We start from the raw sequence: 57671 nt of genomic DNA, 5'->3' as shown, positions 1-57671 counted from the left end.
GCAGAAGGATTGTCTGAAAACGGCACTATCGACACGATTGATATTAACGAAGAATTGGTTGTTATACAGAATAAATATTTTGAGCGTTCAGGATTTCGAGATAAAATACACCAGCATTTAGGCGAAGCCACAGAGATTATCCCGATGTTGGGTAAGCAATTTGATTTGGTTTTTATTGATGCCGACAAACCGAACTATGCAACTTATTTTGATTTGGTTTTGCCTAAAATGAGTCCGGGAGGTGTGATTTTGTCCGACAATGTATTATGGTCAGGTAAAGTGTTGGAAGAAGTGAAACCCAACGATAAATCTGCAGTGGCTATCAAAGCTTATAACAAAAAAATCAACAACGATTCACGAGTAGAAACAGTTTTGCTCCCCATCAGAGATGGTTTGACGATTACGCGAGTGAAAAGGTAATTGGTTGATTTAAGATAATTACCTTCACAAAATGAGTAAGTTGAAACTATACTGGAAAAATTATCTGGCTGCCTATCAAGGTTTGTCAAATGCCACCTGGTTGTTGGCTTTGGTTATGTTTATCAACCAAAGTGGCTCGATGGTTTTACCTTTTTTGGGTGTTTATATGACCACTGTTCTGGACTTTTCACTCAAAAATGCTGGTATTGTTCTAAGTGCTTTTGGTGTGGGGTCTATTCTTGGCTCGCTTGTGGGAGGCTGGTTGACAGATAAATTAGGCTCTTATAAAGTACAGACATTCAGCTTGTTTTTCAGTATTCCTTTTTATGTTATCATTCCGATTTTTCAGAGTTTTGAATCATTGTGTCTGGCGATTTTTTTTCTGAGTTTTATCAAAGAATTGTTTCGTCCGGCAAACAGTGCTTCGGTTTCTTACTATGCCAATCCAAAAAATATTACCCGGGCTTTTTCGCTCAACCGAATGGCGTTGAATCTTGGGTACTCTATAGGTCCGGCAATCGGCGGATTTCTGGCGGCGGTTTCCTATAATTTTTTGTTTTATACCAACGCGGTTATGTCATTTTTGGCGGGCTTATTATTTTTCTTTTACTTCCGAAATAAAAAAGGTAATGAGCCTAAACAAGTTGTTTCCGAAAAAGCACAACAGATGAATTCCAAAAGTGCCTACACCGACGGAAAATTTGTCTTATTCAGTATTTTTATAGCGATTTACGCATTTTGTTTTTTTCAAATACTAAATACTTTGCCTCTTTTTTATAAAAATGTAGCGATGATGAGCGAAAAAGAAGTTGGTCTGCTGATGGGATTTAACGGTATAGTTGTATTTATTCTGGAAATGGCATTGGTGCATTATGCCGAGAAAAAATTCACGCTTTCCCGTACTATGATTATCGGAAGTTTATTTTGTGGGTTGTCCTTTTTTATATTAATCCCGACGCATACAGTCTGGATTTTGTATATGTCCATTTTTCTTATTTCCATTTCAGAAATCCTGATTATGCCGTTTGCCTCGACGGTTGCTGTTAATCGTTCTAATATATTTAATCGGGGTTCGTATATGGGACTGAACGGAATTTCGTTTTCGATTGCTTTCATTACCTCGCCTCTTTTGGGAACAATGATTGCGGAAAATTTAGGATATACGGAACTTTGGATTTTTAATTGCGTGATGATTTTATTGGCAACAGCAGGGTTTTACTTTATCATGAAAAAGATGTGATGATTTTTAAATCACCGTTTTTTTTAATCCTTCCATGATACAATTCCAGAAATAATTCCAGAAAGATTTGGTAGGGTCTCGTTCTACTTTTTCTACTTCAACATCATTTTCTCTGGCTTTGTTTTCGCTTTTTACAAACAGGTTTGCGACAAAAGTAACCAGTTTATTCACGCTTTTCTCGTTATCGTTTTTTAAAACCTTAATTTTCAGGTCGTCATACACCATTTTAAAATTACCGTTTGCGGTGTATCGATTGCCGGAAAAGTTGAAATATAAATCTTTGATTCCGGTTCCTTCTGCTTGCATATTGAATGCCGGTTGGAGGAATTTATTGATAAATTCAGGCGGAATGTGATGGCTTTCGCCTGTGATACGAAATGTATCATCGGGATTGTTGATATGAAAAGACCATTCCACAGACAAAGGAGAAGCTCCCATAAATTGCGTTTGAATCTGAGCAATGGTTTTAGGGAAATCTTCCCTGTTCATATTTCGGTTGGTAATATCGGAAATAGTCGCTTCCATATTTTTGAAAAACACCAAACCGGTTTCGCCTGTTTTTTCCTGTACTTCCTCATAACTCAGGTTTACTTTTGACAGTTGCAAGGTGTCGATTTGCAAATCAAAGGGTAAATCTCTCAACATTTGGCTGTACATTTTCTTTTTGCTCAAATCATCACGAACCACTTTGTTGCGGTATATCTCAGCATTTACTGAGTCTATTTTCATATTCTTCGAAGAAAAAAACATTCGTTCTTGTGAATCAATTCGGTAATCGGATAGAGTAATTCGTTTAAAATTCACGTCCATCAAATCCATTTCGTACGGAATAAATTTAACATAATCCTTCCGGGAATATTTGGGTTTGACGGCGAGCTCATGAATATTTATGTCGTTTTTATCAATAATCAAACTGTCCAACTCCAGCGTTTGTATATTGCTCAACGAACAACTTAGTTTTCCGCCGTTTACGACGAGCGATGTATGATTAAACGGAATTTGATTTTTAATACTCGTCGTATCAACCGTAATACCTTGAATGTTAATATCATAGTTTTTCAATGCAATCATTTGCAGAGAATCGGTCTGATAGGTCAATCCGGCTTTTTGAATGGTTATTTGTCCTATCCGGATAGATTGTTCCAAATCATTATTTGCGGGAGGAACGGAATCTTTTTTCGTTTTAATTAAAGTAAGTTGAGGCTGACTGATGATAATTTCGTCAACAGACAATGTGTTCCGAAAGAGATAATCGGTATATTTTAAACCAGTTACAGTAATTTGGTTCACGGAAATATGATTGTTTCCTTTCCGGAAAACTACTGAATCTATACGAAATGAAGGGTTAATCCAATTATGAGAAAATCGCTGATAGGTCAGATTTCCTTTCTCGGTTTGGTCGTTTAATAGTGATTTTACTCGATATGAAACAAAAACATTCAGCCCTATGTAGCCCACGGTTAATATAATAACCAAAACAAAGAATATTTTTAAAAATTTCTTCATAGTACACTGTCTTTGTTTTCATTTCAACATGAAATTTAAAACTACTTCCGAGGATTAAAGCACATCTCTGATATCTTCCACCTTGTCAAACACACTTTTTGCGAACGGACATAGAGGAATAATTTTCAGGTTGTTTTCCCGTGCATATTCTACTGCAGCCAATACCATTTTTTTTCCGACCCCTTTTCCGCTAAACTCAGGGTTTACATCTGTATGGTCAATAATAAAGCGGTTTTCTCCAGCCCAAGAATAAGTCATGTTCCCGGCTTCTTTACCGTCTTCAATAGCTTTAAAAGCTCCTTTCGTTTCGTTGTTTATGTGTTGTATTTCCATTTTTTTTAAGATTAATTTTTCATTTTGGTAATGATTTCTATTCCTTTACTCAGCAATTTATGTACCGGACAGGCATTTGCAATAGTAAGTAAGCGTGATTTTTGTTGTTCATCTAAATTAGCTTTTATTTCGATAATACGCATCAAAATGGGATTGTTTTTATCCTCGTCATTCAAAGTTACCTTTACACTAATTTCCTCTACATTCCATTCTTTTCTGTCAGCATACATTCTTAAGGTAATTGAAGTGCATGAACCTAACGAAGCTGTCAGTAATTGACTAGGGTCGAACCCTAAATCTTTACCGTTCAAGTCAATCGGTTCGTCTGCGACAATTTCGTTGGTTGCCGAACGAATAATTGTTTTGTGTTTTTCTCGTCCTGTAATTGCTGTTGTTTCTTTCATTTCTTTTTTTGAGTAAATTTTCCAACCTTCAGACTTAATTATCTTTTGGGAAGTGAATAATCGGGTAGGGGTACGAACTCTGTTTCATTAGGAACTTTCGGAAACTTTTGTTCCAGCCAATCATATTTTGCTTTTTCTATCATTTCTTTATCTGAGCTTACAAAATTCCAATGAATATAGCGTTGCTCAGGGAAAGCCTCTCCTCCAAAAATATAGATTGTTGTGTTTTCTGCGAGTTCCATGGTACATAACTTTGTGTCTTTTGCAACGAGTATCTGCTTTGGTGTATATTCGTGACCATCATTTTTGATAGAACCTTCGAGAATGTATAGTGCACTTTCTCCGAAAAGATGTTCCCCGATATTAATTGAAACAGCATTTTTGCTCTTGATTTCAAGAAAATACAACGGACTGTGAACAGGAACGGGCGATTTTTTTCCAAATGCTTTCCCTGCAATTAATTTTATCTGAACGCCATCTTGTTCCCATTGTGGAATATCTTTTGCTTCAGTGTGATGAAAAGTAGGTTCTGTCTGTTCCAAATGCTTAGGTAATGCAACCCAAATCTGTAATCCGTGAAGACTTTTCTCAGAAGTTCGGAGGTATTCAGGAGTTCTTTCTGAATGAACCACACCTTTTCCGGCTGTCATCCAATTAACTGCACCTGGTTGAATTTCCATCTCTGTACCCAGACTATCTCTGTGAAAAATTGCTCCTTCAAACAGATACGTCAAGGTTGATAAACCAATATGAGGATGTGGGGGTACGTCCAGATTTTGGTAATTTTTTAATTGAGCAGGTCCCATATGGTCTATAAATACGAATGGTCCCACCGAACGTTTTTCCCGAAATGGGAGTAAGCGACCCACAAGGAAATTTCCGATGTCGGCAGCTCGCTCCTCTATAATTAATTGAATGTTTGACACTTCTTGAATATTTTTGTTAAATATAATAAATTGTGATTAATCTTCCAAATGACCAAACTTCCCCTGATTAAAATCGTTAAAGGCATCGATTAGTTCCTGTTGTGTGTTCATTACAAAAGGTCCGTGGGCAGCAATTGGTTCATTGATAGGTTCTCCGCTCAATACCAACACAATTGTATCTTCATCTGCTGTAATTGAGAATGTTTCTCCTTGGTTTTCAAACAAAACCAAATGGTCTGTTGGTACCTTTTCGGATTCATTGACTGTTATACTTCCCTCGATGACCAATAATAAAGTATTGTAATCTGCAGGAAAGGTGAAATCAGAAGTTGCTCCGGCTTTTAATTTTGCATTGAACATGTGTACGGGTGTAAATGTTGATGCGGCTCCCTTTATGCCCTTGTAGTCTCCTGCAATGATTTCGATTTCTCCATTATTGTTTTCAAGTTGATATCTCGGTATTTCCGCATTTTTTATTGCCTGATATTTTGGAGTACTCATTTTGTCTTTTGCAGGTAGGTTAACCCACAATTGTACCATCTGGAAAATTCCGCCTTCTTTGCTAAACGTTTCTTCGTGGTATTCTTTGTGTAATACTCCTGAAGCTGCCGTCATCCACTGCACATCTCCTTCTCCGATAATGCCACCGCCTCCGCTACTGTCGTGGTGTGCTACTCTGCCATGGTAAGCGATTGTAACCGTTTCAAAACCTTTGTGTGGGTGTACGCCTACTCCTTTTGGGTGGTCGCTTGGAGGGAAATGAAATTTGGCGTTATAATCTAACATAATAAACGGAGTCATTCGCTGCATATCCAATCGATAAGCACTTGGAATAAAGTTATGTACACGGAATCCGTCTCCTACGAAATGGGGCTCTCTTGGAGGAACCACTATCTCTATATTTTTTGTTGCCATCATATCTAATGTATTGATTAATAATACAAAATTAAGAAATTCGCCGGCAGTTATTATTGATGTAGGTTAAGAACGCAAGAATTAGTTTTTAGGGTAGAACTTTCGGTTTGCCATATCTTTTCTTACTCGACTGAGGCTTTCCGGAGTAATTCCTAAATAAGAAGCAATCATCCACTGCGGAACTCTTTGTGTCAAATCGGGATAAGTAGAAATGAAATCCATATATCGCTCTTCGGCAGTAGCAGAAAGCAATAAATGGATTCTCCTTTGTAATTGATGAATGTGTTTTTGTAAAATTTGCTCATTATAGGCTACAAATTCGGGATTGATAGCCAATAGTTTTGCAGAAAACAATGATTCATCAATCAGTGCCACTCTGCTTGGTTCGATAGCTTGGATGTAAAAAGTTGACGGTTGATTGAAACAAACGCCATTGCGGTCGCCTACAAACCAATTCTCAGGAGCAAATTGCAAAATATGTTCTTTGGCATTTTGATCGACAGAAAAATACCTGAGCAGCCCTTTTTCTACAAAAAATGTATGTGTACTGGTTTGCTCAGGTTGTATTAAATAGTCGCCTTTTTCTATATTGAGATAGTCTATGTATTCTCTGATTTTTTGCCAATCGGCAGCAGACAAATGCACTTTGTCGCTCAGGTATTGTTCGAGTGTAGAGAGATTAGACATTGGTTAATTTATTCGGATACAATGAATTCGTACGCTATTTCATCTGTTTTTAATAAATAATATACTTTTGAATCACTCTGTACAATCAAAGTATCGTTAGTTTCTCCAAATTTGTATGGCAAAAAAGCTTCATGAGCTTGACTGTGTGAGCCAGATGATGAATTGTCGCTTACCAATGTTTTGATAAACTTGTCGGTATTGTACCAGTACTGTTGATAGAATTTATTTGTATAGTATGCTGGTTCGTTTGATGAATCTTTTTTTAGTAGATAAAGATAATTGTTGTCCAGCAATAAAATTTCTCCTACCTCTATGGTTTCATTGTTAACCAATAAATCTTCGTCAGTAATATCATAACTAATCTTATATCCACCTTTATGTTCCCAGAAACCTATAAGTTCATCTGATTTATGTCCGTTGATATAATCCTGTTTGAGGTTGTCGATTTCGTCTTCATTACAACCAATGAGCAAAAACACAGGTAATAAAAGTAACCAAAATTTTTTCATATCTATTAATCAATTCGTTCTATTTTAGCCCCCAGTTGTCGCAATCGGATATCTACATTTTCATATCCACGATCTATCTGTTCGATATTTTGGATAGTACTTGTTCCTTTAGCAGATAAGGCGGCAATAAGCAAGGACATTCCTGCTCTGATATCTGGCGAAGTCATCTGTGTCGCTTTGAGTTGTGATTTGAATCCGTGTCCGATAATCACTGCCCGGTGAGGGTCACATAAAATGATTTTTGCTCCCATATCAATCAGTTTATCTACGAAGAACAAACGGCTTTCAAACATTTTTTGATGAATCAAAACCTCTCCTCTGGCTTGTGTGGCAACGACTAATAATACACTCAGTAAATCCGGGGTAAGTCCTGGCCATGGTGCATCTGCCAATGTGAGAATCGAACCATCGATATAATTTTGTATTTCATAACCGTCGGTCTGAACAGGAATGTGAATATCATCGCCACGGCGTTCGAGCTGAATTCCCAGTTTGGAAAAAGTCGTCGGGATAATTCCTAATTCGTCCCATGCTGCATCTTTGATAGTTATTTCGCTGCGGGTCATTGCTGCTAAGCCTATCCACGAACCGATTTCAATCATATCCGGTAAGATGCGGTGCTTGCAGCCTTTGAGTTCTTCAACGCCTTCAATTGTCAACAAATTAGAACCGATTCCGGTTATTTTTGCTCCCATGGCGTTGAGCATCTTGCAAAGTTGCTGGATATAAGGTTCGCAAGCAGCGTTATAGATAGTGGTCGTTCCTTTTGCCAATACCGCTGCCATAACAATGTTTGCCGTACCGGTAACAGAGGCTTCATCGAGCAGCATATACGTTCCGGTCAACCCGTTGGGTGCTTCCACACCGTAGAAATATTCTTCCCGGTTATAACGAAAATCTGCTCCGAGATTAATAAATCCTTCAAAATGGGTGTCTAATCGTCGTCGTCCAATCTTATCACCACCGGGTTTCGGGATATATCCTTTGCCAAACCGACCTAATAGCGGACCGACAATCATGATTGACCCTCGCAAAGCCCGTCCGGTTTGCCGGAAATCATCAGATTCGAGATAAGATAAATTTACTTCATCTGCCTGAAAAGTATAGCTGTTTTTGTTGAGTTTTTCTGTTTTTACCCCTAACTTTCCGAGCAATTCGATGAGTTTATTCACATCAAGAATATCCGGAATGTTGTTAATGGTAACTTTTTCGGAAGTAAGCAATACGGCACAAAGCACCTGCAATGCTTCGTTTTTGGCTCCCTGCGGAATCACATCGCCTTTCAGCTGATGACCTCCTTCAATTTTGAAAATACTCATAGTCAGGCTTTATTTTCGGTTTTTATTTTTGTGATGACGTGGCTTGTTGTTATTGTTATTTTGCGGATTTTTGTTTTGACTGAAACGATTGGTTTGTTTCTTGTTAATTCGCAACAGGTCAGAGCTGGTACTCAGTTCTTCATCTTTTTTCAGTAAATTGATTTTTCCGTCTGAGAGCTCTAATAAATGTTGGAAAATTACTTCATCAGTCACGGTTTCTTTGTTCCAGCTGAGGTAACTTTTTTTCATGTGGTTGGCGATAACTACAATCAGAGCGTCTTTCTTTTCGCCTTCTTCCCAGTTCATCGCCTCCTCAATCATTCGGGTAATGTTATTGCCATAAAAACGGTATTTCGGGAATCGCTGCGGATAAGCTAGTTTGACCGGCTGTATATATGCGGTTTCCTTTGTCGGAATAGGGTAGGGCGAATCAACATCTAAATCGAAATCGGCCATAAAAAACAGTTGATCCCAGAGCATATGCTGAAAATCAGGTACATCTCTCAGGTGCGGATTCATTTCGCCCATGATTTTAATAACCTGTTTGGTGGCTTTGTTGCGTTCGTCCCGGTTTTCAATAGCCTTCACATTGTTGATGAGTTTGTGAATATGTCGTCCGTATTCCGGAATTTTCAGATGAGTTCGTTCAGTATTGTACTCCAGTTCAAAAATGGCTGAATGTGTGTTTGCCTGCATAATTATAATGAGATAATGCCTTCAACAGAAGACACTTGTTTGTATTTGTCAATGATACTGTCAGCGTCGGGCATCATCACTCTGATAGATACGCTGATAAAATTTCCTTTGCCCGATTGCTTGGTAGTAAACTTCGCATCAGAACCGGCAAAAGCAGATTCTATTTGCTGAATTTTGTTTTCATCGTTCGGAACGATAAATTTATACAAGTAGTCCAAAGGCCACGATTCAGTAGATTTGTCTAATTCTTCCTTTAGTCTTTCGAAAAAATCTTCTTGTTGTTGATTCATAATATTATTTCTGTCATACAAAGATAATCTATTTTTTTAGAATGTTGGTTGTTTGATGTAGGAAGAAATCTGCTTGATGTAGGAAGAAATTTGCGGGGTTTGTATGCGTTGTGCTAACCCTATAGGTTTCATTTTGTTTCAGGTTTTGATAGCTGTGAAGAAGTAACATTGTAACGAAACGATGCCCACTGTGACTGACAACTAATCGCTAATAACCAAAAAAAACTCTTAGCTTTTGGCTATTAGCTAATCGCTAACAACCAAAAAAATAGTAAGTTTGCGAATAAAAAAAATCAGGCAAAACAAGTGGCACAAGAAATCGTTTTACTCATTGGCGGACCCGGTAGCGGGAAAACCACTTTGCTGAATCATCTGGCAACCTTGGGATATACTTGCTATGCGGAAATATCCAGGCAGGTTACGCTCGAAGCTCAGAAACAGGGTATTGAACAGTTTTTTCTGAAAGACCCGTTGCTCTTTAGTCAAAAATTGCTCGAAGGAAGGATTGAGCAACACATCAGCGCCCAAAAAGATTCTTCCAAAGTAGTGATTATAGACAGAGGCATTCCGGACGTGCTGGCGTATATGGATTTTATTGGCGACAATTACCCCGATTCATTTACCGAAGCCTGCCTGGTTCACAGATACACCAAAGTTTTTGCTTTGCCGGTTTGGGACGAAATTTATCAGAGTGATAACGAACGTTATGAAGATTTGCAGACGGCTCATCGCATTCAGGAACATCTTATCGCGTCCTATACCAAATACGGTTATCAACCCATATATGTGCCGAAAATGACCATAGGCGAACGGGCAGATTTTGTGATTAACCATTTGTGAAAATCACGGAATCGCATTATCTTTACACATAATTTGCTATTTTGTTTGAAGCTGAATATATCCTGAAAAAATATTGGGGATTCGATTCTTTCCGACCACCTCAGGAAGAAATCGTAAAATCTGTCGTTTCCGGGCAAGATGTATTGGCGGTTTTGCCGACCGGTGCCGGTAAAAGTGTCTGTTATCAGGTTCCGGCTATGATGAACGATGGAATAACTTTGGTTATTTCCCCGTTGGTTGCCCTTATTGAGGACCAGGTTGAAAGTCTAAAACAAAAAGGAATCAAAGCGGTCGGGCTAACTGGTGGATTGTCACAACAAGATGTTTTCCGGATTGTTGATAACTGTCAGTATGGGCATTATAAATTCTTGTATCTTTCCCCCGAACGGCTCAAACAACCCTTTTTTTTGGACAAATTAGCTCAACTTCCGGTTAATCTGGTGGCAGTTGATGAGGCTCATTGCGTGTCGCAGTGGGGGCATGATTTTCGACCGGCTTTTCTGGATATTATCCAGCTCAGGAATGTGTTACCCAATATTCCGTTTATTGCTTTGACGGGTTCTGCCAACGACCGTGTTCAGCAAGATATTAAGCAATTACTTGGATTGCATGAGCCGGAAATTTTTCTCAAAAGTTTTTACAGACCAGAAATCATTTTCAGCCTACACATTTTAGATAATGTGGAAGAAACATTAATCAAAATTTTGAACAAACACCCGCAACCGGCAATTGTGTACACCCGAAGCCGAAAATATACCGTTCAAATTGCTCAAAGACTGCAAAGTATGGGGTTTGCCTGTGATTATTTTCACGGAGGACTGACCAATGACGACAAAAAAAAGCGTTTGCAGGATTGGCTCAGCGAGAAAAAACCGATTATGGTGGCGACCAATGCTTTTGGAATGGGCATCGACAAACCGAACGTGAAAAATGTGGTGCATATACAAATTCCGGAAAGTATCGAAAACTACTATCAGGAAGCCGGACGAGCCGGACGAAACGGGCAATCATCGTTTGCGACAATGTTGATACACCCGGCTGAAATCGCTCATTTTGACAATCGGTTTGCACGAAATATATTGAGTAAAGAGGATTTGCTTACCGTTTATAAAAAGTTTGTCAATGACCAGCAAATTGCCTACGGAGAAGGGTTGGAGGGATTTTATTACCTCAATCTGACGACTTTTTGTGATAAATATGCACTGAATGCCACCCACACTTATCAAGCATTCAAATTTCTGGATAAAGAAAGTGTGCTGACGCTTTATGAACAAAATAACAGAAATACAACCATCAAATTTGTGCTTTCTACCGAAGAAACGCTCAATCATTTCAAAAATCGTCCGAAAGAAGAATTGTTGTTTGAACAAATTGTTCATCGATATGCCGGAACTTCCGTGATAGACACCAAAATTAATATAGGTACACTCGGCAAAGGAACAAATCTTGACAAACTGACGATTGTGAATATACTCAAACAATGGCATCAGGCAGGAATATGTGTGTTTAACGACGGTGATTTTGATTTGATGATTACCCTGAACGAACCGCGTGACGATGAACGAACCATCAATCGGGTGGCGAAAGATTTGAAAGTGCAAAATCAGATTAAGAAAGAGCAGCACCAGGCAATGTCTGGTTATATTGACAATTCAGACGAATGTTTGTACAGGAAAATACTGGATTATTTCGACGAAAAAAAAACCGAACGTTGCGGGAAATGTTCTGCGTGCAGAAGACAAGCTCAAAAAGATTACAGTAAAAATCACAGTAACGAAATTACTGAAAATATTTATGCTTTCCTGGCTGAAAACCGTTCGTTAGAAGAAATATCGGCTTATTGTCAGTTAGAAAAAGAGTTGATTATCGACTTGTTATCAAAAATGCTGGAAGAAGATAAAATAGTTTTTAACCCTCCATATTATCATCAAAAATGACAGAAAAACTGAACATAGTATTCATGGGAACCCCCGATTTTGCGGTGGGAATTTTAGACCATCTGGTAGAAAACGGAATGCATATCGTCGGTGTAGTTACCGCTCCGGACAAACCTGCAGGCAGAGGACGAAAAATCCATACTTCGGCTGTGAAAGATTACGCTTTGCAAAAAGGCTTAACGATTTTACAACCTGCCAATCTGAAATCGGAAGAATTTCTTCAGGAATTGCAATCTTTGCAGGCAGATTTGCAAATTGTAGTAGCATTCAGAATGCTGCCAAAAGTAGTTTGGGATATGCCGAAATACGGCACTTTCAATCTGCACGCCTCTTTGTTGCCTGAGTACAGAGGTGCCGCACCAATAAATTGGGCAATCATCAACGGCGAAAAAGAAACAGGTGTAACCACTTTTTTCCTCGACGACCAGATTGATACAGGAAAAATGATTTTGCAGAAGAAGACGAATATCGGCACCAATGAAACTGCGGGAGAATTACACGACAGATTGATGAATCTTGGGAAAGAAACCGTGTTGGAAACTGTCAGGTTAATTGCTGAAAACAAAGTTGATTTACAAACCCAGCCGAATGGTAACCATAAAACAGCTCACAAGCTCAATAAAGAAAACTGTCAGATTAACTGGAAACTTCCTGCCGGTGAAATCCATAATCATATTCGCGGATTGTCGCCCTATCCGGCTGCGTGGGCAACCTTAGTAAATGACGAGCAGGAAATTCCGGTAAAAATATATCAGTCTGCTTTTGAAAAAACGCACCATGATTATAATGTCGGAAAAGTTATCACAGATAATAAAAAGCATATTTCGGTAGCCGTTTCGGACGGATTTTTACATATTCTGGAATTGCAGTTTCCTGGTAAAAAAAGAATGGAAACAGTGGCGTTGCTCAATGGTGTGAAGCTCACTGAACAGGCATATTTTAAGTGATTTTACCCTTGAAAAAGCCTTTAAAACGGGCTGTTGGGCAAAAAAACGGGCTTTTTTTGAATTTTTTTATTCAAAAAACTTGCATTATAAAGGAATTCTTCTAAATTTGTGGTAGTTAATTGATTAACCTAAATAAAAAAATTATGAACAAAACACAATTAATTGATGCTATCGCAGCAGATGCGGGTATCACAAAAGCAGCTGCTAAATTAGCACTAGAATCATTTTTAGGAAACGTTTCAGGGTCTTTGAAAAAAGGAGATAAAGTTTCTTTAGTAGGATTTGGTTCATGGTCTGTTAGCGAAAGAGCTGCACGTGAAGGTAGAAATCCACAAACTGGAAAAACTATCAAAATCGCTGCTAAGAATGTTGTAAAATTCAAACCGGGTTCTGAATTAGACGAGTCTGTAAACAGCAAAAAGAAGAAAAAGTAATCATTGATTACGTATAGAAAAACCGACTTTTTGAGTCGGTTTTTTGTTTTATTGCCTGTTTGAATTTATATTGTAAAAATAACCTATAAACAAATTATTAGATAAATTTTAAACAGGCTCTTATAGTCCAAACCTGATTTTTGCATTTAATCTGCCCAGCAGTTGTGTGGAAATATTGGTTTGGAATTCTTTTTTCCGGTATTTCGTTATCGGTTGTATGCCCTGGATAGTATTTGTCAGAAATAATTCATCAGCTTTTTGCAGCTCAAAAGGTGAAATACTTCGTTCCTCGAATGTCAGGTTGTCCGATTTTTCAATAAGCTGGATAATTTGCTTCCGCATGATTCCGTTCAGGCAGCCGTCTTCTGATTTTGGTGTGGCTACCGTGTTTCCTTTTACCAAAAATATATTGGATTGCGTAGCTTCTACAATATTTTTGTCGTCGTTAATCAGCAAGCAGTTTTGATAACCGTTTTCTTCGGCAAAGATACCTGCTGTGATTGAAACCAGTTTATTGGTGGTTTTTAATGTAGAAAGCAAATGTTTGCTGATGTGAAAATCTTTGAAAATTTCTACTTCATAATGCCCATTGTTGATTGCATAAGCAGCGTTTGGTAAAGGTTCTGCTGTGATGATATAATCAATTCCTCTGTTTTCGGGCGTATATTTTCCGCCACTTTGCCGATAACACGTTATTCTGATACGGTAGGAAGAATGGTTTTCCTCAAAAGTATCAAGCAAAGAACTGATTTGCTGTTCGAGATATTCCTGCGTGAAAAATACCGGAATTTCCATTCTGAGAATTCTCATCGACGACATCAGCCGGAAATAGTGGTCTTCTGCAAAAAGCACCTTTCCGTCTAACGTTTTTAAAGTTTCAAACACGGCATCTCCGTAGAGAAAAGCCCGGTTTTGCTCAATAGAAATATTGGTTTGCGAGGTAATTTTTCCGTTATGATTAACCATAAAAAAGCCCTGTTTTTAATTAACAGGGCAAATATACAGTTTTAATTGGGGTTAATTAGAGCCCAATATTGTTTTCAAATCATGAATTTGACTTTCCCAAAGCAGTTTTTGGTCTTCCACCTCGTCTTCATCGGCAAAGTCAGTAACAACAAGGATTACGTCTTTAGTAATTTCGTCCCGGACAATTTTGAGTTCAAAGTAATTTTCAGATTCGTTTCCTTCCTCGTCAATCCATCTGAAACGAACTTTTTCGTCAGATTTTTTATTAGTTAATTTTGCTTTTTCTTCGGAATCTTCCCAAATAAAAGTATAAATCTCTCCTCTTGAATTTACATTATCGGCAAACCATTCCGAGAGTCCGGAAGGGCTTGATATATATTGAAAAAGTAATTGCGGTGACGAGTTAATCGGGAACTCAATTTCAAATTTTGTTTTCATACTCTGTTTTTTCGGGCAATATAGGGAAAAATATAGCATAAAAAAAGAAAGAAGAAATTATTTTGTTAAATAAAATTTAATAAGTTGTTAATCAGTAGGTTGTTGTGTTTTTGAATTATTTTGTAAAAATATTTTTGTGATAAATTGATTAATAGCTATATTTGCACTCGCAAAACCATTTGGCGAGGTAGCTCAGTTGGTTAGAGCGCAGGATTCATAACCCTGAGGTCACGGGTTCAACTCCCGTCTTCGCTACAAAAGCCCGATTTATTCGGGCTTTTTTTTATGGCTGAAATTGATTCCGGATAAAATAAAATAACTTTTTATCTTTGCGGTTATGAAACACATTTACATCATACTACTACTGTTATTGAGTTGCAACATTTACGCTCAGGAAAAAGAACTTGATTTGCAAAAACTGGCGGAGTTGGTCAATTCTGACGAAGAATTTAATCAGTATTTTGAAGATTTGGGTTGAGTGCAGTCAACAGATTCGCTTAATATATATTTTGAAACCGTTACGAGTAACGAATCAACCGTTTATGCTATAAAAAACATAGGAAACCCAAGTGTGTTTTTATTGACCAATAAATCTAAGGTGGCATCGCGTTGGGAAAAACAAATTAAAAAATTTGCTAAGTTTTCTATGACAGATGTTTCGCCCGGCAAACAGATTCACCAATATAAGTTTAACAATGCAACTTATGGCTGGATTTCAGAAAAAGATGCCGAAACCGGGTTGTATAGTATGTTTGTGATGAAACCTCAGCAACCTTCGGCAGTTCAAACACAAAATGCTTTTGCTTATCCTAAAGGTGGGATGGAAACTTTTCGCAGAAATTTTTCCCGTCGTTTTAGACTTGATAAAAAATTCGGAGGTTATAATGGGGAAATAAAATTTACAGTTACATCCGAAGGAGAAATCACTAATGTAGCTACTTTACCATACAATAAGTCTGTGCATGAACAAGCAAAGGAAATATTGAAGGATTCAGAATGGACTCCGGCTATTGAAAATGGAAAACCCGTAAAGTCTCAATATAGCTGGAAGATACAGATTCAACATATGAATAATTGAGGTAATATTTCCCGACTGAAAAATTCAATTTTAACATAATTTCAATTTAGCTTTTATATTTTTGCCATTATTGTATAAAACAACAAACAGCTTATGAGGAAATTAGCATTGCATTGGCAGATATTGATAGGAATGGTGTTAGGAGTGGTTTTCGCACTCGTTTTGAGTAACTTTTCTTGGGGCAGTCAGTTTATCAGAGATTGGGTCAAACCATTCGGGAATATATTTATCAATGTGCTGAAACTCATTGCTGTTCCTTTGATTTTAGCATCGCTCATCAAAGGAGTTTCCGACTTAAAAGATATTTCCAAACTTTCCAAAATGGGGCTACGAACTATCAGCCTATATATTGGAACAACTATCGTGGCGGTAAGTATCGGTTTGTTGATTGTGAATGTCATAAAACCGGGCGATTCTATCACCGACGAAACCCGTACAGAATTGGTGCAGAATTATAGTGCCGAAGCAGAATCCGCCCAAACTGAAGCCGAAAAACAAAAACAAACCGGACCCTTGCAAATGCTGGAAGATATCGTTCCTTCCAATATTATAGGTGCGGCAAGTGATAACGGTAATATGTTGCAAGTCATATTTTTTGCTGTCTTTTTCGGAATTGGACTAATCTTAATTCCTGCAGAAAAGGCCAAACCGGTCAAAGATTTTTTCGACGGATTTAATGAAGTAATTCTGAAACTCATTGACCTGATTATGTTGGCGGCTCCATACGGCGTTTTTGCTTTGCTGGCAGCCTTGGTCGTGGAAGCTCCAAGTGCAGATTTATTCAAAGCATTAGGCATGTATGCGATTACAGTAATCATTGGTTTACTGTTAGTGATAATGTTTTATCTGCTTATTGTCTGGGTGATTACCAAAAGAAAACCACGTTTTTTTATTAACGGAATTTCGCCCGCACAGCTATTAGCATTTTCAACCAGTTCGAGTGCGGCAACTTTGCCTGTTACAATGGAGCGGGTTGAAGAACATTTGGGGGTGGAAGAAGAAGTGTCCAGTTTTGTATTGCCGATTGGAGCAACGATTAATATGGACGGAACCAGCTTGTATCAGGCTGTAGCTGCAGTATTTATCGCCCAGGCATTCGGTATGGATTTGTCTTTTGCTGCACAAATAGGTATTATAGTTACGGCTACTTTAGCGTCGATTGGTTCGGCGGCAGTTCCGGGAGCAGGAATGGTTATGCTGGTTATCGTTCTTGCTCAGGCGGGAATTCCCGAAGCCGGATTAGCTTTGATTTTTGCTATCGACAGGCCGTTGGATATGTGCAGAACGACCGTAAATATTACTGGTGATGCAGCAGTATCTATGATCGTTGCAAAGTCTGTCGGAAAACTCAAAGATGAACCTGTCGAGAAAAATTGGGACGATGATTATCCTTCGTCCGAAAAGAAATAACCGTAAGGTATGCAGTTTTTTCTTCCGATTGATACACAGAAAATTTCTAATTCGATTGATTATTCTTCCGATATTCTTTTGGTCGGAAGTTGTTTTGCTGAAAATATGGCAGATAAACTGTCGTACTTTCAATTTCGGAATACACTCAATCCGTGGGGAATATTATTTCACCCATTGGCGATAGAAAAAATGTTTTACTCGGTAGTTAATCAAGTGCCTTTTTTAGAAAATGATGTTTTTTGTCATCAGGAAGTCTGGAGTTGTTTTGATGTACATTCGTCTTTAAATACCTTGACTAAAGAAGAATTACTTCATGCAATTCAGCAAAAAAATCAACACTTATATCAACGATTGCCAAAGTTCAGCCATGTTGTAATTACTTTGGGGACAGCTTGGGTATATCAACATAAATTTACCGGAAAATATGTGGCTAATTGCCATAAAATCCCACAAAAAGAATTCTCCAAAGAGTTGTTGACTGCCGAACAAATCGTACAATCATTACATAATATTGTCGATTTGGTAAGTAAAGTCAATCACGATTGTCAGTTTATTTTTACGGTTTCGCCGGTCAGACATATCAAAGATGGAGTGGTTGAAAATCAACGGAGTAAAGCTCATTTGATTTCAGCATTACATGAGTTTATACAACATGCTGATTCGGATAAACTGTATTATTTTCCGTCTTATGAAATCATGATGGACGAACTTCGCGATTATCGTTTTTATGCGGAAGATATGTTGCACCCGAATGAAACTGCCGTTGCATACATCTGGGAAAAATTTGTTGAGGTCTGCGTTGACAAAACTACTTCGGAAGATATGAAAAAAGTTGAAGAAATTCGAAAATCTTTGAATCACAGACCGTTTAATTCCAACACTTCAGCACATCAAAAATTTCTGGATAATCTGAACCAGAAAATAAATGCATTGCAACAAAAATTTCCTTTTATGGATTTTGATAAAAAATAAACCGTCTCAATTTGTAATACTGAGACGGCTTCCTTTGTTTTACACCGGTTGAAAATCTTTTTCGATTAATTCCAGACCGAAAGTGATAAGATGAGCAATTTCCGGTCTTTTTCGCTGTACTTTATCTAAATGGTCAAACACTTCATTTTTCAAATTGTCAGATTGTTCTTTTGTTGCCAGTTCAGCAATTTCTACACTTAACAACCAATCATTCGGATAGTCATTTTGTAACGTATGTAAAATCTGTGATAAATCAACCGCCGGATTTTTGCCCTCGCGATAATCTCTTACTTGCTGGTACATTTGTTCCAGTTTTTCTCGTCCGGGTGTTTTTTCTGCTTTAATCGTTTGGGTAGTCGGAATATTTGCCGATAGATTAAAACTATGAATATCAGCGGGTCCTGAAAATGCCGAAACAATTTTTTTCCCGACTGCCATATCATAAATTCCCCATTCCGGTGCAAACAGAACCTGGTCTTGATAAGTAACGGTACAGTTTTTAAAGCTAATCAGGATAATCTCGCCTTTCAGATTGCGTTTACCGGTAATGATTTCGCCCGAAACTTTTACACCGCCTTCAAACTCCAGATTGACGATTTCTCCTTCATATATATTGTATGCTTTCAAATCTCTCGGCGACATTTCTTCAATGGACAAATTGATTCCTTTTAACTTACCAACAGGACTTCCGAATCCTTCACTGTGATAATCAGTACCATGCCCGACCAATTCTTTTTCCCGATATGCCAAAGCTGTTTTTCCTGTCGATTGGATATATATTGGTTTACCTTCGTGTTCAATCACATTGGTAAAAACGCCTGAAACTTGTAATCCGGTTGAATATTCGACAGTACCGATAGCTTTTGACTCAATGAGTTTTTTTACGCTTTCCAGTCCGCCTTTGCGAAGTGCCATTTTGTTAGCAAACTCTTCCAAAACCAAACTCAAATGAGCAAAATCTGGTGTGACATATAGCTGAGGCTGAGGTTTAGTAATATCAAAACCTTGGTAAGCGGCTTCAATCGTATAAGGTAATTTTTTTACTTTGTCGGTCATGCACCATTCACTTTCGCCGATAGACGACAATAATCCTGCTCCGTAAATTTTTGGGTTTTCCGGTGTACCAATTAAACCATATTCGACTGTCCACCAATGCAAATTTCTGATTAACGCCATTTCTGAAGGCTCTACGCTCTTTTCCTGCAAATCATCTACACGTTGTCGGGCTTTGGTCAAAACGTCAGCGGGCGTGCCTTCTGCCTCTTCCAAAATAGACAATTCGCGAATAGCCTCATAGATTTCATAATCATGTGCTGAAGAAATTGCCTTGCAACCGATTTCGCCAAAACGTCTGAGATATTCTGAATATTCAGGGTTGGCAATAATGGGAGCATGACCAGCACCTTCGTGAATAATATCCGGAGCCGGTGTGTATTCAATATTTTCCAACTGTCGGATATCCGAAGCAATAACCAAAACATTATATGCCTGAAATTCCATAAAAGCATTCGGCGGAATAAAACCATCAACGGCAACGGCAGCCCAACCGATTTCTTTCAGAATGCGATTCATGCCGTACATACTCGGGATACTGTCCACAGAAATTCCGGTTTGTTTTAGACCGTTTGTATAGGATTCGTGGGCAACTCTTCCGAGGTAATCTACATTTTTTCGCATTACATACCGCCACACTGCCTGGTTAACAGATGTGTAATCGTCATAATTCTGCGGTTTGATAAATTGCTTCAGGTGCTGAGGTAATCGGTCAATCAGATGATTAGATTCATAAGTTTGGCTCATGACAGTTATGTTTTGATATCAGTCAAATATAGGTAATATTTCCCGTATTATCAAACAAGAAAAAAATAGATAATAGTGTTAATTTTTTTTGTGGGAAAAAAAATAGTTCTATATTAGCGGTCTAACTAATATTAAATTTAAATATCAATTATTATGAAAAAAGTATTTTTGTCGTTGGCAGCATTGGCGTTTGTTGCAACAGGAACAGTATCATGTAGTAGCGATGATGGAGGATCTAACAATGGTGGAGGAACAAATGACGATGTAGTTAATGATGATACTCCAGGAGGAGATGATACTCCAGGGGGAGAAACAGATAGTTTTGTTAACTTTCAAGATGTTTCCACTGATTTGACTGGTTCATTCTATGAAATTGAAGTTGCAGATGAGGAAGGTAATGTAAGTATTCTTCAGTTACAAAATAGAGAAGGGTATTATGTTAGATATTACACTACTTTTTGGGCTGGAGATATTGAAAATGCACAGCAAGTGTCTGATTTAGATGCATATGGTTATTTCGGTTATTTTATTGAATTACAAGATGTAGAACTTAATGAGGAAGGTCAAATAGTAGACTTTACTTTTGTTTACCCTAATGAAGGAGAAGCTTTGTTGGGTGGTGGTTCTCTATATGCTAATGGGGTTCAAGCTACAGGTTTATCAGCTGGAGGTTTTCAAGTAAATACTTTTGTGGTTGATCAAGGTGTTGGTACATCGAGCTATGTGGGGGCTTTGACTTTTGCTGAAGGAGAAGCTGAAGTTGAGTATGATGGAGATGTTGAATTCTTTACTTATCTTCCAGAGGAAACGACATCATCAAATTCAGTATTTACTGAGTTACGTAATGATCTTAACGAAAACCTTAATTCACAGTTTGGTGTAGAGAAAGTTGGCTCTTTGAAAGCAACAGATTTGCAGTTGAAACAATCAGTTAGATAATAAACTAGATCAAGAAAAAAAAGCTGTCATTTCTTTTTTGAAATGACAGCTTTTTTAATAAAATTATTAAGGCGCATATTTTTTACTTACCTAATGCCTCGTTAAGCTTTTTGTTTGAACTCTTAGCTTTGTTTTCTACTTTTGTTGCTTCTTGTATAACCTCTTCTCCTGTCTTTTTACTCGCTTTTTCAACTTCTTTCATCTTTTCCTCCGCTTTTTTAGCAGTTTCTTTGGCTTTGTTAGCGGCATTATTTGCAGCTTTAGTAGCCTCTTCCTTTACTTCATTAGCGGTTGAGATAGCCTCGCCTTTTAAGGTAGCCAAAGCAGCTTTCGCTTCGTTGAGTTTTTTGGTAGCCGCTTGTTTAGCATCAACTGTTTCAGCTTTTGCTAATTCTTCCTGAGCTTCTTTGATTTTAGCTTCCAGGCTTTCGATGCTGTCTTCTGCTTGCTCTTTTAATTCATCTAATTGCTCTTCAACTTGATCCTGAGCGTTTTCGATTTCGTCAGAAACTTCTTGTTTAGTTTCATTTTTACAAGCTGTAAATGCGATGGCAGATACTACTGCTGCCGACAATAAAATTTTTTTCATGATTTCTATTTTTTAAATTCAGTTTAGACTACAAAATTATACTTTTTATCGGATTATAGGAAGTTTTCGTCATAACTTTATGACTTTTTGCCTTTTAAACTTTCTGACTACGGTCTGTAACTAAAATTTCTTCCTTATTTTTGCCTGTGTAAAACATAATATAATGAACAATCCGAAAAGATATACAATTACGGCAGCTTTACCTTATACCAACGGACCTATTCATATCGGTCACATGGCGGGAGTATATATTCCTGCCGATATTTATACGAGATATTTAAGACAAAAAAATAAAGACGTAGTTTTTGTTTGTGGCAGTGACGAACACGGTGTGGCTATCTCTATGAAAGCAAAAAAAGAAGGTATTACACCACAGCAGGTTATTGATAAATATGATGCCATTATCCGACAGTCGTTTGACAGTTTCGGAATTTCTTTTGATAACTATTCGAGAACTTCCCGTGAAATTCATCATAATACAGCTTCTGATTTTTTTCGGAAATTGTATGATGAAGGAAAATTTATCGAGGAAGTAACCGAGCAGTTATACGACGAGAAGGCTCAGCAGTTTTTGGCAGACAGATATGTAACCGGAACCTGCCCGAAATGTGGCAATGAAGATGCATACGGCGACCAATGTGAAAAATGTGGTACTTCGTTGAATGCTACCGATTTAATCAATCCTGTTTCGACAATAACCGGAACCAAACCTGTATTGAAAGAAACCAAACATTGGTTTTTACCACTGAATGAATATGATGCTTTTTTGAGAGAATGGATTTTGGTCGGACATCAAAAAGATTGGAAATCAAATGTGTACGGACAAGTAAAATCATGGTTAGATGACGGATTGAAACCCCGTGCCGTTACTCGCGATTTGGATTGGGGGATTGATGTACCGGTTGAAGGTGCCGAGGGTAAAAAGTTATACGTTTGGTTCGATGCACCGATTGGTTATATTTCGTCCACCAAAGAATGGGCAGAAAAAACAGGCAAAGACTGGCAACCGTATTGGAAAGATAAAGATACCAAACTAGTCCATTTTATCGGTAAAGACAATATCGTTTTCCACTGTGTGATTTTCCCTGCGATGCTGAAAGCGGAAGGAAGTTACATTCTGCCAGACAACGTTCCTGCTAACGAATTTCTTAATCTGGAAGGACAAAAACTATCCACTTCCAAGAACTGGGCAGTATGGCTCAATGAATATCTCGAAGATTTTCCCGGACAGCAGGACGTGTTACGTTATGTATTGACCGCTAATGCACCGGAAACTAAAGATAACGATTTTACTTGGAAAGATTTTCAAGCAAAAAACAACAATGAGCTGGTGGCTGTTTTCGGAAATTTCATCAATCGTGTGGTTGTATTGACCAATAAATATTACGAAGGAATTGTACCTCAGTTAAATACATTGACTGATGTAGATGAAAAAACACTTACGGAACTCAAAACCTACCCAAGCGTTATCGAAAGTTCGTTGGCAAGATACCGTTTCCGGGAAGCTCTGAGCGAACTGATGAATGTTGCCCGCTTAGGAAATAAATATCTGGCAGATGAGGAACCTTGGAAATTAATTAAAACCGATCCGGATAGAGTCCAAACTCAAATGTATGTAGCATTGCAAATTGCGTCTTCTCTGGCGGTGTTGTCTGAGCCGTTTTTACCGCACACATCGGCTAAATTAAAAAAAATGTTGGCGATAAACGACGAACTTACTTGGGATAAATTGCCAGCAACTTATGATTATCTGTCAGCAGGACACCAAATTGGTCAGGCACAGCATTTGTTTGCAAAAATCGAAGACGAACAAATTCAAAAGCAAATAGATAAATTAGAAGCATCGAAAAAAATGAATAAGGCAGAAAAAAGTAGCGTTGAATCGCAAAAAGAGATTTGTCAGTTTGATGATTTTACCAAAATTGACCTTAGAGTAGGTACGATTGTCGAGGCTGAAAAAATGCCGAAAGCAGACAGATTGCTTATTCTGAAAGTGGATACAGGAATTGACGTCAGAACAATCGTTTCCGGGATTGCAGAGCATTTTACACCCGAAGAAGTTATCGGGAAAAGAGTTACCGTCTTGACAAATCTCGCACCGAGAAAACTTCGTGGAGTGGAAAGTGAGGGAATGTTATTACTCACTCAAAATAAAGATGGTAAATTAGTTTTTGTTAATCCTGATGAAGAAAATGTAGAAAACGGTGCTGTTATTGGATAGTAATATAGACACCTTAGGTGAGCTTTAAATCGTCACTTCGAGTAAAATTTCAGTAACGAAGTGGAAGAAATTTGTATCGAGAAGCTTTATGTTCGGTTCTCGATACATTTTTTTATTCCTTTTGTGGAATTACTTTAAATCGTCACTTCGAGTAAAATTTCAGTAACGAAGCGGAAGAAATTTGTATCGAGAAGCTTTATGTTCGGTTCTCGATACATTTTTTATACCTTGTCAAAAGCCAATGATAATTAATCATTTTTAGTTTTATCTAAAAATATAATTTCATTTATTTAAAAAATGTTGTCAAATTATTTTTTTAGATTAAACTAAATATTTATTTTTGCAGAACAAATTTAAATAAATAAAATGATGCGAAAACTTTTACTTATAACAACAACGATGATGTGTTTTTGTGTAAATCAACTCATTGCACAAACAACCTCGGTTGGTGGAACTGTTGCTGACAATGGATTGACAATAGAAAATGCTTCTGTTTATCTGGAAAATACCTCGTTTCATACCCAGTCGGATAGTTTGGGGTATTTTCAGCTTACAAATGTTCCGTTCGGAGAATATCTGTTGGTAATTGAAGCAAATTATTATGATGTTTATACAGAAAAAATATCTCTGAGTGAAGGAGAAAATAAAACCATCAATATTGATTTAAGTCGCACAGAAGATGGTTCAGAACTCGAGGAATTGGTTATTTCCGGAACGATGAAACCGGTTAATCGTCTGGAAAGCCCTGTTCCGGTTGAGGTTTATACACAAGAATTTTTTAAGAAAAATCCTACGCCCACTTTTTTCGACGCATTACAGAATATTAACGGCGTGCGACCGCAGCTGAACTGCAACGTTTGTGACACCGGCGACATTCACATTAACGGTTTGGAAGGTGCTTACACCATGGTTCTGATTGACGGAATGCCGATTGTCAGCTCGCTCGGTTCGGTGTACGGTTTGTCGGGTATTCCGAGCTCTTTGATAGAGCGAATCGAAGTAGTGAAAGGTCCTGCATCTTCGCTGTACGGAAGTGAAGCTGTCGGTGGAGTGATTAACATTATTACCAAAAATCCTAATAATGCACCGTTGTTCAGTGCAGATGTTTTTACCACTTCCTGGTTGGAACATAATGTGGATTTGGGACTTAAATTAAATGCCGGAAAAAAAGCCAGTGTACTGACGGGAATCAATTATTTCAATTATCAGAATAAAGTAGATAACAACAAAGATAATTTTACAGATGTTACTTTGCAAGACCGGTTTTCCGTATTTCAAAAATGGAATTTTTCCCGGAAAGACAACCGTTTGTTTAGCCTAGCCGGACGTTACCTTTATGAAGACAGATGGGGCGGAGATATGCGTTGGAACAAATCTCACCGTGGTGGAGATGAAATATATGGCGAAAGCATTTACACCAGCCGTGCTGAAATTATAGGTAATTATCAATTACCGGTAAGTGAAAAAATGTTTTTTAATTTTTCATTGATAAACCACGACCAGGATAGCCGGTATGGCTATGAATCGTATATCGCCAATCAGAAAATAGCTTTCGGGCAGCTTATATGGGATAAAAAAATCGGACGGCACGATTTGTTGACGGGTGCAGCACTTCGATATACCTATTATGATGACAATACACCGGCAACGGCAGGAATTGACGGCAGTAACGAAGCGGAAAAAACATGGTTGCCGGGCGTGTTTATTCAAGATGAAATTACACTCGAAGAAAAACATAAATTGTTGTTGGGTTTCAGATACGACCACAATAATCATCATGGAAATATTTTCACACCGAGAATGGCGTATAAATGGACACTCAACGATAACAGTATTTTGAGACTCAACGCCGGTACCGGATTTCGTGTAGTGAATCTGTTTACGGAAGACCACGCGGCATTGACCGGAGCGAGAGATGTGATTATTCTGAACGATTTAAAACCGGAAAAATCCTATAATGCCAACCTGAACTATGTGAAGAAATTTTACTTTGATTCCGGTGCTTTTCTCGGGTTTGACGCTACGGCATTTTACACGCATTTTACCAACAAAATCGCCCCTGATTATGAAACCAATTCTAATCAGATTATCTACGACAATCTTGACGGGTATGCTGTAAGTAAGGGAATTAGCCTTAATGTGGATTTAAATTTACCCAACGGATTAAAGTTTATACTTGGCGGAACACTGATGGAAAATACATTAACTGAAAACGGAATAACAGAACAACAGATGCTCACAGAAAAATTTACCGGTACATGGGCTGTTTCCTATAAAATTTTGCCTTGGGATTTAAGCATTGATTACACCGGAAATGTGTACAGTCCGATGCGTTTGCCTTTGTTGGGAGACCTCGACCCCCGACCGGAAAATTCGCCTTGGTGGAGTATTCAGAATATTCAGCTGACTTATGACGGATTTGACAGAATTGAAATTTATGGCGGAGTGAAAAATTTACTGAACTGGACGCCGGGAAAAGGATTGCCGTTCCTTATTGCCCGTTCACACGACCCGTTTGATAAAGATGTGGTTTTTGACGGCGACGGTCAGGCGGTTTCCACGCCAGGAAATCCGTATGCACTAACATTTGACCCTTCCTATGTGTATGCACCCAACCAAGGAATGAGAGGTTTTTTGGGTGTAAGATTTAAATTAGATTAAAAATGGTAATTCTAAGCATAATGTTTAGATGGGCAATAGTTCTGGGAGTTGTTTCAATTCCCGGACTTTGCTTTTCTCAGCCCCAAAGTAATCGACCGGAAGAAATTGTTGCTTTACAGAAGAGTGATGAACGTCCGGTGGTATTTTTTGTACATACAGATTGGTGCGGATATTGCCAAGCTATGAAAAATACAACTTTCAAAAACAAGGAAATAGAAAATATACTCAATCAGGATTTTTATTTTGTCGATTTCAATGCTGAAACCCAAGAGGAAATTTCATTTGCCGGGCAAATTTTCCGGTATAAACCCACCGGAGTTAAAATCGGAGTAAATGAATTAGCCGAATCATTGGCAGCAATAGACGGAAAAATAAGCTATCCGACTTTGGTAATCCTAAACCAAAACTATGAAATTATCTTCCAATATGCCGGTTTTTTATCAGCCAAAAACCTGACGAAAGCATTAAAAGAAATGAAATCATTGTAATTAATACAATATGAATATTTTAAATGAATGGTTTTGACAATTTATCAGTTGGTTATAAATTTTTCTGAAGTATTCTGATCAAACTACGAAAACTGTTTATACAGGCTATACATAAACGCATACCATACCGGAAATGTAGCAAATACTCCGATAAGCAAAAAGAAAATTCCGGCTACGGCAAACACGCTGTGAAACATAACCAAACTCAGTAACATAAAAGGACGTTGGTTAACAAGTTTTATGCTACTCGAGATGGCTTTTCTGATGCTGTATTTTTCAAAAACAATTAGCGGAATGACCAAAATAAAAAGCGTGTATGCCAAAATCATAATAAACCATGAAACTAAAAAGACGCTCAGCGAATCAAACACAAAAGTGATTGCCGACAGCAAAACCTGAAAAATAAAAGCAAAGAAAAATACTTGTATCCCTTGTTTTTGGGTAAAAACCTTAAAAACAACTTCCAGCGTGGGTAGCTGTTGTTTGTCCACACTTTCGCACAAACGCAACAATCCGGCAGAAACTACTCCGAAAAAGCCAAAAATCAATGCCTGAAAAAAACCGATTTGTATTAATTGCCGGTTAGACAAATGGTTGATATTAAACTGTTCTATTTGTTGCTCGGTCGGAAAAGGCGTTTCGAAATAGGAAAACAAACCAATGGCGTAAATCATAAACACAATTATTGCCACCAGAAACAATATCAATCCCGAGACCAACACCGATTTTTTGTAAATCTGTAATGTTTCCTGATAAAGTTTGGGCAAATCCAGTTGGTAACCGTTTTTGATTTTATCTTCGATATTATTCATGAGCCAAAGGTCTTAAAAATTGCCCGAAGATATGATATTTAGCTCATAAATATGTGTGTTTAGATGGGATTAACAGTTATGCAAATCACAATGATTATCCTGTGTTTCAATCTGAACGGTGGAGTGGTCGATATGGTGTTTTTTCATCAAACTGATGATATTGTTCATAATATCCTGCCCGAATTTTGATGTGGAGTTATTGACAACAGCGTGAACAGAACCTACATGATAACTACCGTCCAGACTCCAGACGTGTATATCGTGAATATTGCTAATGCCGTCAATTTGCAGCAATTCGGTTTGCAGCTGACTGATATTCACATTTTCAGGAACAGATTGCAACATCACTTTAATCGTGTTGATGAGGTTTTTTGAAGCGTTGAAACCAATAAACAAGGCAATACCAATGGTTAAAACACCGTCTATCCAATTCCAACCTGTGAAGTAAATGATTACTGCTCCAATGAGCACGGCAGCCCAGCCTAATACGTCCTCCAGCAAATGCAACATAATGGATTGGCTGTTGTGATTATGGCTTCCCTGGCTGTGGCTGTGATGATGTCCGCCACTGTTTTTTATTCTCAGAAAAGCAAAACCATTCACGGCAAGTCCCAGAATTGCCAAGCCCAACATTCCGATACTATGGACCTTTTTCGGGTTAATAAAAGAATTGTAGGCACTGATTATCATCGTTACCGAACCCGCCAGCAGAAATAAAGACAACCCCAACGCTGACAAGAGCGAAAAACGTTTGAAGCCATACGAAAATCTGCTTGTCCGCTTTCTGCCAGATATTTTTTCCATGAGGATAGCCAAACCAATCGCTCCGGCGTCCATGAAATCATGAAAAGCATCGGCGATAATGGCTGTAGAATTGGTTAATATCCCGCCAACGACTTCGATTATCGAAAATAAAAGGTTGAGCCAAAACGCCAGTGACAGAGCATTTTGTTTAGAATGATTGTGTCCGCTGCAATGTGTATGTTCGTGATGATTGTCCATTTTGTTTATTGTTTTGCTACAAAGATAATAGTTACCGTTGTGCAATACTATTGCAAAGTTTCATCAAGACAATTTTCGCAAATACCTTTAGCAAACAGGCGGACTTCATCAATTCTAAAATTCCCTTTGATGTTTTCCTGCAAAACGATATTTTCCCGGCACGTCGTTTGTTTACAGATTTTACAGTAAAAATGCAGATGCCAGTCTTTGTGTGTATGTTCGTTGCATTCGTCGCTGCACAATTTGTATTTGGTAGTTGTGTTTTCCTGAATACTGTGAACAATACCTTTTTCCTCAAAGGTTTTTAATGTACGGTAAATAGTAATTCTGTCCGCATAAGCGAGCTGTTCTTCAATTTCCGATAATGACAATGCCGTCTTTTGGGCGACAAGAAAGTCATAGACCAAAATCCGCATACTTGTCGGTTTGGTGTTTTTTTTTGTCAATCTATTTTCGGTATCCTTTTTCATTTCTACAATTACTTTTAATTCTGACTTCAATTTGTTAATAATTCAGCGAAAGCCCTACACCAAATCCCATATCACTGTCATAATGTGTTCTAATACCGATGTGTCGAGTAAGAATATATCTCAAATCTGCCATATACTCTTTATCGGTATTGACCATAAAACCTGCTCTTAATCGCGGTGAAACAGGAATGTCCTCACGCATCAATGATACTCGGAATATTCCATCGTGATAAACTTCTGCCTGTACATTGACTAACATTGGCAAAGTGTACATCACACCGATACTTACTGCTGCACGGTTGTCCTTTTTATTGACTTGTCCAAACAAGTTTTTTTCCTGTTCGTGCATTCCCATTTTGCGGTATCGCCAATCGAAACCGATAAAAGGCATCAGCCATTGCATTTTACCGATGTAACGCCCTAGATGGGTTTCTACTTCATAACCGTGCATGTCGTTGTAACCCAAACGCCATTCCGTACCCAAGCTGTACCGTGCATTCATCAACATAACTTCTCCGTCAATACCATGGGTAGCGAAATCACTTTGTGCCATAAAATGGGGCATATTATGCTCTCGTTGTAATTTACGATAAGCCTTTTTCTTATTCGGCAGATAAGGATTTTGATAATCATCAACCGCAAATACCCTGTTCATTCCCGCCATCATATGGTATAGGATATGGCAATGGAAAAACCAATCGCCCTCTGTATTGGCTAAAAATTCTATGGTGTTTGTTTCCATTGGCATAATGTCAATGATGTTCTTCATCGGGGCATTATCGCCGTGTTGGTTTAACAACCGGAAATCGAAACCGTGCAGGTGCATCGGGTGTCGCATCATTGAGTTATTGTAAATGGTAATGCGTAGTATTTCGCCTTTTTTTACAGGTATTTTATCCGTTTCGGCAAGTATGCGGTTGTCCATACTCCATACATAACGGTTCATATTCCCTGTTAGAGTAAAATTTAGTTCCTTTACAGGTGCATTTTTTGGCAATGTGGTATTGTGGGGTGATTTGAGCATTCCGTAGTTTAAGGTAACTATATTGCTCAATGCATTGGCATCATAACGATTAGGGTCTTCGTCCATATTCATATCGTGTCCTGCATGATTATCGTGTGTTTCCCTTTTGTCTTTTGTCTTTTCTTCACCTGTGATTTCGGGGTACATTACTATGTTCATATCCATTTGTTGCAGGCTCATATTCATACCCATATCGTCAAGATCGCCGTTCATCTTCATCATATCGTTCATCATTTTCATTCCCTCAAAATATTTTAAGGTAGGAAGCTCGTCCAAATATTGCTTTTCTCCATTACCTATAAAATAGCTTGCGGATTGAGTACGGTCTTCGGTGGTCGCCATAAATTCGAAGGCTTTACCGTCTTCGGGAATGGTAACAACCACATCGTAAGTTTCGGATACGGCTATAATTAACCTGTCCACCTCAACGGGTTCAATATCATTGCCATCACTCGCAACAACGCTCATTTTACCGCCTGCATAGCGAAGCCAAAAATAAGACGATGCTCCACCATTGGAAATGCGTAAACGGACTTTATCGCCTGCTTTGAGTGGTTTGCCGTCAATGCTTTTCAAATCGGTAAAGTGGTTTCCGTTCATCAGCACCCTTTCATAATACACATCGCTCACGTCCATTGCCAACATTCGTTTCCACTCGTTTGTGAGCTTGGTTTTAAAATGCCCACTTCGGATAGCTTCGGCATAGCTTTGCGTTGCTCCCTTTTTAATGGCAAACCAATCATTGGCGTTTGCGAGCATACGGTGTACACTTTCGGGTTTGAGGTTTGTCCATTCGCTTAACACAATGGGAACGGACGGCAAATCGTCTATTCCTTTGCGGAAGGTCTTATCATCAGCTTTTTTGTACATAACGAAATTGCCGTACATACCAATCTGCTCCTGTAATCCTGCGTGTGAATGATACCAATGTGTACCGTTCTGAGTAATAGGAAAGCGATAAGTGAATGTTTCACCAGGCTTAATAGGCATTTGCGTTAAATGTGGTATACCGTCTTCCTTATTAGGCAGGAACAATCCGTGCCAATGGATAGCCGTACTTTCCTTTAACTGATTATACACTACGATTTCTGCCGTATCGCCCTCTGTAAATTCAAGCGTTGGCATAGGTATTTGTCCGTTTGCTGAAATGGCTCTTTTCTCTTTACCCGCAAAGTTTACAAGGGTATCTTTGAGTACCAACTCGTAACGCACTACTTTTTGAGCAAAGGCAAGCGGTGTTGTTGCAAGCAAGACAAAAATTGCAATCAATCTCTTAAAGGAATAATTTCGCATATCCATATTATAATACTATGTTTATTGTGAATTAACAAGGTATTGTCTGCAAGACAATGCCCTTGTTTTTAAATTATTTTTTAGTTTCCGCTACTTTACCACAGGTAAGCATTGACGAACCGTAATAAGGATTTTTGATTTCCTTTTCGTTGCTCAACCAATAAGATTTTTTCATCGGGCAGTATTGATAGTACACTACGTGATTTACCTTGTCAGAATTTTTTACCAATTTCCACATTATAGTAGAAACTTCGTTGAATGCGGCTCTCTGCTTTTCGAGGTCATTACTTGCTTTGGTAAGTTTCTCGGCAGCTTTTTGCAACTGTGCCTTTTGGGTAAAATTATCATCGTTCTTTATAGCTTCATAAAAAGTACTGATAGCTTTTTCTGCTGTTTTGTTATCGCTGTTTACCAATGCCGTTTTTGCGTTGATATAATTGTCGTAGTGCAATTTTGTGTTTTGGGCAAATGTTGAAAATCCAGACAACATTATCCATATAAAAACTAATTTTTTCATCGTTCTGATTTTTTAACTATTAAATAAACAAAGAACCCCGAAGCAGAACCCCGGAGAGTTCTTTAGATTAAGCATTTAAAGGCTCTATTTTGAAGCCTTTGCTTTTGATAATGGCTACTACTTCATCTTCTGTAATCCCCTTTGAATTTACGGTAAGGATTTTGTCCGAACTGTCCGTATCTACATTCCAATGGCAGACACCTTCAGCATTATCCAAATCAGACTGAACTTTTGATACACAACCTCCGCAATTAAGGTTTGTCTTAAATTGAAATTCTTTATTTTCCATTTTTTTAAAATTTAATTGTTATTTGATATTACAAATTTCGAGTAATTGCCCGGAACCTTAGTTATAATATTCCGTGTAAGATTTGTGATATTTACTGATTTACCTCTTCCACTTCAACCGCAAACTGTTGCTTACCACACTCACGCTGCTCAACGCCATTGCTGCACCTGCAATCATCGGGTTGAGCAGGAAACCGTTGATTGGGTAAAGAATACCTGCGGCAACGGGAATGCCAATAAGGTTGTAGATGAACGCCCAAAACAGGTTTTGCTTGATAGTGGCAACGGTCTGTTTCGACAATTTTATGGCTTTCGGGATTTTTGTCAAATCTGATGAAATAATGGTCATTTTCGCCACGTCCATTGCGATGTCTGAACCTTTGCCCATTGCAATACTTACATCGGCAGTTGCCAAAGCTGTACTGTCATTGATGCCGTCCCCAACCATTGCTACCACTTTGCCCTGTGCTTGCAGTTCTTTCACAAAATCGGCTTTGTGCTGTGGCAATACTTCGGCTTTGTAGTGCTTAATAGCTGTCTGCGAGGCAATAGCTTTGGCGGTTGCTTCGTTGTCGCCCGTGAGCATATACAGGTCGATGCCCATATCCTGCATTTCTTTGATAGCCTGTACCGATGTTTCTTTGATTTTATCGGAAATAGCCACTACAGAAAGTGCCTGTTGGCTGTTGGCAAACCAAATCACGGTTTTGGACTGTTTGCCCCATTCATCGGCTTGGTTTTGCAGTTGTTCGGCAATGCTGATGTTATTTTCTGCCAGCAGTTTTATGTTTCCTACAAAATAGGTTTCGTTGTTGTGGTCGGCTTTCGCTCCTTTGCCTGTGATGCTGTCGAAGTTTTCGACTTTGGTAAAGTTCGAAATCTTGCCAAAGTGATTGACAACCGCTTCTGCCAATGGATGTTCGGATTGCTTTTCGATGCTCAATAAAATATCTTTGGTCGTATCGTCATTGTTCAGCCATTCGATACCTGTTACCTGCGGTCTTCCCTCTGTAATCGTTCCTGTTTTGTCCAAAATAATAGCATCCACTTTTTTGGCTAATTCCAAACTTTCGGCATCTTTTATCAAAATACCTTGTTCCGCACCTTTGCCAACGCCAACCATAATCGCCGTAGGTGTAGCCAATCCCAATGCACACGGACAAGCGATAACCAATACCGTAACGGCGGCTAACAATCCCTGCACAACGCCGTTTTCGCCACCTAAAAAGAACCATAAAACGAATGTCAAGACGGCAATTCCCATTACCACAGGAACGAAAATTCCCGCGATTTTATCCACCAATTTCTGAACGGGTGCTTTACTGCCTTGTGCGTCCTGCACCATTTTGATGATTTGAGCAAGCATTGTTTCTTTCCCAACTTTAACGGCTTTGAATTGGAAGCTTCCTTTTTGGTTAATTGTTCCTGCAAACACTTTTTCGTTTTCTTTTTTCAGCACAGGAACAGGTTCGCCACTCAACATACTTTCGTCCACATACGAATTGCCCGAAACAACCATTCCGTCCACTGCGATTTTTTCGCCAGGCTTTACCAAAATAATATCGCCTGCGTTTACGTCTTCAATCGGCTTTTGTCTTTCCGTGCCGTCGGCTTCTATCACGATAACGGTTTTCGGCTGTAAACCCATCAGTTTTTTAATCGCTGATGAAGTATTGCCTTTGGCTCTTTCTTCCAACAATTTACCCAAAAGAATGAATGTGATAATTACGGCAGCTGCTTCAAAATAAACGTGTGCGTGTAAACCTCTTTGATGCCAAAAATCGGCAAATAACATATTGAAAACACTGAACAGATAAGCAATTCCTGTGCTTAACGCTACTAAAGTGTCCATATTGGCGGAACGGTGTTTGGCCTGTTTCCACGCATTGACGAAAAAATCACGACCTAACCAAATAACTACGGGCGTTGAGAACAACCACATTATTTCATTGGCATAAGGCATATTCATAAAAAACATTCCGATAACGACCACAGGTAAGGACAAAAGAACTGCCCAAATGGTTTTGGTTTTCAGCTTTTGGAATTTTTCGGCGTGAATGGTTTCTAATGTTTCCTGTTGCTTGCTTTCGTCTTCAAGTAAAAGGTCGTAACCGGCGGATTGCACGGCTTTTTGCAGTTGGGTTGCATCGGTCATGTCGGGTAAATATTCCACCGTGAGATTGCCCGTTGCGAAGTTCACGGAAGAACTCACTACGCCTTCCTGATGCTTTACAATACTTTCGGCACTGCTCGCACAGGAAGCACAGGTCATTCCCAAAACAGGGAAAGTCTGCGTGATTGTATTTTGATTTTTTGTTGCCATAATGCTGGTGTTTTGTTTTACACTGCAAAATTGGCAAATCTTTTAGCGTAGATTGTTATAGAATTTTGAGAAAGATTTGTAATATTTTGGAGGGAATTAAGTGTAATAACGAACCATTGGACGATTTTTTGAAGTTCGGTCAACGATTTCAAAACCTGCTCTTTCAAAGGATTTGTATAAACCAATCCAAGCAAAAGCGTCAGGCAATTTTTCTTGTGTCGGAATTGTTGGGTATGCTTCAATGATTTTAATTTTCTGAGCTTTGGCATAGTTGATAAGCCCTTTCAGAAGCTCAACGGAAACACCTTGCCGCCTAAAATCTTTTGCGATAAACATGCAGGGAACAGACCAAACCTGTTTGTCGTCAATCGGTTTGTGTACTCTCGATTTTTGAAGTTTAGAAAAATTTTCTCTCGGTGCAAATGCACACCACGCAATCGGAACATCTTCATAAAAGCAGAGCAATCCTAATGGCTCATTATTCCAAACCAATTCTTTCATTGCGTTTTTGTTTCCGTCATTTATTTTGCCCTCGTCAAAATCGGTTTTTGAAAGCCGAAATGACATACACCAGCAATTTCCACAAGCTCCTTTCGTGCCAAAGAGTTGCACAAATTTGTTCCAATTGTTTTTTGTCAGTGGTTCAAATCGCAGTAATGATAAAAATTCTGTTTCTATATGTTCTCTTGTCATATTTTATGCCTGCGGTTTTGTATTATTTACATTCTACAAAATTAAACAAACCTTAACTGATTTGCCGTTGGGTTATCATATGCTGCCCTTTCAGGGCGTTCTTACGTTACTCCTCGTTTTTCCAGAGCGATGCTCTGGGTTAACATATATTTCCCTTTCAGGGAAACCCTGCTTTATTTCGCAAAAGGCTGAAAGCCTTTTATACAATTAGCCCAATGGCAACGCCTTGGGCAACATATTACGTCCACAAATAATTTTCATCAAAATCAATTCCGTATTCGGACAGGAATTGTACATATTCGTCCCGAAACGAAACCTTTTTATGGTGTTCCTTTTGGTTTTCTATGTATTTCTTTACCCGTTCCACCACCGATTGGCTAACCGAATATCCCGCATATCCACCTTGCCACGCAAAATGCTGATATTCCTCGCCTTTGGTTTTTATCCAACGACTGCTGTTGCGTTTGATTTCTTCTACAAATTTTGCCAAAGCAATGTTTTTCGACATTGTTGCCAAAATATGAATATGGTCTTCCGTTCCGTTGATTTTTATCGGGACAGAACCGTTTTCCTTTATTATACCTCCGATATACGCATACAATTCCGCCTCAACTTCGGGTCTGATTAAAGGTTCATTATATTTCGTGTGAAAGATAATGTGTACATGTAATTGTGATAGAGATTGTGACATATTTTTGTTTTATCGACCTTGTAAAGTTAAACAAAAACCTTAGCTATTTTGTTGCTGTGTTATTTCAGGACGTTACATTTTGGGGAATGAAAAAGCCTCGAAAAAATTCGGGGCTAAACTATTTTTAAAACACTTCTTTTGAAGCTCCAACATAATTTAGAAATTCAATTTTTGGGTCGGAAGCAAGGTTTTTATCTCGTTGCTCTTGGAAACGAAGAAAACTCTGTGTGTTTAATAAAATTTGCTGTATCTCTTTGTTTTTGTATTGCGAAATATGGATAAATGTTTTTCCGTCTTCACTTTGAAGAATAGAATACAAAAATTGTGTGCCGTCTAATTTTTTGAAATCTGTTAGAAACGCTTGTATCATTTCTTTGTTCATATTTACATACTCATCGTTTACGGTGTACGTTACTTTTACTACAATCATTTTTTTGAATTTTTAAGTTATAAATTAAACAAAATCTTAACTGTTTTGTTGCAGTGTGGCATTTACACCTCATCTAACGGCTTCCTTTTATCTTCCTTTATTTGTTTGAAATGACTTGGTGTAAGCCCTGTAACTTTTTTGAATTGATTGCTTAAATAGGCTACGCTCGAATAGTTCAACCGGAAAGCAATTTCGCTTAAAGACAATTCATCGTAAACCAACAATTCTTTTACCTTTTCTACCTTTTGGGCAATAAAATATTTTTCAATAGTTGTGCCTTCGACTTCGGAAAACAGGTTGGACAGATAGTTATAATCGTGGTTTAGCTTTTCACTTAGCACCTCTGAAAGATTAGTTTTGCTGTCGTTGTCCTGATGATGAACCAAATCAATAATTACATTTTTTATCTGTTCAATGATACGACTTTTTTTATCATCAATGATTTCAAAACCTAATGGAATCAGGGCTTTCTCTAATTTCTTTATTTCTTCGGGTGTGGGTTCTTTGTCCAATATTACTTCGCCCAATTTGATGTTTTTTACATCGAAACCGAGTTTGTCCAATTCATTCTGTACTACCATAATACAACGGTTACAGACCATATTTTTTATATTGATTTTAGCGTTTTGCATCATTAATCCAATTTGTCTTTTATTTGTTCAAAATTGGCTTTTGCGGTTTGGTAGCCAATATCAAAAATTTCGTCCATGCGTTTTTTTGAGGTTTCAAAAGTTTTGTAATCCGCCAACGCTTCGGGTTGGATATGCCAGTCACACAGTTCGTTTTGCGGAAAAGTGTTTTGCCTCATCATAATTTCAAATGCCCGGAAAGCCACCGATTTTATTGAAGAAAAATGTGGCGGATTTTGTATCAGCACAGGATTGACATTACTGCCAATCAAAAAATCGCAACGTCCCTGAATGGTATTGACCGGATAATTGTTCAGAATGCCACCGTCACTGTAAATCCGTCCGTTGATAGAAATCGGCGAAAAAACACCCGGAAAAGCACTCGACGCCAGAATTGCCGGAACAACCGGTGTGTTTTTGTGGAAAATTTTTAGTTTTCCATGCTCAATTTCGGTAGCAGAAATGTATAATTCTGCATTCAAATCGCCGATTTTTTTATCTTCGAATTCTTTGGAAAGATACTTGGCAAACTGGTCTGCATCGAAGAAACCGGCTTTCCGGAACGACAAATGTGACCATCTGAACAAACTAACCGATTTAAAAAAATCAAGTATTTCTTTTGGTTTTTTCCCGTTCGCATACAGTCCGCCCACAATAGCACCGGCACTGGTTCCGGAAATAATTTCCGGGAAAATATCCTGTTCGTTCAGGAATTCCAATACGCCTGCATGGGCGATTCCTTTGTATCCGCCGCCAGACAAAGCAAGTCCGAATATCGTTGATTTATTGTTCATAAGAGGTTAAACCAAGTATAAATTTATATTTTTGCCTAAAATTACAAATAATGAAAACGATATACCAAACTGCGTGGGAAAATTCGATGTCTTATAACGATTATTTAAGATTAATCGACGAAATGATTGCTCAAAACCGTTCTACCGGACACGAACAAAACGATATGCTGACTGATTTTACCAAACTCAACCGAACCAGAATGAACCGTTTGGACAAAACCCAAAAACTGTTTCCGGAAGTGACCGAAGCGGTAAAAAAAGTCAGCGAAAAACAGATTTGGCTGATATTGACGGAAAGTTGGTGTGGCGATGCAGCACAGAATATCCCGGTTTTGAAAAAGATAGCTGACGAAAATCCGTTGATTGATTTTCGGCTGGTTTTGCGTGACGACAACGACGATTTGATGCAAAAATACCTGACCAACGGAGGACGTTCGATTCCTAAACTAATCGCTGTTTCTGAAGGTATGGAAAAAGAATTGTTTGTCTGGGGACCAAGACCGCAGGAAGCGATTGAATTGATACATGGTCTGAAAGAACAATATGGCGGAATCACCGATGAAGTAAAAACGGCTTTACAGGTTTGGTATAACAAAGACAAAGGCGTTTCTGTGCAGAAAGAAATGATAGAATTGCTATCAAGGTTATAATTGCTTATTTTTGTGGTTGGAAAAGAAATCCGGAGAATATGAATAATTGTTATAGAAAAAGTTTCGTTGCGATTCTGTTTTTGTGTTTGTTTGGTTTGAAATCATACGCCCAGCAAAAGAACATGAGGTACTTCGATGAAACCAATAAAGAAATTTCACAAGAGGAGTTTGAAAAAAAGAGAATGTCAATTCGGCAACTTTTGACTATTCAGGGCGATTCATTGAATCACAAGAGGTTAATCAACCGTTTGGACGCTGGCGAAGTTTCAGACAGAGCAATGCTCGTAAAAATGTTGAAATCGAGTGTGGAAGATGATGAAGGAGTTGACTGGGAAAAACCACTGGTAATTATTTATTATCCAGGGCAAGACCCTTGTAATGCCTCTGCATTGTCGAATAGAAGAGATAGAAAGAAATGGTATCGGGAGTTAGAAAAAAAGGTTAGGGAAATAGCTCAAACCAAACCGATATACATTTACAAAGAATCAACCGGACTTGAAAAGTATGAAGGAATATTAAAATGGTACAAAGACCCCGACGGTATTATTGAAAAGCTCTTTTTTAAACATCATTATCCTTGTGGAAGTTTTGCAATTATTAACGAAAAAGGGCAGTATGCCTGTTATTTTGGCGAATATGGAAAAGATCATGTTTGGGATATTTTAAAAGCTTTGTCAGAATAAAAAAACAAAACAACACTTAAATATTTAGGGAACGAAATATTAAATTCCACTTTCAAATTATAAACGAAGAAAATGAAATACAATCCGAATGAAATCGAGCCGAAATGGCAAAAATATTGGGCAGATAATCAAATTTTTAAAGCAGAAAACCATACTGATAAAGAAAAGTTTTACGTTTTGGACATGTTTCCTTATCCGAGTGGGGCAGGGCTTCACGTTGGGCACCCTTTGGGTTATATTGCTTCGGATATTGTAGCGAGATACAAAAGACATAAAGGCTTTAATGTGTTGCACCCGCAGGGTTACGATTCTTTCGGATTACCTGCCGAGCAGTATGCCATTCAGACGGGACAACATCCTGCCATTACTACGGAAACCAATATTAAGAGGTATCGTGAGCAGTTGGACAAAATCGGTTTTTCGTTTGATTGGAGCAGGGAAGTAAGAACTTCTGAACCTGAATATTACAAGTGGACACAATGGATTTTTATTCAGTTGTTCAATTCGTATTACTGCAAAGATACCGACCAAGCCCGACCAATTGACGAGCTGATTCAGGTTTTTGAAGTTGAGGGAAATCACAGAATAAATGCAGTTTGTGATGATGATATTACGATTTTTTCGGCTGATGAATGGAAAAACTTTTCCGACGAAGAAAAACAACGTATTTTACTGAAATACAGACTAACTTATTTAGCTGAAACCGAAGTAAATTGGTGTCCTGCTTTGGGAACGGTTTTAGCCAATGACGAAATCGTAAACGGAGTTTCTGAAAGAGGAGGACACCCTGTTATCCGTAAGAAAATGACCCAATGGAGTATGCGTATTTCGGCTTATGCAGAACGCTTGCTGCAAGGTTTGGAAACCATTGATTGGACAGAAAGCCTCAAGGAATCCCAAAGAAATTGGATTGGAAAATCGGTTGGGGCAGAAGTGGAGTTCAAAATCCTCCCCCTAACCCCCTCCAAAGGAGGGGGAACTGAAACCGTTCCTAATTATATGACAGGAGGAAATAACTCTCATTTGCTTATCAATGAAGCAAAAAGAATGAGAAAAGAACCTACTGAAACTGAAGATATTTTGTGGCAGGAGTTACGAAATAATAGCTTGGGAGATAAATTCAGAAGACAGCATTTGATAGATGATTTTATTGTTGATTTTGTGTGTTTATCTAAAAAAATAGTTGTTGAAGTTGACGGAGGTTATCACTCAACCCCTGAACAAAAAGAGTATGATGAGCAAAGAACAATTATCCTAAACAAAAGAGGTTTTAAAGTTATTCGCTTTACAAACGAAGAAGTTTCCAACAACTTACAAAGCGTTCTTCAAAAGATAAAATCAGAATTAAAGGCTATCCCTGCCCCCCTCTCCTTTGGAGAGGGGTTGGGGGTGAGGGTTTTCACAACCCGTCCCGACACCATTTTCGGAGTTTCGTTTATGACGTTAGCCCCCGAACACGAATTAGTGAAAAGCATTACAACCCCCGAACAAAAACAAGCAGTTGAGGCTTATATTGAGGCAACTGCAAAGCGTTCGGAAAGGGAACGTATGGCAGATGTAAAAACCATTTCGGGAGTATTTACGGGAGCTTATGCAGAGCACCCTTTTACGAAAGAGCCGATTCCGATTTGGATAGGTGATTATGTTTTGGCAGGTTACGGAACGGGAGCGGTTATGGCTGTTCCGTGCGGCGATGAACGTGATTATGCGTTTGCCAAACATTTCGGAATCGAAATAAAAAACATCTTTAACCAAGATATTTCTGAGCAGGCTTTTACGGAAAAAGGAGGTTTTGAATTTATAAACTCCGACTTTCTGAACGGATTGGATTATAAAGCAGGAACAGCAAAAATCATCGAAGAATTAGAGAAAATAGGAGCAGGAAAAGCCAAAGTAAACTATCGTTTACGTGATGCGGTTTTTTCAAGACAGAGATATTGGGGAGAACCGTTTCCTGTTTATTATGTGAATGGAATGCCTCAAATGATTGATGAAAAATATTTGCCAATTCGACTGCCCGAAGTAGAAAAATATCTTCCAACTGAAGACGGACAACCACCACTCGGAAATGCAAAAGAATGGTATTGGAACACAAAAACGAATAGCGTTTGTTCCCCTCCTTCGGAGGGGTTAGGGGAGGATATTTTTCCGTTGGAATTGAACACAATGCCCGGTTGGGCAGGAAGTTCTTGGTATTGGTTGCGTTATATGGACGCTCAAAACGAAAGTGAATTTGCAAGTGAGGAGGCTATCAACTATTGGCAGAATGTCGATTTATATATCGGAGGTAGCGAACACGCAACAGGACATTTGTTGTATTCTCGTTTTTGGAATAAATTTTTAAAAGACAGAGGACTTGTTCCAACCGAAGAGCCATTCCAAAAACTAATCAATCAGGGAATGATTTTGGGGAATAGTGCTTTTGTTTATAGAACGGAAGATTCTAAAACATTGATTTCTAAAAATCAAATTGGAAATACGGTTGTACACCCAATCCACGTAGATTTATCAGTTATCAATGATGTAACCAACGAATTGGATATTGACAAATTCAAAGCACACCCGTTATATCAGGATTATAAAGATGCAGAGTTTATTTTAGACGAAAACAGAAAATACATTGTAGGACGTGAAGTCGAAAAAATGTCCAAATCGAAATACAATGTCGTAAATCCTGATGATATTTGTGAGGAATACGGAGCAGATACATTGCGTTTGTACGAGATGTTTTTAGGTCCGTTGGAACAGGCAAAACCTTGGAATACAGCAGGAATTACAGGAGTTTTCGGTTTCCTGAAAAAACTATGGAGGTTATATTTTGATGATAATGGTTTGAACATCACAGACGAAGAGCCGACCAAAGAAATGTACAAATCCCTACACAAAACCATCAAAAAAGCAACAGAAGATATTGAGAACTTCTCGTTTAATACTTCAGTTTCGCAGTTTATGATTTGTGTGAATGAATTGTCACAACAAAAATGTCATCACAGAGCGATTTTAGAGCCTTTGGCTGTTTTGATTTCGCCTTATGCACCACATATTGCAGAAGAATTATGGAGCTCGTTAGGACATGAAGGTTCAATATCGAAAGTACCGTTCCCGAAATTTGAAGAGAAATATTTGGTAGAAAGTTCTAAAGAATATCCTGTTTCGTTCAATGGAAAAATGCGTTTTACCATCAATCTTCCCTTGGATTTATCGGTTGAGGAAATTGAAAAAATCATTTTGGCAGACAACAGAACGCAAGAGCAATTACAAGGACGTGAGCCGAAAAAAGTAATTATTGTTCCGGGGAAAATTATTAATTTGGTAGGATAATTGAATTCTATTGAAAATTTTAAAGAAAGACATATTATCAAAAATTCAAAAACGAAGAAAAGACTCTTTGTGGAGGCATTTTTTAACTTCTTTTGAAGCATTGGGAATAATTTGTGCAGATGTAGAAAAGAATAAAATAAGTGTTTGGAATAGAAATTTCATGATAGGCTGTTTTTACCCTGTTTTTATATTTGAGTTTAATGTAAACAATGAACTAATAAAGGTTTCAGATAAGTTAAATATATTTGGGAGATTACTTTATGTATTTGCTTTATCTCTAATTTCTTTAGTTTTTGGATGTTTAATTTTTAATGATTTCAACATAAATAAATTGATTTTTATAGGAGGAATTTATATAGTCTTTATTACTGTTTTTTTATTGATAAGTCGGACTGTTTACAAGTTTGAGAAAAAAGAGTCAAAAGATTTCTATTTTAGACTTTTTGATATTGAATACCTGAAATTTTGATTGTAGCGATAACAACTTTAAACTAAAAAAAACTTTAAACCAAAAAAATATGAAAAGATTTGAATATAAAACGGTAGAAATCAAACTAAAAGGAACTTGGAATCCAAAGTTTGACATTGCTGATATTGATAAGGAACTAAACAAAATGGGAAGTCAAGGTTGGGAATTAGTTTCAGTAGAAAGTCGGGATATGGGCGGAACTCCTTATGGTTATTTCTATACCTTCAAAAGAGAAATCTAAAAACGATTCTATAAAAAAATGTTTATTGTGCTATCTGTAAAAAAGGTAGTACATTTTTTATGATTTTAGTTATAAAAAACTTCGACTTTCAATCATTACCTTTATACCGTAAAACCAAATTTAATAACATGAAAAATATTTTTATTTGAGTCATAAGAGGCCAAAAATACACGGAGTGATTTGAAATAAGAATTTGGATTGTTTTATACAGCTATTATTTTGGTCTGTTTTTTGTGGTAGGGTAAAAAAAATACTTACCATGGTAAAGAAGCTCTTAGTATTAATCGGGATATTATTTTCAACGGTCAGCTTTGCACAGTCCACCCAGGACTATTTGTCTATCGGATTGTCATTCAAAAGTGTGCCGTTTCAGTCGGACAGGTTACCGGCTTTAATGCTCGAGAGTCATTATTATGTGACCGACCGCTGGGCAACCGGTGGTAATTTGGCCTATACCCGTCAAAAGTACGGGCATGCTTTTGGTTTAGACGCACGACGTACATATTTCTATTATTTTTCGATGAACTGGTCGAACCGATTCGGGTTGTTACAAACATCAAAATTACATATTGACGCCAACCTGGATATGGGAATTATAGTAGCGACTCTTCGCGACCGGGAAAATTACGAATGGGTGGATTCCGAATATTATAACGGATATTATTACGTAAGCACTCAAAGTAAAGTGTATGATAAATTGAACAGAGATGCTTATTTCGCTGCTTACCCGAATATTGGAATGAGCTACAAGCTGTTTGATTTGTCGAAAGAAGAAGACCTTGCTCTGCACTTTACCGCCAATGCCGGTTATCAGCTTGCGGTTGGCGGCGGAGATTTTACCAGCCCTCAGGATTTTAATGGTTTTACGTGGCTTTTGGGTTTTAAAATCATAGGACCGACTAAATAATAAAATTTCAGCACAATATTTTGCTGTTGTGCACTATTCCTTGATTTCTATTCTATGTCACAGTGAATTATCCTTTCAGTCGAACGACAAACGATTTCGGAAAAGCATCTTTGGTTTCTTTAAGAAATTTTTCTGCCTGGATACGATATTTAAAATTCCCGACGATTACCTTATAGTTAGGAGCAGAATAAATAATTGTCGCATCTGTTTTCGGATACAGGTCTTTAAACCGTTTATAATTTTCCTCTGCCTCTTTTCTTTCCCCGTAAAATATCTGAACAGAATAATTCTTATATACCGAAAAAGTGTTGTTAATGCTCATTTTATGCTCTAACAACTCTTCAAACCGATTATCTTGAATTAATCTAAATTTCTTTTCCTGTGCCTGAGTAAAATTCGAAACAAAAAGAAAAAAGCCGATTGTTAAAAAAATATTCTGTCTTCTTAAAATATTCATAATGAATGTGATTTGATACAAAAGTAATAAAATTCAGCAAAATGAAACGTTTTTGAATTATTTAGAATAAATATAAATTGTGTTTTTATGGTTGACAGAGGTTTTTTGAGTGATTCTTATGTTGTATTTTTGTCGGAGTTTTAATGGAATTGCAGGGTCGGTTATTTATAGACCCGCATGACTGATAGAAAATTTAGTTGATAAATTTTTAACTATGAAAAAAAGGAGTAATTATAACTCGATTTCGAAGATTCTTTTCATGTGTTTTGCATTTTTACTATGCTTCTCAACACATGCTTTGGCACAAGATGTAGCTAAAGGTAAGCAATTGTTTAATTCACAATGTGCGGCTTGTCACAAGTTGGACAGAGATATGACCGGGCCAGCGTTACGTCACGTAACAGGCCGTCATTCTACGGAATGGTTGCATAAATGGATTAAAAACAGTGCTGAGTTGATTAAATCAGGCGATGCGGAAGCGGTTAAGTTGTTTAACGATTGGAACAAAGTTCCGATGAATGCGTTCCCGAATCTTTCCGATGAAGATATTGACAATATCTTGGCATATACTTCTGAAGAAAAAGCGGCGCCACCTGCGGCGTCACCCGATGGAGGGAGTTCTTCAGGTTCTGCTGATAACTCATCGTTAAATCTGTTGATATTCGGAGCTTTGGCTTTGGTGTTGGTGGTTTTGATTGTGTTATTGGTATATGTAAGAAAAGTATTGACCAAAATCGCTGAAAACAACGGGTTTGATGTAGAGACTGAAAAATCAATGCCGATTTGGAAATCTTTTGCTAAAAATCAGTTTGCAGTATTTATGTCTGTAGTAGTGATGTTTTTACTTGGGTCGTATTTCGCATTCGGATATATGATGCAGATAGGGGTTGACCAAGGCTATGAACCAATTCAACCAATTCACTTCTCGCATAAAATTCATGCCGGAGAAAATGGTATAGATTGTAAATACTGTCACTCATCGGCGAGAACTTCAAAAACCTCAGGTATTCCTTCAGTGAGTATTTGTATGAACTGTCATAAAAATATTAATGAATTTACCGGTAGTGCAGATTCGACTTATGTTGATTACAGTAAGGAGTTTTACACTGCTGAAATCCAGAAGATTTATGACGCAGTAGGTTGGGATCCGGCTACACAATCATATACTGGAGAAGAAAAACCTGTAAAATGGGTTAGAATCCATAATTTACCAGACTTTGTTTACTTTAACCACTCTCAGCACGTTTCAGTTGCGGGATTAGAGTGTCAGACATGTCACGGTCCGGTAGAAGAAATGGAAGTGATGAGACAACATTCTCCATTGACAATGGGTTGGTGTGTGGAATGTCACCGTGAAACTGAAGTAGATTTGAGTAATGAATACTACAAAGAAATTCACGAAGAGCTGGCTAAAAAGTATGGTGTGGAGAAATTGACAATTGGTCAGTTAGGAGGATTAGAGTGTGCTAAATGTCACTATTAATTAATTATTAAAGAAGCTAATTTATCTATATACAATGGCATCAAACAAAAAATACTGGAAAAGTGTTGAGGAGCTGAACGAGAACAGTTCGATTGTTGAGAATTTAAGAAGCAACGAGTTTGTTCAAGAAATTCCTACAGATGAGTTCTTGTCGGATAAGGAGTCGTTAAGCTCATCTTCAACAACCCGAAGAGATTTTTTGAAATATGTTGGGTTTACCACCGCGGCAGCTTCATTGGCTGCCTGTGATGGACCTGTGCGAAAAGCAATTCCTTATGTTTTTCAGCCGGAGGAAATTATTCCCGGAATCGCTGATTACTATGCGACCACTATCGCAGACGGATTTGATTTCACAAACATATTAATCAAAACCAGAGAAGGTCGTCCTATTTCTGTTTTAAACAATAATATGGAAGGAGCGAGTACAGGAGCTAATGCTCGTGTCCATGCCTCAGTTTTGTCTTTATATGATAGTTTAAGGCTAAAACAACCGAAAATAGAAGGGAAAGCAAGTTCTTGGTCTGAGGTGGAAAGCAGAATCCAGTCAAGTCTGGAAGAAGCAAAAAACACAGGCAAGCAAATTGTTTTATTAACTAATTCTATGGCTTCGCCTTCTACAGACAAGCTTATAGAGGAATTTAAGCAGGCTTATCCGACTGCAAAACAAGTAGTTTACGATGCAGTGTCTCATGACGCAGCGTTAGATGCTTACGAGCAGGCTTACGGACAACGTGCATTGCCTGATTATGATTTTGACAAAGCAGATGTAATTGTTTCTGTAGGGGCTGATTTTATCGGAGACTGGAACGGAGGAGGTTATGAAGGTAATTATGCTAAAGGACGTATTCCTAAAAACGGAAAAATGTCTAAGCATATTCAGTTTGAGGCAAACATGTCTTTGACCGGAGCTAATGCCGACAGACGTGTGCCGATGACGGTTGCCGAACAAAAATTAGCTTTAGTTAAATTGTATAATCTGATTACCGGTTCGGGCGTTTCTGTGTCATCTACTTCTGCCGATGCAGAGGTGGTTAAAGCTGCACAGCAATTGAAATCTGCCGGTTCTCGCGGAGTATTGGTTTCGGGATTAGATGATGTAGATGCTCAGTTGTTGGTTTTTGCTATCAACAATGCATTGGCATCTGAAGTTTTTGTTCCGCAACGACCAAAATATGTTCGTCAGGGAAATACTGCCGAAGTAGCACAATTAGTGAAAGATATGAATGCCGGAAATGTGCATACATTGATTATGAACGGTGTTAATCCGCTTTATACTTTTGCTGATGCTAAATTATTTGAAGAAGGTCTGAAAAAAGTTAAACTTTCAGTTACTTATACACAACGTGAAGATGAAACAGCTTTGGCGACTACAATTGCTGCTGCTGTACCTCATTATCTTGAGTCTTGGGGAGATGTTGCTATCAAAAGCGGAAGCTATTCGATAACTCAACCTACTATCAGACCATTGTTTAGCACGAAACAATTCCAGGAAAGTTTATTAAGTCTTTTGGGTAAAACCGAAAGCTATTACGATTATATCAAAAATGTAGCAGCGACAGTCGCAGCGGGGGTGACATGGAATACTTTGGTTCATAACGGTTTTTATAGCTATGAGTCTGATTCTGTTGCTCATGTAGGGGCTGATTATCAAGGAGCTGCAAGCCGATTGGCATCTGCTAAAAAAGGAGCTGATTTTGATTTGGTGCTTTATACCAAGATTGGTATGGGAGATGGTCAGCAGGCTAATAACCCATGGTTGCAGGAGTTCCCTGACCCGATAACAAGAGTTTCGTGGGATAACTATGTGACAGTTTCCAGAAAAGATGCGGAGTCTCTTGGAATTAAAAATTACCACGTAGCTAACGGAGGATTGAATGGAAGTTATGTAAATATAAAAGTAGGAGACAAGACATTGGAAAATGTACCTGCTATTATTCAGCCGGGACAAGCACCGGGTACAATCGGATTAGCATTCGGGTATGGTCGTAAAGCTTCGATGAAAGAAGAGATGCAGACAGGAGTGAATGCTTATGCCTTATATCTGAATGGTAAAAACAACCAGTCAGCTCAAATAGAATTGGCTTCTGGAGACCACGAATTTGCTTGTGTTCAGTTGCACAATACATTGATGGGTAGGGGAGATATTCTGAAAGAAACTACCTTGAATGTTTATAATACAGAAGATGCAGAAAAATGGAACGAAGTGCCAATGGTTTCTTTAGACCACCAGGCTGTTCCTGCAAAAACTGTTGATATCTGGGAATCTTTCGACCGTAGTATAGGACATCATTTTAATCTGTCGATAGATTTAAATGCTTGTACAGGTTGCGGTGCTTGTGTGATTGCTTGTCATGCAGAAAATAACGTGCCGGTTGTAGGAAAAGACGAAGTGAGACGATCACGTGATATGCACTGGTTGCGAATCGATAGATATTATTCTTCACAAGACACATTTGATGAGGATATAGATAAGAAAGTTAATGCCAAAGGTTTCTCTGAGAACTTTAATATGTATAAAGAATTGGAAGACCCGGCAGACAATCCGCAAGTGGCATTCCAGCCGGTAATGTGTCAGCATTGTAACCACGCACCTTGTGAAACAGTTTGTCCGGTAGCGGCAACATCACACGGGCGTCAGGGGCAAAATGCTATGGCTTATAACCGTTGTGTAGGAACACGTTACTGTGCAAACAACTGTCCTTATAAAGTGCGTCGTTTCAACTGGTTCAAATATGCTGAAAATGATAGATTTGATTACCACATGAATGATGATTTGGGTAGAATGGTACTTAATCCTGATGTAGTGGTAAGGTCACGCGGAGTTATGGAAAAATGTTCTTTCTGTATCCAATCCACACAGGCAGTAATTCTTCAGGCTAAGAAAGAAGGAAGAAAAGTACGAGCCAATGAATTTAATGACGCTTGTGCTTGTTCGGCAGCTTGTGATTCCGGAGCAATGGTATTTGGAGATGTAAACAATCCGGAAGATCCGATTGTAGAGCTTACAAAAGACCAGAGAGCATACCATTTGTTAGAGCATTTGAACGTAAAACCAAATGTGGTATATCAAGTAAAAGTAAGAAACGTATAATTATTAATTTACAAATATTATCATAGGATTATGTCGTCACATTACGAAGCACCCATCAGAAAGCCATTAGTTCTCGGTAACAAAACATATCATGATGTTACCGTTGATGTGGCACGCCCTGTAGAAGGCCGAGCGAACAAACAGTGGTGGATAGTTTTCTCTATAGCTTTAGCCGCATTCCTTTGGGGAGTAGGGTGTATGGTATATACAGTATCCACAGGTATTGGTACATGGGGATTAAATAAAACAGTAGGTTGGGCATGGGATATTACCAACTTCGTATGGTGGGTAGGTATCGGACACGCCGGAACCTTGATTTCTGCCGTACTCTTATTGTTCAGACAAAAATGGAGAATGGCGATTAACCGTTCTGCAGAGGCAATGACCATTTTCTCGGTAGTGCAGGCAGGTTTATTCCCGATTTTGCACATGGGACGCCCGTGGTTGGCATATTGGGTATTACCGATGCCAAACCAATTCGGCTCGTTATGGGTGAACTTTAACTCGCCGTTGCTATGGGATGTATTCGCTATTTCAACTTATTTATCAGTATCATTAGTGTTCTGGTGGACTGGGTTATTACCTGACTTTGCAATGCTAAGAGACAGAGCTGTGAGGCCTTTCGCCAAAAAAATATATTCTTTATTATCATTCGGGTGGAGTGGTAGAGCCAAAGATTGGCAGCGTTTTGAGGAAGTATCTTTAGTATTGGCAGGATTGGCAACGCCGTTGGTATTGTCTGTTCACACTATTGTATCTATGGACTTTGCTACCTCTGTAATTCCTGGCTGGCATACAACTATTTTCCCGCCATATTTCGTTGCAGGTGCGGTTTTCTCTGGATTTGCTATGGTAAACACTTTGTTGATTATCATGAGAAAAGTGGTAAACCTGGAAGATTATATCACGGTACAACACATCGAATTGATGAATATCATTATTATGATTACAGGTTCGATTGTTGGGGTAGCTTATATCACAGAGTTGTGGGTAGCATGGTATTCAGGAGTAGAATATGAGCAATATGCATTCCTGAATCGTGCAACAGGACCATACTGGTGGTCATATTTACTGATGATGACTTGTAATGTAGTTTCTCCACAGGTAATGTGGTTCAAAAAAATCAGAACAAGTATTATGGCATCTTTTATCATATCCATAGTTGTAAATATAGGAATGTGGTTTGAGCGTTTTGTGATTATTGTTACTTCATTACACAGAGATTATTTGCCATCGTCTTGGACAATGTTCCAACCAACTTTTGTTGACATAGGTGTTTATGTAGGAACAATAGGATTCTTTTTCGTGTTATTCTTACTATATTCGAGAAGTTTCCCGGTTATTGCCCAGGCGGAGGTTAAGACGATTCTTAAATCTTCAGGAGATAACCATAAGCGAGAAAGAGAGAATAATAGTCAATCTGTAAATCATTAATAAGCTATGAGTACAAAAGTTTTACATGTATTATACAATGATGACGACGTTTTGTTAGATGCGGTTAAATCTACAAAATCTGCTCATCATCACATTGAAGAGGTTTATACACCATTCCCTGTTCACGGTTTAGATAAAGCAATGGGATTGGCACCAACCAGATTGGCAATATGTTCATTCATTTATGGTTTGATAGGCTTGTCTTTCGCTACTTATATGATGAATTATATCATGATAGTTGACTGGCCGCAGGATATTGGTGGTAAGCCAAGTTTTAGCTACTATCAGAATATGCCTTCGTTTGTGCCTATTATGTTTGAGATGACTGTGTTCTTTGCGGCTCACTTAATGGTAATTACCTTTTATTTGAGAAGTAAACTATGGCCTTTCAAAAAAGCAGAAAACCCTGATGTGAGAACTACCGACGACCACTTTTTGATGGAAGTGTCATTGTCAGGAAACGAAGATGAAGCAATTGAATTTTTTAAAAATACAGGTGCTGTAGAAGTAAAAGTTGTAGAGAAATAAATATATAAAGATGAAAAATCTGCATAAAATATTAATTTTGACAGGTGTTGTAGTATTGGCAACCTCTTGCTCTGATAAGAGTAGCCCTAATTACGAATTTTTTCCAGATATGTACAGACCTGTGTCATATGAAACCTATCAGGAAACTGACGCATTTAAAAACGGGCAACAAGCACAATTGCCGGCTGAAGGTACTATTCCGAGAGGATTTACACCAGAAGAATACCCTGATACAACAGAAGGGTTGGAAATGGCAAAAGCTAATCTGAAATCTCCACTTACTGAAATTTCTGAAGCTGATGCTACTGAAGCCAAACAACTTTATACTATTTATTGTGCAATCTGTCACGGAGATAAAGGAGACGGGCAAGGTAATTTGGTAAAACGCGAAAAATTTCTGGGTGTACCGAATTACGCAGAAAGAGAATTAACAGAAGGAGGCATATATCATGTAATTACCTATGGGTTGAACGCCATGGGGTCGCATAAAAACCAGCTTACACAACACGAGAGATGGTTAGTTACAGATTATGTTTTGAAACTAAAATCTGAGTTATAATTGTAAACCGTATTTGAAAGTTTAGATATGTACACATTTTCAAACAAATTAAAGACTTTTTCTTTCGTCTTGATGTTATTAGGAGCGATAAGTATTGCTTATGGATTTCTTACTATGCCCAAAACGACTGAAGAAGTAGAGCAAATATTAGCTGAACAACATCATGATGCTCATCATAGAGCAGTTGCTCATGCCGATTCGCATGACACACACGATGAATTGGCAGCAGCAGAACATCAGCACCATTTAGAGCATGTTTTACACCAGTTACAAAATAAGCCATGGGTGGCAGTTTATGTAGCTTGTATATTTTTTATGTTCATCGCTTTAGGTGTTTTTACCTTTAATAAATTACAATATGCAGGGTCGGCTGGATGGTCACCTGTGTTATATCGCGTAATGGAAGGAATTTCGGCTTATTTGTTGCCGGGGTCAATCATATTTTTCTTATTGCTGATAGCGAGCGTCTTACATTTGAACCATATGTTCATTTGGATGGATGACTCAATCGTTGCGGAAGATTCTATTATCCAGGCCAAAACAGATTTTTTGAATATCCCTTTCTTCCTAATCAGAGCAGTGATTTTCTTAGGAGGCTGGAATTTATTCAGATACCTGAGCAGAAAAAACTCTTTGAAATTAGATGAAACAGGAGACTTGGTTTATCATAAAAAGAATTTCAAACTGGCTGCTATTTACTTAGTGTTTTTTATTGTGACAGAATCTATCGCATCATGGGATTGGATTATGTCGATTGATACACACTGGTATTCTACCTTGTTTGGTTGGTATGTATTTGCAAGTTTTATCGTGACTTCGATTACAGTAATTGCATTAGTAACAGTATATCTGAAATCAAGAGGTTATTTAGAGTTTGTGAATACGAGCCATGTTCATGATTTGGCTAAATATATGTTCGGGTTCTCAATTTTCTGGACTTACTTATGGTTCTCTCAGTTTATGTTACAATGGTATTCCAACATTCCGGAAGAAGTAACCTATTACGTATTCAGAATAGAAGAATATAATGCACCGTTCTTCCTGATGTTAGTATTTAATTTCGTGTTACCTATATTATTACTCATGAATACTGATTTCAAACGATTGAGCTGGATTATCGTAATGGCAGGTATCTCGATTTTGGTAGGACATTATTTGGATTTCTTTAATATGATTGCACCAGGTACTGTTGGAGGAAGTTGGTCAATCGGAATAGCAGAAATAGGTTCGATATTGTTCTTTGGCGGATTGTTTATCTACGTTGGATTTAATGCCATCGCTAAAGCACCACTATTGGCTAAAAATGACCCTTATATTGAGGAGAGTAAACATTTTCATTATTAATATTTAAACTAATAAACACAAATGACAAGTTTATTAATCATTGGAGTAGTTGTCCTGTTAGGTATTGCCATTTGGCAGCTGACTAAAATCTTTCACTTGACGCAGACTATCAAGCAAAAGCCTGCACATGAAAGTGAATCAGAAATAGCCAGCGAGAGAGACAATAATGTGAACGGATATTTATTATTTGGATTCTTAGGGTTTATCTATGCCTTGATGATATATTCATGTGCAAAGTGGGGGTATATGCCTTTGATGTCAGACGCGGCATCTGAGCATGGTAAAGATGTAGATAACCTGATGTGGATATCTATGATTCTTATCTTCACAGTACAGATAATCACACAATTCTTATTGCACTATTTCTCTTTCAAAGCAAGAGGGATTAAAGGACGTAAAGCCACATTCTATGCCGATAATGACAAATTGGAAATGATTTGGACGATTATTCCGGTAATTGTATTGTCAGGATTGATTCTTTACGGACTATTCGCTTGGAACAACATTATGTATTATGACCAGGACGAAGAAGTAATGTATGTGGAAGTATATGCAAAACAATTCGGTTGGGACGTTCGTTATTCCGGAGAAGATAATACATTAGGTAAAGCCAACGTAAGATTTATTCAAGGAGTGAATGCCACTGGCGCGGATATGTCTGACCCGAACTCTCACGATGATATATTAGCATCAGAATTGCACTTGCCGTTAGGTAAAAAGGTAGTATTTAAAATTCGTTCACAAGACGTTTTGCACTCTGCTTATTTTCCTCACTTCAGAGCACAGATGAATGCAGTTCCGGGAATGGTTACTCAGTTTGCTATGGTTCCGTCTATCACAACAAGCGAGATGAGACAACTGCCTGAAACAATTAAAAAAGTTGATAAAATCAATAAATTAAGATCACAACGCAGTCAGGAGTTAATAGCTAAAGGAGAAGAAGCTCTTACACCATACGAGTTTGATTACATATTACTTTGTAACAAAATTTGCGGACGTTCTCATTATAATATGCAGATGAAAGTTATTGTAGAGTCTGAGCAGGATTTCAAAAAATGGTTAGGAGAACAAAAAACACTCGGGCAACGTATTGCTGAAGAACAGGCAGGAAACGAGCCTCAGCCGGCAGTGGAGGAGGAGGCAGTGAGTCAGGAAGAAGAAGCGGTATCAGAAGATAACACTGCAGAGTCTGAAGAAGAAGCAATTGAGATAGAAAATATTAGAGGTTAATTTTAATCGGTTAGAAGAAAAATAGATTATTATGTCAGCAGCATTAGAGCATAATTTAGAACATGGTCATGAGCACGACCACCACCATAATCAAACATTTATAACGAAGTACATATTTAGTACCGACCATAAAATGATTGCCAAGCAATTTTTGATTACTGGTATTATTATGGGGATTATCGGGGTAACAATGTCCGTATTATTCCGTATGCAGATTGCATGGCCGGAAGAATCATTCAAAATATTCTCATGGTTATTAGGCGATGATTTCGCTCCGGGTGGAGTAATGAGAAACGATATTTACCTGGCGTTGGTTACGATGCATGGTACTATTATGGTATTCTTCGTTTTGACAGCCGGATTGTCAGGTACCTTTTCTAACTTGCTGATTCCATTACAAATCGGTGCAAGAGATATGGCTTCCGGATTTATGAATATGTTGTCATTCTGGATATTTGCTTTGTCTTGTATCATAATGTTATCATCGTTGTTTGTAGAATCAGGACCCGCTTCTGCAGGGTGGACAATTTATCCGCCGTTATCAGCAGTTGAACAGGCTATTCCAGGTTCAGGAACCGGAATGACATTATGGTTGATTTCAATGGCATTGTTTATTGCACAATCTTTGATGGGGTCGCTCAACTACATTGTAACAGTTATCAACCTAAGAACAGAAGGAATGTCTATGACTAGACTTCCGCTTACAGTTTGGGCATTGTTTATCACAGCCATTGTTGGGGTAGTTTCGTTCCCGGTTTTACTTTCAGCCGCTTTATTATTAATCATGGACAGAAGTTTCGGAACTTCATTTTTCTTGTCAGATATTTATTTAGCCGGAGAAGTATTGCATTATCAGGGAGGTTCGCCTGTATTATTCGAGCACCTTTTCTGGTTCTTGGGTCACCCGGAAGTATATTTGGTAATCCTGCCTGCGATGGGTATCGCCTCTGAGGTTATCGCTTGTAACGCAAGAAAACCAATCTTCGGATACCGGGCAATGATTGTGTCTTTGTTAGCTATTGCTTTCTTATCAACAATCGTTTGGGGGCACCACATGTTCGTGTCAGGTATGAATCCTTTCCTTGGTTCGGTATTTACCTTTACCACGTTATTGATTGCGATTCCGTCTGCAGTAAAAGCTTTTAACTATATCACCACCTTATGGAGAGGTAATATTCAGATGAATCCGGGAATGTTATTCAGTATTGCTTTCGTTTCTACATTCATTAGTGGGGGGTTAACAGGTATTATCCTTGGGGATTCTACTTTGGATATTCAGGTTCACGATACTTATTTTATAATTGCTCACTTCCACTTAGTAATGGGTGTATCGGCAATATATGGTATGTTTTCCGGAATTTATCACTGGTTCCCTAAAATGTTTGGTAGAATGATGAACAAGAATTTAGGTTATATCCATTTCTGGATTACTGCAATTTGTGCTTACGGAGTGTTCTTTCCAATGCACTTCTTAGGATTGGCAGGTTTACCAAGACGTTATTATTCTAACTCGGCTTTCCCAATGTTTGACGATATGGTTGATGTAAATATTCTGATTACTGTTTTCGCAATCGTAGGTGCATTAATTCAAATTGTATTCTTGTATAACTTCTTTTCAAGTATTTTCTATGGTAAGAGAGCTTCTCAAAACCCATGGAAAGGAAATTCGTTGGAGTGGACAACACCGGTAGAGCATATCCATGGAAACTGGCCAGGCGATTTACCAGTAGTTTACAGATGGGCTTACGATTACAGCAAGCCGGGATATGAAGAGGATTATGTTCCTCAGAATGTACCTTTGAGAGAAGGGGAAAAAGACGGAGGAGCACATTAATCGAAAAATAAGATTCTTATATACAAAAAGGCGAACAAATATTTGTTCGCCTTTTTTTGTGGCGTTCGGCTACATAATGTTTTCTTAATTCCACACTCCATTTCTTAAGGAATTCTTTATTTATTGGGTTTATAGCGGTGGTACAAAATTTGCACTTGTTCAGACAGCTAAAAATAAGCTTACTATGGACGGTATATTAAGAAAACAAGAAACGAAATTAGAACGCATCAAAGATACTTTTAGAAGAAAATTTAAAACTTATACAAAAATTATTTCCCGTTCTTTCCACCAGCAAAAATGGACACCAAATGAGTATCTCATAATATCAGGTACGTTATTTCTGTTATTAAGCGTAGTAATCGGTTATATTTATTATATGCCCTATTTTGAAACCATTAATTTACATAGAAAAAGCACACTTTTTGGTAGTTTTTCTTTTCTTGTTTTCGGAGGATTACTTGTTTTATATTTAGCTTTTTTAGGTTACTTGTTCTGGTTGTATAAAAAATATAAAGAAATACAATCAGTACCAGATGAAAACCTGCCTTTTGTGACGATTATCGTTCCCGCATATAACGAAGGAAAACTTGTTTATCACACCCTGATGAGTTTGGCAAATAGTAATTATCCGGCAGACAAAATGCAAATTATTTCCATAGACGATGGGAGCAAAGATGATACATGGCAGTGGATGTTGAAGGCTAAATACGAGCTTTTGGGTAGAGTGCATATTTATCAGCAACCGAAAAACAAAGGAAAGCGTCATGCTTTGTACAGAGGCTTTCATTTGGCAGAGGGAGAAATTTTTGTAACTGTTGATAGTGATTCTTTAGTTGAAGCTGATACGTTGAGAAATCTGGTAAGTCCATTTGTAGTCAATGAAAATTGTGGAGCTGTTGCCGGTAACGTCAAAGTTTTGAACAACCAAAGTAGTATGATTCCGCGTATGTTGAATGTCAGTTTTGTGTTTAGTTTTGAGTTTATCCGCTGTGCCCAAAGCGTATTGAAAACTGTTTTGTGTACGCCGGGTGCGTTGGCTGCCTACAAAAAAGATGCGGTGATGACTGCACTTCCCGATTGGATTAATCAAACATTTATGGGCAAGCCGTCAGATATCGGCGAAGACAGAGCAATGACCAATATGATTCTCAAACAGGGATACGATGTGCTGTTCCAACGCAACGCATCTGTACTGACGAATACACCTGAAAAATTTGAGAGCTTATATAAAATGTTTATCAGGTGGGAGCGAAGTAACGTACGGGAAAATATCATGATGAGCAGGTTTGCATTTACCGATTTCCGGAAAGGGGATAAAACCGGTACGCGTATATTATTGTTGAATCAGTGGTTACGGGTAATTATGGCTTATCCATTAATGATTTCCATGCTGATTTTTATTCTAAATTATCCTCTGATGTTTGTGACGACCACTTTGTTCGGGATTGCTCTTTTTTCGAGTATTCAGGTATTCTTTTATGCTCGGAAATACAATCTGCTTGAATCTTT

At 38.1% G+C, this 57671-nt stretch carries 56 protein-coding genes and 1 tRNA gene (2 of these 57 running past the window's edge); 30 read left to right on the top strand and 27 right to left on the bottom strand.

The genetic code is table 11. The annotated features are described in order from the left end of the window. Window positions 1-420, top strand: the 3' portion of a protein-coding gene (locus CDL10_RS01130; RefSeq protein WP_100676822.1) for an O-methyltransferase. It extends 231 nt beyond the left edge of the window; the window shows 420 of its 651 coding nt (coding positions 232-651); its start codon lies beyond the left edge, outside the window; its stop codon occupies window positions 418-420. A 31-nt stretch (window positions 421-451) separates the two neighbouring features. Beyond that, entirely contained in the window at window positions 452-1660 is a 1209-nt protein-coding gene (locus CDL10_RS01125) for an MFS transporter (protein ID WP_243389270.1), read from the top strand. A 6-nt stretch (window positions 1661-1666) separates the two neighbouring features. On the opposite strand, the gene CDL10_RS01120 is transcribed toward CDL10_RS01125, so the two are convergent. From CDL10_RS01120 to CDL10_RS01075, 10 genes are all read right to left on the bottom strand, one after another. Next, the gene (locus CDL10_RS01120; RefSeq protein WP_100676821.1) at window positions 1667-3166 is read right to left on the bottom strand and encodes an AsmA family protein; all 1500 of its coding nucleotides are present in this window, start codon (window positions 3164-3166) and stop codon (window positions 1667-1669) included. Between the two features lie 54 nt (window positions 3167-3220). Continuing rightward, window positions 3221-3499, bottom strand: coding sequence for a GNAT family N-acetyltransferase (locus CDL10_RS01115; protein ID WP_100676820.1), 279 nt, complete (start codon window positions 3497-3499; stop codon window positions 3221-3223). An 11-nt stretch (window positions 3500-3510) separates the two neighbouring features. Then, window positions 3511-3903: an OsmC family protein gene (locus CDL10_RS01110; RefSeq protein WP_100676819.1), complete on the bottom strand. Its 393-nt coding sequence runs from the start codon at window positions 3901-3903 to the stop codon at window positions 3511-3513. A gap of 38 nt (window positions 3904-3941) precedes the next feature. Beyond that, window positions 3942-4829, bottom strand: a complete 888-nt coding sequence (locus CDL10_RS01105) for a pirin family protein (RefSeq protein WP_100676818.1) — start codon at window positions 4827-4829, stop codon at window positions 3942-3944. A 36-nt stretch (window positions 4830-4865) separates the two neighbouring features. Then, window positions 4866-5744, bottom strand: a complete 879-nt coding sequence (locus tag CDL10_RS01100) for a pirin family protein (protein WP_100678596.1) — start codon at window positions 5742-5744, stop codon at window positions 4866-4868. Between the two features lie 81 nt (window positions 5745-5825). Further along, window positions 5826-6431 (bottom strand): Crp/Fnr family transcriptional regulator, encoded by a 606-nt coding sequence (locus CDL10_RS01095; RefSeq protein WP_100676817.1) that lies wholly within the window; start codon window positions 6429-6431, stop codon window positions 5826-5828. A gap of 8 nt (window positions 6432-6439) precedes the next feature. Further along, complete coding sequence (locus tag CDL10_RS01090) at window positions 6440-6940, bottom strand: hypothetical protein (protein ID WP_100676816.1); 501 nt, start codon at window positions 6938-6940, stop codon at window positions 6440-6442. Window positions 6941-6945: 5 nt separating this feature from the next. Next, on the bottom strand, window positions 6946-8259 hold the full coding sequence (murA, locus tag CDL10_RS01085) for a UDP-N-acetylglucosamine 1-carboxyvinyltransferase (protein WP_100676815.1): 1314 nt from the start codon (window positions 8257-8259) through the stop codon (window positions 6946-6948). Window positions 8260-8268: 9 nt separating this feature from the next. Further along, on the bottom strand, window positions 8269-8955 hold the full coding sequence (locus CDL10_RS01080; RefSeq protein ID WP_100676814.1) for a DUF4290 domain-containing protein: 687 nt from the start codon (window positions 8953-8955) through the stop codon (window positions 8269-8271). 2 nt (window positions 8956-8957) lie between these two features. Next, window positions 8958-9245, bottom strand: a complete 288-nt coding sequence (locus CDL10_RS01075; RefSeq protein ID WP_100676813.1) for a DUF493 family protein — start codon at window positions 9243-9245, stop codon at window positions 8958-8960. 306 nt (window positions 9246-9551) lie between these two features. On the opposite strand from CDL10_RS01075, the gene CDL10_RS01070 reads away from it, so the two are divergent. The 4 genes from CDL10_RS01070 (at window position 9552) to CDL10_RS01055 (ending at window position 13403) form a co-directional block, all read left to right on the top strand. Further along, window positions 9552-10085 (top strand): AAA family ATPase, encoded by a 534-nt coding sequence (locus CDL10_RS01070; RefSeq protein ID WP_100676812.1) that lies wholly within the window; start codon window positions 9552-9554, stop codon window positions 10083-10085. A gap of 41 nt (window positions 10086-10126) precedes the next feature. Continuing rightward, on the top strand, window positions 10127-12022 hold the full coding sequence (locus CDL10_RS01065) for a RecQ family ATP-dependent DNA helicase (protein WP_100676811.1): 1896 nt from the start codon (window positions 10127-10129) through the stop codon (window positions 12020-12022). Next, window positions 12019-12969 carry a methionyl-tRNA formyltransferase gene (gene fmt / locus CDL10_RS01060; protein ID WP_243389269.1) on the top strand — a complete coding sequence of 317 codons (951 nt, stop codon included), beginning with the start codon at window positions 12019-12021 and terminating at the stop codon, window positions 12967-12969. The genes CDL10_RS01065 and fmt overlap by 4 nt, the downstream gene beginning before the upstream one ends. Before the next feature lie 143 nt (window positions 12970-13112). Continuing rightward, window positions 13113-13403 (top strand): HU family DNA-binding protein, encoded by a 291-nt coding sequence (locus CDL10_RS01055; protein WP_100676810.1) that lies wholly within the window; start codon window positions 13113-13115, stop codon window positions 13401-13403. A 120-nt stretch (window positions 13404-13523) separates the two neighbouring features. Here CDL10_RS01055 and CDL10_RS01050 read toward each other — a convergent pair whose 3' ends face one another. Continuing rightward, entirely contained in the window at window positions 13524-14369 is an 846-nt protein-coding gene (locus CDL10_RS01050; RefSeq protein ID WP_100676809.1) for an aminotransferase class IV, read from the bottom strand. A 51-nt stretch (window positions 14370-14420) separates the two neighbouring features. Further along, window positions 14421-14807, bottom strand: a complete 387-nt coding sequence (locus tag CDL10_RS01045) for an START-like domain-containing protein (protein ID WP_100676808.1) — start codon at window positions 14805-14807, stop codon at window positions 14421-14423. A 181-nt stretch (window positions 14808-14988) separates the two neighbouring features. Here CDL10_RS01045 and CDL10_RS01040 point away from each other — a divergent pair. The 5 genes from CDL10_RS01040 (at window position 14989) to CDL10_RS01025 (ending at window position 18267) form a co-directional block, all read left to right on the top strand. Continuing rightward, a tRNA-Met gene (locus tag CDL10_RS01040) sits at window positions 14989-15062 on the top strand. A gap of 82 nt (window positions 15063-15144) precedes the next feature. Then, a complete protein-coding gene (locus CDL10_RS11385; protein WP_165772965.1) occupies window positions 15145-15285 on the top strand; it encodes a hypothetical protein in 141 nt (46 codons plus the stop codon). Then, a complete protein-coding gene (locus CDL10_RS01035; protein WP_100676807.1) occupies window positions 15286-15885 on the top strand; it encodes an energy transducer TonB in 600 nt (199 codons plus the stop codon). 93 nt (window positions 15886-15978) lie between these two features. Beyond that, window positions 15979-17295 carry a dicarboxylate/amino acid:cation symporter gene (locus tag CDL10_RS01030; protein ID WP_100676806.1) on the top strand — a complete coding sequence of 439 codons (1317 nt, stop codon included), beginning with the start codon at window positions 15979-15981 and terminating at the stop codon, window positions 17293-17295. Window positions 17296-17304: 9 nt separating this feature from the next. Next, window positions 17305-18267, top strand: coding sequence for a GSCFA domain-containing protein (locus CDL10_RS01025; protein ID WP_100676805.1), 963 nt, complete (start codon window positions 17305-17307; stop codon window positions 18265-18267). Between the two features lie 39 nt (window positions 18268-18306). Here the strand turns inward: CDL10_RS01025 and CDL10_RS01020 are convergent, their stop codons facing one another. Beyond that, window positions 18307-20067 (bottom strand): aromatic amino acid hydroxylase, encoded by a 1761-nt coding sequence (locus CDL10_RS01020; RefSeq protein ID WP_100676804.1) that lies wholly within the window; start codon window positions 20065-20067, stop codon window positions 18307-18309. 153 nt (window positions 20068-20220) lie between these two features. Between CDL10_RS01020 and CDL10_RS01015 the strand changes: the two genes are divergently transcribed. Continuing rightward, window positions 20221-21006 carry a hypothetical protein gene (locus CDL10_RS01015; RefSeq protein WP_100676803.1) on the top strand — a complete coding sequence of 262 codons (786 nt, stop codon included), beginning with the start codon at window positions 20221-20223 and terminating at the stop codon, window positions 21004-21006. 82 nt (window positions 21007-21088) lie between these two features. Here the strand turns inward: CDL10_RS01015 and CDL10_RS01010 are convergent, their stop codons facing one another. Further along, window positions 21089-21595, bottom strand: a complete 507-nt coding sequence (locus tag CDL10_RS01010; protein ID WP_100676802.1) for a hypothetical protein — start codon at window positions 21593-21595, stop codon at window positions 21089-21091. A gap of 160 nt (window positions 21596-21755) precedes the next feature. Between CDL10_RS01010 and metG the strand changes: the two genes are divergently transcribed. The 3 genes from metG (at window position 21756) to CDL10_RS00995 (ending at window position 26965) form a co-directional block, all read left to right on the top strand. Then, complete coding sequence (gene metG / locus CDL10_RS01005; protein ID WP_100676801.1) at window positions 21756-23816, top strand: methionine--tRNA ligase; 2061 nt, start codon at window positions 21756-21758, stop codon at window positions 23814-23816. A 369-nt stretch (window positions 23817-24185) separates the two neighbouring features. Next, window positions 24186-26477, top strand: coding sequence for a TonB-dependent receptor (locus tag CDL10_RS01000; protein WP_100678594.1), 2292 nt, complete (start codon window positions 24186-24188; stop codon window positions 26475-26477). Between the two features lie 2 nt (window positions 26478-26479). After that, entirely contained in the window at window positions 26480-26965 is a 486-nt protein-coding gene (locus CDL10_RS00995; RefSeq protein ID WP_207760128.1) for a thioredoxin family protein, read from the top strand. 83 nt (window positions 26966-27048) lie between these two features. On the opposite strand, the gene CDL10_RS00990 is transcribed toward CDL10_RS00995, so the two are convergent. The 12 genes from CDL10_RS00990 to CDL10_RS00935 form a co-directional block, all read right to left on the bottom strand. Further along, window positions 27049-27777, bottom strand: coding sequence for a hypothetical protein (locus CDL10_RS00990; RefSeq protein ID WP_100676800.1), 729 nt, complete (start codon window positions 27775-27777; stop codon window positions 27049-27051). Between the two features lie 69 nt (window positions 27778-27846). After that, a complete protein-coding gene (locus tag CDL10_RS00985; protein WP_100676799.1) occupies window positions 27847-28779 on the bottom strand; it encodes a cation diffusion facilitator family transporter in 933 nt (310 codons plus the stop codon). 47 nt (window positions 28780-28826) lie between these two features. Beyond that, the gene (locus tag CDL10_RS00980) at window positions 28827-29279 is read right to left on the bottom strand and encodes a Fur family transcriptional regulator (RefSeq protein ID WP_455423237.1); all 453 of its coding nucleotides are present in this window, start codon (window positions 29277-29279) and stop codon (window positions 28827-28829) included. 4 nt (window positions 29280-29283) lie between these two features. Then, complete coding sequence (locus CDL10_RS00975) at window positions 29284-31572, bottom strand: multicopper oxidase domain-containing protein (RefSeq protein ID WP_100676798.1); 2289 nt, start codon at window positions 31570-31572, stop codon at window positions 29284-29286. A 67-nt stretch (window positions 31573-31639) separates the two neighbouring features. Continuing rightward, window positions 31640-32083: a DUF3347 domain-containing protein gene (locus CDL10_RS00970; protein ID WP_100676797.1), complete on the bottom strand. Its 444-nt coding sequence runs from the start codon at window positions 32081-32083 to the stop codon at window positions 31640-31642. 67 nt (window positions 32084-32150) lie between these two features. Further along, window positions 32151-32372, bottom strand: coding sequence for a heavy-metal-associated domain-containing protein (locus tag CDL10_RS00965; RefSeq protein ID WP_100676796.1), 222 nt, complete (start codon window positions 32370-32372; stop codon window positions 32151-32153). A 99-nt stretch (window positions 32373-32471) separates the two neighbouring features. Then, window positions 32472-34694 (bottom strand): heavy metal translocating P-type ATPase, encoded by a 2223-nt coding sequence (locus CDL10_RS00960; RefSeq protein ID WP_100676795.1) that lies wholly within the window; start codon window positions 34692-34694, stop codon window positions 32472-32474. 96 nt (window positions 34695-34790) lie between these two features. After that, window positions 34791-35387 (bottom strand): GNAT family N-acetyltransferase, encoded by a 597-nt coding sequence (locus CDL10_RS00955; protein ID WP_100676794.1) that lies wholly within the window; start codon window positions 35385-35387, stop codon window positions 34791-34793. 238 nt (window positions 35388-35625) lie between these two features. After that, a complete protein-coding gene (gene tnpA / locus CDL10_RS00950; protein WP_100676793.1) occupies window positions 35626-36078 on the bottom strand; it encodes an IS200/IS605 family transposase in 453 nt (150 codons plus the stop codon). Window positions 36079-36202: 124 nt separating this feature from the next. Beyond that, window positions 36203-36508 carry a hypothetical protein gene (locus tag CDL10_RS00945; RefSeq protein ID WP_100676792.1) on the bottom strand — a complete coding sequence of 102 codons (306 nt, stop codon included), beginning with the start codon at window positions 36506-36508 and terminating at the stop codon, window positions 36203-36205. 62 nt (window positions 36509-36570) lie between these two features. Next, window positions 36571-37089, bottom strand: a complete 519-nt coding sequence (locus tag CDL10_RS00940) for a helix-turn-helix domain-containing protein (protein ID WP_207760127.1) — start codon at window positions 37087-37089, stop codon at window positions 36571-36573. 53 nt (window positions 37090-37142) lie between these two features. Next, window positions 37143-37931, bottom strand: a complete 789-nt coding sequence (locus CDL10_RS00935) for a patatin-like phospholipase family protein (protein WP_100676791.1) — start codon at window positions 37929-37931, stop codon at window positions 37143-37145. A 50-nt stretch (window positions 37932-37981) separates the two neighbouring features. Between CDL10_RS00935 and CDL10_RS00930 the strand changes: the two genes are divergently transcribed. The 6 genes from CDL10_RS00930 (at window position 37982) to CDL10_RS00905 (ending at window position 44202) form a co-directional block, all read left to right on the top strand. After that, window positions 37982-38581: a thioredoxin family protein gene (locus CDL10_RS00930; protein ID WP_100676790.1), complete on the top strand. Its 600-nt coding sequence runs from the start codon at window positions 37982-37984 to the stop codon at window positions 38579-38581. A gap of 38 nt (window positions 38582-38619) precedes the next feature. After that, entirely contained in the window at window positions 38620-39264 is a 645-nt protein-coding gene (locus tag CDL10_RS00925) for a hypothetical protein (RefSeq protein WP_100676789.1), read from the top strand. Window positions 39265-39336: 72 nt separating this feature from the next. Then, complete coding sequence (leuS, locus tag CDL10_RS00920) at window positions 39337-42585, top strand: leucine--tRNA ligase (RefSeq protein WP_100676788.1); 3249 nt, start codon at window positions 39337-39339, stop codon at window positions 42583-42585. Window positions 42586-42595: 10 nt separating this feature from the next. After that, on the top strand, window positions 42596-43054 hold the full coding sequence (locus CDL10_RS00915) for a hypothetical protein (RefSeq protein ID WP_100676787.1): 459 nt from the start codon (window positions 42596-42598) through the stop codon (window positions 43052-43054). A gap of 49 nt (window positions 43055-43103) precedes the next feature. Further along, window positions 43104-43295, top strand: a complete 192-nt coding sequence (locus CDL10_RS00910) for a DUF4177 domain-containing protein (RefSeq protein WP_100676786.1) — start codon at window positions 43104-43106, stop codon at window positions 43293-43295. Window positions 43296-43554: 259 nt separating this feature from the next. Next, window positions 43555-44202 carry a hypothetical protein gene (locus CDL10_RS00905; protein WP_100676785.1) on the top strand — a complete coding sequence of 216 codons (648 nt, stop codon included), beginning with the start codon at window positions 43555-43557 and terminating at the stop codon, window positions 44200-44202. Between the two features lie 67 nt (window positions 44203-44269). Here the strand turns inward: CDL10_RS00905 and CDL10_RS00900 are convergent, their stop codons facing one another. Beyond that, window positions 44270-44659: an SPOR domain-containing protein gene (locus CDL10_RS00900; protein ID WP_100676784.1), complete on the bottom strand. Its 390-nt coding sequence runs from the start codon at window positions 44657-44659 to the stop codon at window positions 44270-44272. A 214-nt stretch (window positions 44660-44873) separates the two neighbouring features. On the opposite strand from CDL10_RS00900, the gene CDL10_RS00895 reads away from it, so the two are divergent. From CDL10_RS00895 to CDL10_RS00855, 9 genes are all read left to right on the top strand, one after another. Beyond that, on the top strand, window positions 44874-46142 hold the full coding sequence (locus tag CDL10_RS00895; protein WP_100676783.1) for a c-type cytochrome: 1269 nt from the start codon (window positions 44874-44876) through the stop codon (window positions 46140-46142). A gap of 34 nt (window positions 46143-46176) precedes the next feature. Further along, the gene (locus CDL10_RS00890) at window positions 46177-49233 is read left to right on the top strand and encodes a TAT-variant-translocated molybdopterin oxidoreductase (RefSeq protein ID WP_100676782.1); all 3057 of its coding nucleotides are present in this window, start codon (window positions 46177-46179) and stop codon (window positions 49231-49233) included. 30 nt (window positions 49234-49263) lie between these two features. Further along, entirely contained in the window at window positions 49264-50667 is a 1404-nt protein-coding gene (gene nrfD / locus CDL10_RS00885; protein WP_100676781.1) for an NrfD/PsrC family molybdoenzyme membrane anchor subunit, read from the top strand. Between the two features lie 6 nt (window positions 50668-50673). After that, window positions 50674-51195 carry a DUF3341 domain-containing protein gene (locus CDL10_RS00880; protein ID WP_100676780.1) on the top strand — a complete coding sequence of 174 codons (522 nt, stop codon included), beginning with the start codon at window positions 50674-50676 and terminating at the stop codon, window positions 51193-51195. Window positions 51196-51205: 10 nt separating this feature from the next. After that, complete coding sequence (locus CDL10_RS00875; protein ID WP_100676779.1) at window positions 51206-51754, top strand: c-type cytochrome; 549 nt, start codon at window positions 51206-51208, stop codon at window positions 51752-51754. A 27-nt stretch (window positions 51755-51781) separates the two neighbouring features. Further along, window positions 51782-53098 carry a quinol:cytochrome C oxidoreductase gene (locus tag CDL10_RS00870; RefSeq protein ID WP_100676778.1) on the top strand — a complete coding sequence of 439 codons (1317 nt, stop codon included), beginning with the start codon at window positions 51782-51784 and terminating at the stop codon, window positions 53096-53098. A gap of 21 nt (window positions 53099-53119) precedes the next feature. Then, window positions 53120-54328, top strand: coding sequence for a cytochrome c oxidase subunit II (locus tag CDL10_RS00865; RefSeq protein WP_100676777.1), 1209 nt, complete (start codon window positions 53120-53122; stop codon window positions 54326-54328). 31 nt (window positions 54329-54359) lie between these two features. Further along, window positions 54360-56162, top strand: coding sequence for a cytochrome c oxidase subunit I (locus tag CDL10_RS00860; protein ID WP_100676776.1), 1803 nt, complete (start codon window positions 54360-54362; stop codon window positions 56160-56162). Between the two features lie 184 nt (window positions 56163-56346). Continuing rightward, window positions 56347-57671: the 5' portion of a glycosyltransferase gene (locus CDL10_RS00855; RefSeq protein ID WP_100676775.1), read on the top strand. It continues 103 nt past the right edge of the window; 1325 of the gene's 1428 nt are visible here — the first part of the coding sequence; its start codon is at window positions 56347-56349; the stop codon falls past the right edge of the window.

It is taken from the genome of Avrilella dinanensis (assembly GCF_002807015.1).
GTDB classification, from domain to species: Bacteria; Bacteroidota; Bacteroidia; order Flavobacteriales; family Flavobacteriaceae; genus Flavobacterium; species Flavobacterium dinanensis.
This window is presented reverse-complemented; position numbering and strand designations above follow the sequence as displayed.

Coding starts and splice junctions, on each gene's coding strand:
- CDL10_RS00925 (WP_100676789.1), top strand. CDS start 38,620: ATGAATAATTGTTATAGAAAAAGTTTCGTTGCGATTCTGTTTTTGTGT.
- CDL10_RS00890 (WP_100676782.1), top strand. CDS start 46,177: ATGGCATCAAACAAAAAATACTGGAAAAGTGTTGAGGAGCTGAACGAG.
- CDL10_RS01110 (WP_100676819.1), bottom strand. CDS start 3,903: ATGAAAGAAACAACAGCAATTACAGGACGAGAAAAACACAAAACAATT.
- CDL10_RS01010 (WP_100676802.1), bottom strand. CDS start 21,595: ATGAAAAAAATTTTATTGTCGGCAGCAGTAGTATCTGCCATCGCATTT.
- CDL10_RS00985 (WP_100676799.1), bottom strand. CDS start 28,779: ATGGACAATCATCACGAACATACACATTGCAGCGGACACAATCATTCT.
- CDL10_RS01015 (WP_100676803.1), top strand. CDS start 20,221: ATGAAAAAAGTATTTTTGTCGTTGGCAGCATTGGCGTTTGTTGCAACA.
- leuS (WP_100676788.1), top strand. CDS start 39,337: ATGAAATACAATCCGAATGAAATCGAGCCGAAATGGCAAAAATATTGG.
- CDL10_RS00895 (WP_100676783.1), top strand. CDS start 44,874: ATGAAAAAAAGGAGTAATTATAACTCGATTTCGAAGATTCTTTTCATG.
- CDL10_RS00965 (WP_100676796.1), bottom strand. CDS start 32,372: ATGGAAAATAAAGAATTTCAATTTAAGACAAACCTTAATTGCGGAGGT.
- CDL10_RS00930 (WP_100676790.1), top strand. CDS start 37,982: ATGAAAACGATATACCAAACTGCGTGGGAAAATTCGATGTCTTATAAC.
- CDL10_RS01030 (WP_100676806.1), top strand. CDS start 15,979: ATGAGGAAATTAGCATTGCATTGGCAGATATTGATAGGAATGGTGTTA.
- CDL10_RS01075 (WP_100676813.1), bottom strand. CDS start 9,245: ATGAATCAACAACAAGAAGATTTTTTCGAAAGACTAAAGGAAGAATTA.
- CDL10_RS00960 (WP_100676795.1), bottom strand. CDS start 34,694: ATGGCAACAAAAAATCAAAATACAATCACGCAGACTTTCCCTGTTTTG.
- CDL10_RS00910 (WP_100676786.1), top strand. CDS start 43,104: ATGAAAAGATTTGAATATAAAACGGTAGAAATCAAACTAAAAGGAACT.
- murA (WP_100676815.1), bottom strand. CDS start 8,259: ATGAGTATTTTCAAAATTGAAGGAGGTCATCAGCTGAAAGGCGATGTG.
- CDL10_RS00955 (WP_100676794.1), bottom strand. CDS start 35,387: ATGACAAGAGAACATATAGAAACAGAATTTTTATCATTACTGCGATTT.
- CDL10_RS00945 (WP_100676792.1), bottom strand. CDS start 36,508: ATGATTGTAGTAAAAGTAACGTACACCGTAAACGATGAGTATGTAAAT.
- CDL10_RS01000 (WP_100678594.1), top strand. CDS start 24,186: ATGCGAAAACTTTTACTTATAACAACAACGATGATGTGTTTTTGTGTA.
- CDL10_RS01090 (WP_100676816.1), bottom strand. CDS start 6,940: ATGAAAAAATTTTGGTTACTTTTATTACCTGTGTTTTTGCTCATTGGT.
- CDL10_RS00870 (WP_100676778.1), top strand. CDS start 51,782: ATGTACACATTTTCAAACAAATTAAAGACTTTTTCTTTCGTCTTGATG.
- CDL10_RS00875 (WP_100676779.1), top strand. CDS start 51,206: ATGAAAAATCTGCATAAAATATTAATTTTGACAGGTGTTGTAGTATTG.
- CDL10_RS00880 (WP_100676780.1), top strand. CDS start 50,674: ATGAGTACAAAAGTTTTACATGTATTATACAATGATGACGACGTTTTG.
- CDL10_RS00940 (WP_207760127.1), bottom strand. CDS start 37,089: ATGGTAGTACAGAATGAATTGGACAAACTCGGTTTCGATGTAAAAAAC.
- CDL10_RS01120 (WP_100676821.1), bottom strand. CDS start 3,166: ATGAAGAAATTTTTAAAAATATTCTTTGTTTTGGTTATTATATTAACC.
- CDL10_RS01100 (WP_100678596.1), bottom strand. CDS start 5,744: ATGGCAACAAAAAATATAGAGATAGTGGTTCCTCCAAGAGAGCCCCAT.
- CDL10_RS01125 (WP_243389270.1), top strand. CDS start 452: ATGAGTAAGTTGAAACTATACTGGAAAAATTATCTGGCTGCCTATCAA.
- CDL10_RS00935 (WP_100676791.1), bottom strand. CDS start 37,931: ATGAACAATAAATCAACGATATTCGGACTTGCTTTGTCTGGCGGCGGA.
- tnpA (WP_100676793.1), bottom strand. CDS start 36,078: ATGTCACAATCTCTATCACAATTACATGTACACATTATCTTTCACACG.
- CDL10_RS01055 (WP_100676810.1), top strand. CDS start 13,113: ATGAACAAAACACAATTAATTGATGCTATCGCAGCAGATGCGGGTATC.
- CDL10_RS01045 (WP_100676808.1), bottom strand. CDS start 14,807: ATGAAAACAAAATTTGAAATTGAGTTCCCGATTAACTCGTCACCGCAA.
- CDL10_RS00900 (WP_100676784.1), bottom strand. CDS start 44,659: ATGAATATTTTAAGAAGACAGAATATTTTTTTAACAATCGGCTTTTTT.
- CDL10_RS00995 (WP_207760128.1), top strand. CDS start 26,480: ATGGTAATTCTAAGCATAATGTTTAGATGGGCAATAGTTCTGGGAGTT.
- CDL10_RS01115 (WP_100676820.1), bottom strand. CDS start 3,499: ATGGAAATACAACACATAAACAACGAAACGAAAGGAGCTTTTAAAGCT.
- CDL10_RS01095 (WP_100676817.1), bottom strand. CDS start 6,431: ATGTCTAATCTCTCTACACTCGAACAATACCTGAGCGACAAAGTGCAT.
- CDL10_RS00970 (WP_100676797.1), bottom strand. CDS start 32,083: ATGAAAAAATTAGTTTTTATATGGATAATGTTGTCTGGATTTTCAACA.
- CDL10_RS01020 (WP_100676804.1), bottom strand. CDS start 20,067: ATGAGCCAAACTTATGAATCTAATCATCTGATTGACCGATTACCTCAG.
- CDL10_RS01080 (WP_100676814.1), bottom strand. CDS start 8,955: ATGCAGGCAAACACACATTCAGCCATTTTTGAACTGGAGTACAATACT.
- fmt (WP_243389269.1), top strand. CDS start 12,019: ATGACAGAAAAACTGAACATAGTATTCATGGGAACCCCCGATTTTGCG.
- CDL10_RS11385 (WP_165772965.1), top strand. CDS start 15,145: ATGAAACACATTTACATCATACTACTACTGTTATTGAGTTGCAACATT.
- CDL10_RS00990 (WP_100676800.1), bottom strand. CDS start 27,777: ATGAATAATATCGAAGATAAAATCAAAAACGGTTACCAACTGGATTTG.
- nrfD (WP_100676781.1), top strand. CDS start 49,264: ATGTCGTCACATTACGAAGCACCCATCAGAAAGCCATTAGTTCTCGGT.
- CDL10_RS00975 (WP_100676798.1), bottom strand. CDS start 31,572: ATGGATATGCGAAATTATTCCTTTAAGAGATTGATTGCAATTTTTGTC.
- CDL10_RS01025 (WP_100676805.1), top strand. CDS start 17,305: ATGCAGTTTTTTCTTCCGATTGATACACAGAAAATTTCTAATTCGATT.
- CDL10_RS00905 (WP_100676785.1), top strand. CDS start 43,555: ATGGTAAAGAAGCTCTTAGTATTAATCGGGATATTATTTTCAACGGTC.
- CDL10_RS00865 (WP_100676777.1), top strand. CDS start 53,120: ATGACAAGTTTATTAATCATTGGAGTAGTTGTCCTGTTAGGTATTGCC.
- CDL10_RS01050 (WP_100676809.1), bottom strand. CDS start 14,369: ATGGTTAATCATAACGGAAAAATTACCTCGCAAACCAATATTTCTATT.
- CDL10_RS00860 (WP_100676776.1), top strand. CDS start 54,360: ATGTCAGCAGCATTAGAGCATAATTTAGAACATGGTCATGAGCACGAC.